The 55,222-nt window shown below is 69.9% G+C and carries 49 protein-coding genes, 13 pseudogenes, 1 CRISPR repeat array and 1 riboswitch (1 of these 64 running past the window's edge); of the genes and pseudogenes, 22 read left to right on the top strand and 40 right to left on the bottom strand.

The window, feature by feature from the left end:
• From crtI to AV541_RS10740, 8 genes and pseudogenes are all read right to left on the bottom strand, one after another.
• Positions 1-1,418: pseudogene (gene crtI, locus AV541_RS10775) on the bottom strand (phytoene desaturase family protein) (it extends 150 nt beyond the left edge of the window).
• A gap of 97 nt (positions 1,419-1,515) precedes the next feature.
• Positions 1,516-1,932 (bottom strand): type II toxin-antitoxin system VapC family toxin, encoded by a 417-nt coding sequence (locus AV541_RS10770; protein ID WP_014511247.1) that lies wholly within the window; start codon positions 1,930-1,932, stop codon positions 1,516-1,518.
• Positions 1,929-2,189: a type II toxin-antitoxin system Phd/YefM family antitoxin gene (locus tag AV541_RS10765; protein ID WP_011229190.1), complete on the bottom strand. Its 261-nt coding sequence runs from the start codon at positions 2,187-2,189 to the stop codon at positions 1,929-1,931. The genes AV541_RS10770 and AV541_RS10765 overlap by 4 nt, the downstream gene beginning before the upstream one ends.
• A 53-nt stretch (positions 2,190-2,242) precedes the next feature.
• Positions 2,243-3,263 (bottom strand): annotated as a pseudogene (locus AV541_RS10760) (glycosyltransferase family 2 protein).
• Positions 3,260-3,933, bottom strand: a pseudogene (locus AV541_RS10755) (lysophospholipid acyltransferase family protein). Before AV541_RS10755 ends, AV541_RS10760 begins: the two co-directional pseudogenes overlap by 4 nt.
• 4 nt (positions 3,934-3,937) lie before the next feature.
• Complete coding sequence (locus AV541_RS10750; protein ID WP_060384883.1) at positions 3,938-4,636, bottom strand: lycopene cyclase domain-containing protein; 699 nt, start codon at positions 4,634-4,636, stop codon at positions 3,938-3,940.
• Positions 4,633-5,800 (bottom strand): annotated as a pseudogene (locus AV541_RS13640) (cytochrome P450). Before AV541_RS13640 ends, AV541_RS10750 begins: the two are co-directional and overlap by 4 nt.
• 308 nt (positions 5,801-6,108) lie before the next feature.
• Positions 6,109-6,606 carry an IclR family transcriptional regulator gene (locus tag AV541_RS10740; RefSeq protein ID WP_235283805.1) on the bottom strand — a complete coding sequence of 166 codons (498 nt, stop codon included), beginning with the start codon at positions 6,604-6,606 and terminating at the stop codon, positions 6,109-6,111.
• Positions 6,607-6,638: 32 nt separating this feature from the next.
• Here AV541_RS10740 and AV541_RS11325 point away from each other — a divergent pair.
• The 3 genes and pseudogenes from AV541_RS11325 to AV541_RS10730 all read left to right on the top strand — a co-directional run.
• Positions 6,639-6,740 (top strand): annotated as a pseudogene (locus AV541_RS11325) (LacI family DNA-binding transcriptional regulator); the annotation flags it as partial.
• Positions 6,740-7,420, top strand: coding sequence for a carbohydrate ABC transporter permease (locus AV541_RS11725; RefSeq protein WP_082709710.1), 681 nt, complete (start codon positions 6,740-6,742; stop codon positions 7,418-7,420). The pseudogene AV541_RS11325 and the gene AV541_RS11725, both read left to right, overlap by 1 nt.
• Positions 7,421-7,441: 21 nt before the next feature.
• Positions 7,442-8,737 carry a GH1 family beta-glucosidase gene (locus AV541_RS10730; RefSeq protein WP_060384882.1) on the top strand — a complete coding sequence of 432 codons (1,296 nt, stop codon included), beginning with the start codon at positions 7,442-7,444 and terminating at the stop codon, positions 8,735-8,737.
• Between the two features lie 114 nt (positions 8,738-8,851).
• Here the strand turns inward: AV541_RS10730 and AV541_RS10725 are convergent, their stop codons facing one another.
• The 6 genes from AV541_RS10725 to carH all read right to left on the bottom strand — a co-directional run bounded on the left by AV541_RS10725 (position 8,852) and on the right by carH (position 12,913).
• Positions 8,852-9,709: an MBL fold metallo-hydrolase gene (locus AV541_RS10725; protein WP_060384881.1), complete on the bottom strand. Its 858-nt coding sequence runs from the start codon at positions 9,707-9,709 to the stop codon at positions 8,852-8,854.
• Positions 9,710-9,996: 287 nt separating this feature from the next.
• Positions 9,997-10,215: a DUF4926 domain-containing protein gene (locus tag AV541_RS10715; RefSeq protein WP_008631468.1), complete on the bottom strand. Its 219-nt coding sequence runs from the start codon at positions 10,213-10,215 to the stop codon at positions 9,997-9,999.
• The gene (locus AV541_RS10710; protein WP_008631466.1) at positions 10,212-10,538 is read right to left on the bottom strand and encodes a DUF6883 domain-containing protein; all 327 of its coding nucleotides are present in this window, start codon (positions 10,536-10,538) and stop codon (positions 10,212-10,214) included. The genes AV541_RS10715 and AV541_RS10710 overlap by 4 nt, the downstream gene beginning before the upstream one ends.
• 69 nt (positions 10,539-10,607) lie before the next feature.
• On the bottom strand, positions 10,608-11,471 hold the full coding sequence (locus AV541_RS10705; protein WP_060384879.1) for a complex I NDUFA9 subunit family protein: 864 nt from the start codon (positions 11,469-11,471) through the stop codon (positions 10,608-10,610).
• The gene (gene ldrP, locus AV541_RS10700) at positions 11,472-12,059 is read right to left on the bottom strand and encodes a transcriptional regulator LdrP (RefSeq protein WP_008631462.1); all 588 of its coding nucleotides are present in this window, start codon (positions 12,057-12,059) and stop codon (positions 11,472-11,474) included. It abuts the gene before it with no gap.
• Positions 12,056-12,913 carry an HTH-type transcriptional repressor CarH gene (carH, locus tag AV541_RS10695; RefSeq protein ID WP_060384878.1) on the bottom strand — a complete coding sequence of 286 codons (858 nt, stop codon included), beginning with the start codon at positions 12,911-12,913 and terminating at the stop codon, positions 12,056-12,058. Before carH ends, ldrP begins: the two co-directional genes overlap by 4 nt.
• Before the next feature lie 110 nt (positions 12,914-13,023).
• Here carH and AV541_RS10690 point away from each other — a divergent pair, with 110 nt between their 5' ends.
• The 4 genes and pseudogenes from AV541_RS10690 to AV541_RS11635 form a co-directional block, all read left to right on the top strand.
• Positions 13,024-13,875 carry a phytoene/squalene synthase family protein gene (locus AV541_RS10690; RefSeq protein ID WP_060384877.1) on the top strand — a complete coding sequence of 284 codons (852 nt, stop codon included), beginning with the start codon at positions 13,024-13,026 and terminating at the stop codon, positions 13,873-13,875.
• Positions 13,875-15,020 (top strand): annotated as a pseudogene (gene phr / locus AV541_RS10685) (deoxyribodipyrimidine photo-lyase); the annotation flags it as partial. The gene AV541_RS10690 and the pseudogene phr, both read left to right, overlap by 1 nt.
• Before the next feature lie 137 nt (positions 15,021-15,157).
• Positions 15,158-15,840 (top strand): annotated as a pseudogene (locus tag AV541_RS11720) (IS200/IS605 family accessory protein TnpB-related protein); the annotation flags it as partial.
• Positions 15,838-16,143: pseudogene (locus tag AV541_RS11635) on the top strand (5'/3'-nucleotidase SurE); the annotation flags it as partial. The pseudogenes AV541_RS11720 and AV541_RS11635, both read left to right, overlap by 3 nt.
• A 75-nt stretch (positions 16,144-16,218) precedes the next feature.
• Here AV541_RS11635 and AV541_RS10670 read toward each other — a convergent pair.
• A complete protein-coding gene (locus tag AV541_RS10670; protein ID WP_008631445.1) occupies positions 16,219-16,620 on the bottom strand; it encodes a SaoD/DsrE family protein in 402 nt (133 codons plus the stop codon).
• Positions 16,621-16,797: 177 nt separating this feature from the next.
• Here AV541_RS10670 and ago point away from each other — a divergent pair, with 177 nt between their 5' ends.
• Positions 16,798-18,855, top strand: a complete 2,058-nt coding sequence (ago, locus tag AV541_RS10665; RefSeq protein WP_060384876.1) for a protein argonaute — start codon at positions 16,798-16,800, stop codon at positions 18,853-18,855.
• Between the two features lie 252 nt (positions 18,856-19,107).
• Entirely contained in the window at positions 19,108-19,293 is a 186-nt protein-coding gene (locus AV541_RS11315; protein ID WP_081424951.1) for an SDR family oxidoreductase, read from the top strand.
• Positions 19,294-19,310: 17 nt separating this feature from the next.
• On the opposite strand, the gene nagA is transcribed toward AV541_RS11315, so the two are convergent.
• Entirely contained in the window at positions 19,311-20,378 is a 1,068-nt protein-coding gene (gene nagA, locus AV541_RS10660; protein WP_052037951.1) for an N-acetylglucosamine-6-phosphate deacetylase, read from the bottom strand.
• A 65-nt stretch (positions 20,379-20,443) separates the two neighbouring features.
• On the opposite strand from nagA, the gene AV541_RS10655 reads away from it, so the two are divergent.
• Positions 20,444-21,949 (top strand): alkaline phosphatase, encoded by a 1,506-nt coding sequence (locus AV541_RS10655; RefSeq protein ID WP_060384875.1) that lies wholly within the window; start codon positions 20,444-20,446, stop codon positions 21,947-21,949.
• Here the strand turns inward: AV541_RS10655 and AV541_RS10650 are convergent.
• From AV541_RS10650 to AV541_RS10560, 20 genes and pseudogenes are all read right to left on the bottom strand, one after another.
• Positions 21,946-23,957, bottom strand: a pseudogene (locus AV541_RS10650) (cobyric acid synthase). The gene AV541_RS10655 and the pseudogene AV541_RS10650 sit on opposite strands and share 4 nt — an antisense overlap.
• Before the next feature lie 251 nt (positions 23,958-24,208).
• A complete protein-coding gene (locus tag AV541_RS10645) occupies positions 24,209-24,478 on the bottom strand; it encodes a nucleotidyltransferase domain-containing protein (RefSeq protein ID WP_244880687.1) in 270 nt (89 codons plus the stop codon).
• A complete protein-coding gene (locus AV541_RS10640) occupies positions 24,475-25,473 on the bottom strand; it encodes a pyridoxal phosphate-dependent aminotransferase (protein ID WP_039457443.1) in 999 nt (332 codons plus the stop codon). Before AV541_RS10640 ends, AV541_RS10645 begins: the two co-directional genes overlap by 4 nt.
• Positions 25,474-25,518: 45 nt before the next feature.
• On the bottom strand, positions 25,519-25,848 hold the full coding sequence (locus AV541_RS13245) for a nucleotidyltransferase domain-containing protein (RefSeq protein ID WP_014511282.1): 330 nt from the start codon (positions 25,846-25,848) through the stop codon (positions 25,519-25,521).
• Positions 25,787-26,206 (bottom strand): HEPN domain-containing protein, encoded by a 420-nt coding sequence (locus AV541_RS10630; RefSeq protein WP_060384895.1) that lies wholly within the window; start codon positions 26,204-26,206, stop codon positions 25,787-25,789. Before AV541_RS10630 ends, AV541_RS13245 begins: the two co-directional genes overlap by 62 nt.
• Before the next feature lie 9 nt (positions 26,207-26,215).
• Positions 26,216-27,064 carry an adenosylcobinamide-phosphate synthase CbiB gene (gene cbiB / locus AV541_RS10625; protein WP_060384874.1) on the bottom strand — a complete coding sequence of 283 codons (849 nt, stop codon included), beginning with the start codon at positions 27,062-27,064 and terminating at the stop codon, positions 26,216-26,218.
• Positions 27,061-27,708, bottom strand: a complete 648-nt coding sequence (bluB, locus tag AV541_RS10620; RefSeq protein ID WP_060384873.1) for a 5,6-dimethylbenzimidazole synthase — start codon at positions 27,706-27,708, stop codon at positions 27,061-27,063. The genes cbiB and bluB overlap by 4 nt, the downstream gene beginning before the upstream one ends.
• On the bottom strand, positions 27,674-28,381 hold the full coding sequence (gene cobA / locus AV541_RS10615; protein ID WP_060384872.1) for a uroporphyrinogen-III C-methyltransferase: 708 nt from the start codon (positions 28,379-28,381) through the stop codon (positions 27,674-27,676). Before cobA ends, bluB begins: the two co-directional genes overlap by 35 nt.
• Complete coding sequence (locus tag AV541_RS10610; protein WP_008631423.1) at positions 28,378-28,740, bottom strand: DUF3209 family protein; 363 nt, start codon at positions 28,738-28,740, stop codon at positions 28,378-28,380. The genes cobA and AV541_RS10610 overlap by 4 nt, the downstream gene beginning before the upstream one ends.
• Positions 28,741-29,844 (bottom strand): CbiX/SirB N-terminal domain-containing protein, encoded by a 1,104-nt coding sequence (locus AV541_RS10605; protein ID WP_008631416.1) that lies wholly within the window; start codon positions 29,842-29,844, stop codon positions 28,741-28,743. It abuts the gene before it with no gap.
• Positions 29,841-30,920, bottom strand: a complete 1,080-nt coding sequence (locus AV541_RS10600) for a cobalt-precorrin 5A hydrolase (RefSeq protein WP_060384871.1) — start codon at positions 30,918-30,920, stop codon at positions 29,841-29,843. The genes AV541_RS10605 and AV541_RS10600 overlap by 4 nt, the downstream gene beginning before the upstream one ends.
• Entirely contained in the window at positions 30,913-31,776 is an 864-nt protein-coding gene (gene cobJ, locus AV541_RS10595) for a precorrin-3B C(17)-methyltransferase (RefSeq protein WP_008631412.1), read from the bottom strand. Before cobJ ends, AV541_RS10600 begins: the two co-directional genes overlap by 8 nt.
• 4 nt (positions 31,777-31,780) lie before the next feature.
• Positions 31,781-32,395, bottom strand: coding sequence for an SAM-dependent methyltransferase (locus AV541_RS10590; protein WP_276325521.1), 615 nt, complete (start codon positions 32,393-32,395; stop codon positions 31,781-31,783).
• The gene (locus AV541_RS13240) at positions 32,347-32,523 is read right to left on the bottom strand and encodes an SAM-dependent methyltransferase (RefSeq protein WP_276325520.1); all 177 of its coding nucleotides are present in this window, start codon (positions 32,521-32,523) and stop codon (positions 32,347-32,349) included. The genes AV541_RS10590 and AV541_RS13240 overlap by 49 nt, the downstream gene beginning before the upstream one ends.
• Positions 32,520-33,191, bottom strand: a complete 672-nt coding sequence (locus tag AV541_RS10585) for an SAM-dependent methyltransferase (protein WP_008631408.1) — start codon at positions 33,189-33,191, stop codon at positions 32,520-32,522. Before AV541_RS10585 ends, AV541_RS13240 begins: the two co-directional genes overlap by 4 nt.
• Entirely contained in the window at positions 33,188-34,399 is a 1,212-nt protein-coding gene (locus AV541_RS10580) for a bifunctional cobalt-precorrin-7 (C(5))-methyltransferase/cobalt-precorrin-6B (C(15))-methyltransferase (protein WP_008631406.1), read from the bottom strand. The genes AV541_RS10585 and AV541_RS10580 overlap by 4 nt, the downstream gene beginning before the upstream one ends.
• Positions 34,400-35,098 carry a precorrin-8X methylmutase gene (locus tag AV541_RS10575; RefSeq protein ID WP_014511290.1) on the bottom strand — a complete coding sequence of 233 codons (699 nt, stop codon included), beginning with the start codon at positions 35,096-35,098 and terminating at the stop codon, positions 34,400-34,402. It abuts the gene before it with no gap.
• Positions 35,091-36,191 (bottom strand): cobalt-precorrin-5B (C(1))-methyltransferase, encoded by a 1,101-nt coding sequence (locus tag AV541_RS10570; protein WP_008631402.1) that lies wholly within the window; start codon positions 36,189-36,191, stop codon positions 35,091-35,093. The genes AV541_RS10575 and AV541_RS10570 overlap by 8 nt, the downstream gene beginning before the upstream one ends.
• Positions 36,188-36,850, bottom strand: coding sequence for a HoxN/HupN/NixA family nickel/cobalt transporter (locus AV541_RS10565; protein WP_008631400.1), 663 nt, complete (start codon positions 36,848-36,850; stop codon positions 36,188-36,190). Before AV541_RS10565 ends, AV541_RS10570 begins: the two co-directional genes overlap by 4 nt.
• A gap of 104 nt (positions 36,851-36,954) precedes the next feature.
• Positions 36,955-37,095, bottom strand: a riboswitch (cobalamin riboswitch).
• A 16-nt stretch (positions 37,096-37,111) separates the two neighbouring features.
• On the bottom strand, positions 37,112-37,645 hold the full coding sequence (locus AV541_RS10560) for a histidine phosphatase family protein (RefSeq protein WP_024119299.1): 534 nt from the start codon (positions 37,643-37,645) through the stop codon (positions 37,112-37,114).
• Positions 37,646-37,671: 26 nt separating this feature from the next.
• On the opposite strand from AV541_RS10560, the pseudogene cobT reads away from it, so the two are divergent.
• The 6 genes and pseudogenes from cobT to AV541_RS10530 form a co-directional block, all read left to right on the top strand.
• A pseudogene (cobT, locus tag AV541_RS10555) lies at positions 37,672-38,606 on the top strand (nicotinate-nucleotide--dimethylbenzimidazole phosphoribosyltransferase); the annotation flags it as partial.
• Positions 38,607-38,700: 94 nt separating this feature from the next.
• Positions 38,701-40,509, top strand: coding sequence for a hypothetical protein (locus AV541_RS10550; protein WP_014511293.1), 1,809 nt, complete (start codon positions 38,701-38,703; stop codon positions 40,507-40,509).
• Positions 40,510-41,231 (top strand): annotated as a pseudogene (locus AV541_RS10545) (adenosylcobinamide-GDP ribazoletransferase).
• Positions 41,232-41,235: 4 nt separating this feature from the next.
• Positions 41,236-41,772, top strand: coding sequence for a hypothetical protein (locus AV541_RS10540; protein WP_014630524.1), 537 nt, complete (start codon positions 41,236-41,238; stop codon positions 41,770-41,772).
• Positions 41,773-41,803: 31 nt separating this feature from the next.
• On the top strand, positions 41,804-42,367 hold the full coding sequence (gene cobO / locus AV541_RS10535) for a cob(I)yrinic acid a,c-diamide adenosyltransferase (protein ID WP_008631380.1): 564 nt from the start codon (positions 41,804-41,806) through the stop codon (positions 42,365-42,367).
• Positions 42,367-43,688 (top strand): annotated as a pseudogene (locus AV541_RS10530) (cobyrinate a,c-diamide synthase). Before cobO ends, AV541_RS10530 begins: the two are co-directional and overlap by 1 nt.
• 789 nt (positions 43,689-44,477) lie before the next feature.
• On the opposite strand, the gene AV541_RS10525 reads toward AV541_RS10530, so the two are convergent.
• Entirely contained in the window at positions 44,478-45,431 is a 954-nt protein-coding gene (locus tag AV541_RS10525; RefSeq protein WP_060384865.1) for an IS110 family transposase, read from the bottom strand.
• Positions 45,432-45,667: 236 nt separating this feature from the next.
• A CRISPR array of direct repeats spans positions 45,668-46,368; the repeat unit is 37 nt; unit sequence GTTGCACCGGCCCGAAAGGGCCGGTGAGGATTGAAAC.
• Between the two features lie 248 nt (positions 46,369-46,616).
• Between AV541_RS10525 and AV541_RS13230 the strand changes: the two genes are divergently transcribed.
• Genes AV541_RS13230 through AV541_RS12825 form a run of 6 tightly spaced genes read left to right on the top strand, consistent with a single transcriptional unit; the run spans position 46,617 to position 52,294 of the window.
• A complete protein-coding gene (locus AV541_RS13230) occupies positions 46,617-47,045 on the top strand; it encodes a hypothetical protein (RefSeq protein ID WP_276325524.1) in 429 nt (142 codons plus the stop codon).
• Positions 46,997-48,580, top strand: a complete 1,584-nt coding sequence (locus AV541_RS13225) for a PD-(D/E)XK nuclease family protein (protein WP_276325523.1) — start codon at positions 46,997-46,999, stop codon at positions 48,578-48,580. Before AV541_RS13230 ends, AV541_RS13225 begins: the two co-directional genes overlap by 49 nt.
• On the top strand, positions 48,499-48,909 hold the full coding sequence (locus AV541_RS12840) for a PD-(D/E)XK nuclease family protein (protein ID WP_244880720.1): 411 nt from the start codon (positions 48,499-48,501) through the stop codon (positions 48,907-48,909). The genes AV541_RS13225 and AV541_RS12840 overlap by 82 nt, the downstream gene beginning before the upstream one ends.
• Positions 48,906-49,199: a PD-(D/E)XK nuclease family protein gene (locus AV541_RS12835; RefSeq protein ID WP_244880714.1), complete on the top strand. Its 294-nt coding sequence runs from the start codon at positions 48,906-48,908 to the stop codon at positions 49,197-49,199. Before AV541_RS12840 ends, AV541_RS12835 begins: the two co-directional genes overlap by 4 nt.
• Positions 49,200-49,202: 3 nt before the next feature.
• Positions 49,203-51,035, top strand: a complete 1,833-nt coding sequence (locus AV541_RS12830) for a UvrD-helicase domain-containing protein (RefSeq protein ID WP_244880713.1) — start codon at positions 49,203-49,205, stop codon at positions 51,033-51,035.
• Positions 50,999-52,294, top strand: a complete 1,296-nt coding sequence (locus AV541_RS12825; protein ID WP_244880712.1) for a 3'-5' exonuclease — start codon at positions 50,999-51,001, stop codon at positions 52,292-52,294. Before AV541_RS12830 ends, AV541_RS12825 begins: the two co-directional genes overlap by 37 nt.
• Here AV541_RS12825 and AV541_RS10510 read toward each other — a convergent pair.
• From AV541_RS10510 to AV541_RS10500, 3 genes and pseudogenes are all read right to left on the bottom strand, one after another.
• Positions 52,218-53,018, bottom strand: coding sequence for a nucleotidyl transferase AbiEii/AbiGii toxin family protein (locus tag AV541_RS10510; RefSeq protein ID WP_038035115.1), 801 nt, complete (start codon positions 53,016-53,018; stop codon positions 52,218-52,220). The two genes, AV541_RS12825 and AV541_RS10510, sit on opposite strands and share 77 nt — an antisense overlap.
• Positions 53,019-53,119: 101 nt before the next feature.
• On the bottom strand, positions 53,120-53,737 hold the full coding sequence (locus AV541_RS10505) for a type IV toxin-antitoxin system AbiEi family antitoxin domain-containing protein (RefSeq protein ID WP_038035114.1): 618 nt from the start codon (positions 53,735-53,737) through the stop codon (positions 53,120-53,122).
• Positions 53,738-53,968: 231 nt separating this feature from the next.
• Positions 53,969-54,930 (bottom strand): annotated as a pseudogene (locus tag AV541_RS10500) (recombinase XerD).
• Positions 54,931-55,222: the final 292 nt, after the last annotated feature.

The following is a 55,222-nucleotide window of genomic DNA, read 5'->3' as shown; positions in this document are numbered from 1 at the left end:
GTCCTCGGAGCGGTTCTTGGGCCTGAAGGAGGCCGTCTGCCAGAGCACGGGCTCGGGACCGAAGGCGTTGCCCAGGTGGCTATTCAGGGTCCACTGGAAGTAGTCCGGGGTGATGAAGTGGGTGTAGACCAGGCGGTCCATGAGCCCGGGGAGGTACCCCGCCTCGTCCAGGTAGCGGAGGGCCTTTTCCAGGTACGCTGGGCCGAGCCTCCCCCAGTCCAGGCCGCTCCCGTTGTGGGGCACAGGGATCAGGGTGTAGGCGGCGTGGTGCCCGGGAGGGGCCAGGGAGGGGTCGGTGAGGGTGGGGAGGTGGAGGTAGTGGGCGAAGTCCTCGGGGAGGACCTTCCGCCAGAAGATGTCCCGGAGAAGCCCCTCGTAGCGGTGGGAGAAGAGGACGTTGTGGTGCTTGAGCCTTTCCCCCTCGTCCCCCCGGGCCCGGAAGCCGAAGTAGGCCACGAAGAGGCTCATGGAGAGCCTGGTGCGCTTGAGGCGCCAGTCGCCGTTCCAGGTGCGGTCCTCGGGGGCGAGGAGCTCGCCGTAGGTGTGGACGTAGTCGGCGTTGGAGACCACGAGGTCGGCCGCGAGCTTCTCCCCGTCCTGGAGGACCACCCCCACGGCGCGCCGCCCCTTGGTGAGGATGCGGCGCACGGGGGCGCCATAGCGGATCTCCCCGCCAAGCTCCTCCAGCTTCCTGACGAGCCCCCGCACCAAGGCCCCCGTCCCCCCCATGGCGAAGTGCACCCCCAGCGCCGCTCCACGAAGTGGATCATGGCGTAGAGGGCGGGCACCTGGAGGGGGTTCCCTCCGATGAGGAGGGGCTCAAAGGAGAAGATCTGCCGGGTCTTGGGGTTCTTGAAGTAGCGGGAGACCACGCCGAAAAGGGGCCGCACCGCGTCCAGGCGGAGGAGGTCCGGGGCCACCTTGAGGAGGTCCAGGAGGCTTCCGAAGTGGGTGAAGCCGAGTTCCAGAAAGCCCTTCTGGAAGAGGGCCTTGGCGTGGGCCTCAAAGCGGCGGTAGCCCTCGAGGTCCTCCGGGGCGAGGCGGGCGACCTCGCCCTCCAGGTGCTCGGGGTCGTCCTTGTAGTCAAAGTAGGTGCCGTCCGGGAAGTGGAGGCGGTAGAAGGGGTCCAAGGGGACGAGCCTCACGTAGCGCTCCGTGTGCTTAAGCCCTTCCTCCTCCGGGAAGTCGGGGTAGAGCCTGGGGTCGCCTGGAGCGGTGGCGAAGAGGTCCTCCAGGAAAGGGGGGACGGTGATCACCGTGGGCCCCATGTCAAAGGTGAAGCCCTCCGCCCGGTGGACGAAGGCCCGGCCTCCGGGCCCCGGGAGCTTTTCCAGGACCAGGACCTGAAGGCCCATGGCGGCGAGGCGGATGGCCGCGGAGAGCCCTCCTACCCCGCTTCCGATGACGATGGCCCGCATGGGGAGGAGTCTACCAGGCCACTCCCCCGCCGAGTTGGGCCTGGCCCACACAGGGATTACCCCGGAGGAGAAGGTGGGCCTGTGAGGCCGCCTAGGGTTACCCTTCCCAGGGGTTCACGAGGGGCACGGGAACGTGGCGGAAGTCCTCGGTGTTCCGGGTGGCCAGGATCAGGCCGTGCCGCAGGGCCGTGGCCGCCAGCATGGCGTCTAGGGGAGAGAGGGGCTTGCCCTCCCTCATGGCGTTTCCGGTGAGCTCGCCCCAGAGCTCCATCACCTCGGCGTCCAGGGGAAGGATCCGCCCCGAGAAGCTCGCCTTCAGCCCCGAGAGCCATCGGCTGAGGATGGCCCTTCGGGCCTCCGGGGCCCGGGCCACCCCCTGGACCAGTTCGCCCAAGGTGAGGGCGGAGAGGTACGCCTCCCCCACTTTAAGGTGGCGCAGGAAGGCCACCACCTTGGGGTGAGGCCGCCGCTTGACGGCCTCGGAGACCACGTTGGTGTCCAGCAGGTACCTCAGAAGTCCACCTCCCGGAAGCCCGTCTTTTGCCTTTGGAAGAGGGCTTCCACCTCCTCATTGGGGAGGGTCTTGGGGGGTCTTAGGGCCTCGAGGACCGAGGCCTCTTCCCCCGTGAGCCGGGCGTAGGTCTCCCAGTCCAGCACCACCACCGCCTTCTTACCCCGCCGGAGGACGAGCTGGGGCTCCCCCTTGAGGGCCCGCTCCACCACCTCGGAAAAGCGGGCTTTGGCCTCTTGGAGTTGCCAGATGGCCTTCACCCCCTCAGGGTACACGGAAAAGACCGGTCTGTCTAGTTCAGAGGCCACGCCCCCTACACCTTCCGCCCCTTCCACCGCCTCCCCGGGAGGAGGGCCAGGAGGTAGACGGGGAGGAGGAGAAGGGGGCGAGGGGCGTGAGGAGGGCGGGCCAGAGGGGCCCCCCGAGGGCCTTCTGCACCCAAAGCCGCTCCAGGAGGCCCATGAGCCCGAGCTCCCACCGCCCGAAGAACCAGGGCAGGGTGTAGAGGGCGAGGTGGTAGAAGGCGGAGCCCAGGAGGACGGCGGGGTTCTTCAGGTGGACCGCCAGAAAGTTCTTCGCAAAGCCCGCCACCGCCTCCCCATAGCCCCGGTACATCCGCGCCCGGAAAAGCCCCCCGCCCAGGAAGAGGCCGTAGGTCCGCGCCCTTCGGGCCAGGGCCACGTCCTCCAGGACCTCTCCCTTCACCGCCTCGTGCCCCCGAGGGCGAGGTAGGCTTCCCTACGGAAGGCCAGCACCTGGCCGTTCGCCACCCGTAGCCCTTCCAGAAGGGGGTGGGGGAGGAAGGAGAAGAGCCCGTTCATCACGAAGGCCACCAGGGCGCCCTCCCTAAGGTCCACCTCCTGCCGGGGGAGGGCGGAGACCATCTCCTTTCCCTCCAGGGCCTCCAGAAGCCCGCCGAGGGCCCCCTCCTCCCAGAGGACGTCGGCGTCGGTGAAGACCAAGACCTCCCCCCGCGCCTCCTGGGCGAGCTGGAAGCAGGCCCAGTTCTTCCCCGTCCAGCCCGGGGGCAGGGGGGTGCCCCGGAGGAGGCGGAAGGCGGGGTGGTGCCCGGCCACCTCCAGGGCGGCTTGGGCGGTGCCGTCCTCGGAGAGGTCGTCCAGGACGAGGACCTCGAGGGCCCCCTGGCGGAGGAGGACGGGGAGGGTCTTCTTTAGGTTTTCCGCCTCGTTCCTCGCCGGGACGAGGAGGGAGGCCGTGGGCCTTGGGGGCGTGGGGTGGGGCCTTAGGCGGGGGAAGGCGAGAAGGTTAAAGAGGAGGGCGAGCCACCTCAGGAGGAGGAAGAGGAAGACCCCGAAGAAGAAGTCCCCGCTCATGGCCGGAGCAGCCTCACCAGGGGAAGCACCCTTTCCTCCAGGCTCCGCCTCCCCCGAAGCACCTCCCGGAAGCCCTCCGGCACCTCCCGGGGGTGGGTTTTGGCGAGGAGGGCGTCCAGCGCCTGGAGAAGCCCCCCTAGGGCTCCGGCTTCCTCCCCGGGGGGGACGGGCTTCCCGATCCAGACGAAGGCCTCGGGGTGCTCGTACCCCCGGAGGACCACCCTTAGGGCCACGGGGAGGAGGGGAACCCCCGCCTTCCCCGCGAGCCAGTTGGCCCCCTCCCTGAGGGGCCCCAGGGGCCCAGGGTAGCGCATCTCCCCCTCGGGGAAGAGGGCCACCCACTCCCCCGCCTGAGCCTTCGCAGGGCCTCCCGGACCCTTCCCGCCTCGAGGGCCCCGGCGAGCTTCAGCACGGGGTAGGCCCGAAGGTTCTCCTCGGCCACGAGGAGGCTTAGGGGCCTACGGCAGAGCTTCCCCAGAAGCCACGCCAGGTGGCCGTCAAAGAAGCCGTGGTGGTTCAGGGCGAGGACCAGGGGACCTTCGGGCGCCTCCCCCCGCAGGTAGACTCCCCGGAGGCTTTCCTTGAGGCTCCGGAGGACCAGGGCCTCCACCAGGAGGCGCAGGGCCTTGCCCGTGGGCCTTTCCTTTAGGGTCTTCCAGAGGTCGGCCACGGGGCTATCTTAGGCGCCTCAGGGCCTCGGGGTGCCAGGCGAGGAGGAGGCCCTGGACCACGGCCAGGTTGGTGAAGAGGAAGAAGGCCATCTCCTCCAGGGGGAGCCCAAAGGCCCCAAGGCCCAGGGTGTACCGGGGGGAGATCCACCAGATCCCCTCCCGGATGGCCCAGGCGTCGGCGAACCAGAGGTAGAGGGTGGGGAGGCCCGCCCCGAGGAGGAGGGCCCGCCGCCAGCCCCAGAGGAGGTCTCCTCCGAAGGCCCACTGCAGGACGAAGACGGGGGCGAAGTAGGCGAGGGTGAGCCCCAGGTAGAGGTACCGCCCTCCCAGGGCCAGGAGGAGGACCCCCAGGGCGGCCAGAAGAAGCCACATCCCGCCCCCCGCCACCCGGGCGAGGCCGCCTGCCCCTGGGGGCGGCGCCCCCGCCACCCGGTGGAGGAAGGCCCCGGTGAGGAGGGGCTGGAGGAGGAAGAAGAGGTACTCCTCCAGGGGCACGTAGCCGAGGCGCAGGAGGACCCTCCCCTCCGGGTAGCCCCAGACCCCCTGCCACACCAGGTAGTTGTCCCAGGGGGTGGTGTAGACGAGGGCGATGAGGGGCATGAGGAGGTAGGCCCAGAGCCTGGGGGGCCGGGGAAAGCCCGTGGCCAGGAGGATGAGCAGGGGCGGGAGGAGGAAGACGAGGTGGAAGGCCAGGTAGGTCACGCCCGCACCCCCTTCCTAGGCCGCGCGGGAAGCCCGCCTTCGGGCCTCAGGGTGACCTGGGCGAGGACCCGGGGGAAGGGGAGGGGGTCTAGGCGGAAGCGGCGGAAGAAGGCCCTGAGGACGATGGGGCCCTCGAGGAGGGCGAAGTCCCGCCCCAGGCAGAGCCTCTGCCCCAGGCCAAAGGGGAAGTAGCGCCCGGAAGGGGTCCCCCTTTCCTCCAGGAAGCGCTCGGGCCGGAAGGCCTCCCCATCGGGGAAGTGGAGCCTCTGGGTCACGTAGGGGAGAGGACCAGGGTGGTGCCCGGGGGAGCCGGTCCTCTCCCAGGAGGAGGGGCCTTCCCAGCCTCCGGGTGAGGATCCAGGCGGGGGGGTAGAGCCTCAGGGCCTCCTGGAAGGCGGCGAGGGCCGCCTCCTCGCTCTCGGCCACCCGCTTCTGCCAGTCCGGGCGGTGGGAGAGGAGGAGAAAGGACCAGGTGAGGGCGCTCGCCACCGTCTCGTGGCCCGCCACCAGGAGGGTCACGGCCTCGCTCAGGGCGCGCTCTCGGGGAAGGTGGGAGAGGGGCGGGTGGACGATGAGGGCCTCCGCCTCGCGGTAGAGGGCCCCCCGGTCCTTCCGGAAGCGGGCTTCGGCGGCGAGGTCCAGGAGGGCCAGGGGGCTTCGGGTCTGGGCCATGATCCGGTCCAGGGCCTTAAGGGCGTGCTCCGCGAGGCTTGGGGAGAGGGGCTCCCCGAAGAGGGCCCGCCCGAGGAGGCGCAGGGAGAGGGCGAGCATCTCGTGGTCCAGGTCCCGCTCCTCCCCCCGCCACTCCCCGAAGAAGGCCCGGGCCTCCTCCTCCATGGCCTCCCGGTAGCCGCGGACGCTCTTCGGCAGGAAGGGGTCTTTGAGGGCCTTGCGCGCCTCCTTCCAGCTTTTCCCCCAGTCGGTGAGGAGGCCCCTCCCCGTGAGGCGGGAGAGGGCCCGGTACTGGAAGGTGGCCTTGGTGGTCCCCTCGGCGAGGAGCGCCCCCTCCACCCCCTCGGGGTCAAAGATCAGGGCCAGGGGGAAGCGGGGCAGGGGAAGGAAGAGCCGGGGGTGGGCCCGGCCCCACTCCAGCAGGACGGCGAGGGGGTCTTGCTGGAGGTCTTTCAGGTAGGGCCAGGCCTCCCTCAGGGAAAGGCGCTTCATGGGAGCATCTTAACGGCGCACCAGGGGGCGGTACCCTGGGCGGGGCCATGGGGAGGCCCAGGAGGAGGAAGAGGGCCGCCAGGGCGTAGCGGAAGAGGGCGATGGCCTCGAGGGCCTTTTCCGGGTCCTTCGCCTGAACATGCCCGCACTCTACCGGGGAAGCCCGCCCCGGGAGTGTACCCCCGCCTACCCTCGGGCGAGATCCCTCGCCAGGCGCAGGTAGCGCCTTCTCGCCTCCTCCAGGTCCACCACGGGGTCCTTGGGGGCGTAGGAGGGGTATTCCGGGGCCCAGCGCTTAAGCCACCTCCTTAGCCCCCAAGCTCCCGGCTGATCCTCTGGGCGGTCCTGACCACCTCGGCCGCCACCTCGGAAAGCCTCTCCTCGTCCAGGTAAATGGCGGCGGTGGAGACGCTCACGGCGGCCACGGGCTCGCCCCGGCCGTTGAGGATGGGGGCGGCCACGCACCGCACGCCGGGCTCGTTCTTCTCGAGGTCCAGGGCGTAGCCCCGGGCCCTTGTGGCGAGGAGCTCCTCCCGGAAGCGGGCGAAGTCGCTCAGGGTGTTGGGGGTGCGTTTGAGCCCCGGGGTAAAAGCCATGGGCCACCTCTCCTCCGGCAGGAAAGCGAGAAGGGCCTTGCCCAAGGCGGTGGACTGGGCGGGGAAGCGGCTCCCGATCTGGCTGGCGAGAAGGAGCTCCCTTTTGCCCGGCACCTTGTCAATGTAGACCACTTCCTTCCCGTCCAGGACCGCCAGGTGGACGGTCTCCAGGGTGGCGTCCCGCAGGGCCTCGAGGTGGGGCCGGGCCAAGGCGGGCAGGGAGAGCTCCTCGTAGGCCTTAAATCCTAGGCGGCCCCACCATCGCCGAAGTGGCCCGTCGCGCGGGCGTTTCCCCGGCCACGGTGTCCCGGGTTCTCAACGGCACCGCCCGGGTCTCCCAGGAGTGCGCACCACCCTCCTCTACACCCTGGTGGTCAACGCCTTGAACCTCTCCCTGGGGCTTTTGGTGGCCCACCTCCTGAACCGGCCCCTCTTCCTCCGGGGGCTTTGGCGGAGCCTCATCCTCCTCCCCTGGGTGGTGCCGAGCTACGTGGTGGGGCTCCTTTGGGGCTTCATATGGCTCAAGGAAGGGGTCATCAACCACCTCCTCGTGGACGTTCTCGGCCTCCTTCCGCAAAAGCCCCACTGGCTCATCGGCCCCCTCACCTTCGTGGCCATCGTCCTGCCCACGGTGTGGCGGAGCTGGCCCTTCGTCATGGTCACCTACCTGGCAGCCCTCCAGGCCATCCCCCAGGAGCTCTACGAGGCGGCCATGGTGGACGGGGCCACGCCCTTCCAGGCCTTCCACCGGGTGATCCTGCCCCTGGCCCTCCCGGGCCTCGCGGCCACGGCCGTCTACATCTTCCTCACCGCCTGGGACGAGCTCCTCTTCGCCCAGGTCCTCACCACCGAGGCCACAGCCACCATTCCCGTGGGCATCCGCAACTTCGTGGGCAACTACCAGAACCGCTACGACCTGGTCATGGCCGCCGCCACGGTGGCCACGCTGCCCGTCCTCGTCGTCTTCTTCTTCGCGCAGCGCCAGCTCATCCAAGGCCTCACTGCCGGGGCGGTGAAGGGCTAGGCGTTGGGAGGAGGAACGCGCATGGCCGAGAACGCCGAAAAGTTTCTGTGGGGGGTAGCCACCAGCGCCTACCAGATCGAGGGGGCCACCCAGGAGGACGGGCGGGGGCCTTCCATCTGGGACACCTTCGCCCAGCGCCCGGGGGCCATCCGGGACGGAAGCACAGGGGAGCCCGCCTGCGACCACTACCGCCGCTACGAGGAGGACATCGCCCTGATGCAATCCCTCGGGGTGGGGGCCTACCGCTTCTCCGTGGCCTGGCCCCGGATCCTCCCCGAGGGCCGGGGACGGATCAACCCCAAGGGCCTCGCCTTCTACGACCGCCTGGTGGACCGGCTGCTCGCTTCGGGGATCACGCCCTTCCTCACCCTCTACCACTGGGACCTGCCCCAGGCCCTGGAGGACCGGGGAGGCTGGCGGAGCCGGGAGACGGCCTTCGCCTTCGCCGAGTACGCCGAGGCGGTGGCCCGGACCCTCGCCGACCGGGTGCCCTTCTTCGCTACCCTGAACGAGCCCTGGTGCTCGGCCTTCCTCGGGCACTGGACGGGGGAACACGCCCCCGGCCTCAGAAACCTGGAGGCAGCCCTTCGCGCCGCCCACCACCTCCTCCTGGGGCACGGCCTCGCCGTGGAGGCCTTGAGGGCCGCGGGGGCGAAGCGGGTAGGGATCGTCCTCAACTTCGCCCCGGTGTACGGCGAGGACCCCGAGGCGGTGGACGTGGCTGACCGCTACCACAACCGCTACTTCCTGGACCCCATCCTGGGCAGGGGGTATCCCGAAAGCCCCTTTCAAGACCCCCCGCCCACTCCCATCCTCTCCCGTGACCTGGAGGCGATCGCCAGGCCCCTGGACTTCCTGGGGGTGAACTACTACGCCCCCGTCCGCGTGGCCCCGGGGACGGGGCCTTTGCCCGTGCGCTACCTTCCCCCGGAAGGGCCGGTCACGGCCATGGGGTGGGAGGTCTACCCCGAGGGGCTTTACCACCTCTTGAAGCGCCTCGGCCGGGAGGTGCCCTGGCCCCTTTACATCACGGAAAACGGGGCCGCCTATCCCGACCTCTGGACGGGAGAGGCCGTCGTGGAGGACCCTGAGCGGGTGGCCTACCTCGAGGCCCACGTGGAGGCCGCCCTCCGGGCCCGGGAGGAAGGGGTGGACCTCAGGGGCTACTTCGTCTGGAGCCTCATGGACAACTTTGAGTGGGCCTTCGGCTACACCCGGCGCTTCGGCCTCTACTACGTGGACTTCCCCAGCCAGAGGCGCATCCCTAAAAGGAGCGCCCTCTGGTACCGGGAGCGGATCGCGCGGGCCCAGCCCTGAGCGTCCGCGCATTGATCCCGCCACTTAGGGCCCCCGAACCGGGGAGGGTGGACGGCGAGGACTCCAGAGGCCTCCACCCTCCCCATAAGGGCCTCGAGGTCCCGGGAAGAGGCCCTAAAACTCAAAGAAGGCCGGGACGAAGGCGTAGCCCTCCCCTTCCCGCCGGATGTACCCAACGGCGGGCCAGGGGAAGTGGTAGGCGGTGATCAGGCTCCGCTTCTCCGAGACCTTCTGGAAGAGGCGGGCCCGGGTCCGCACCACCTGCGCCTTGTCCATGTCAAAGCCCAGGTAGGCCTGGGGGAAGCGGAGGGAGAGGAGGTAGTGGCCCGCCGCATCCCCAAAAATGAAGAACCCCTTTCCCTCGGAGGTGGCCTCGAGGCTCATGTGCCCCGGGGTGTGGCCGAAGGAGGCCACCGCCCGCACCCCCGGGAGGATCTCCTCCCCGTCCTCCACGGGCCGGACGCGCTCCTTAAGGGGCACGAGGGCCCTTTGCACTGCGGGCGAGGGGTTTTGAAGCCAGAACTCGAGGTCCACCCGGCCCATGAGGTGCTCCGCCTTGGCGAAGACGGGCCGCCCCTCCCCGTCCACCAGTCCCCCGATGTGGTCGGGGTGGCCGTGGGTGAGGAAGACGTGGGTGATGTCCTCGGGAAGGTAGCCGGCAAGCTCCAGGTGGGCGAGGAGCCGCCCCCCGCTTCCCGCACCCCTCCCCGTGTCCACGAGGAGCCTGGCCTCCCCCAGGTCCAGGAGCACCGGGTTGAAGTTGTTACGGGTAGTCTCCGGGTCCAGGAAGTGCTCCACAAGCGTCCTGCGGAAGACCTCCTGGAGCTCCGGGTTCGCCCCCCAGTTGGGGAGGAGGGGGCCTGGAGGGGACTGGCCGTCGGAGAGGACCACCACCTGGATCCCCCCTACCCGGAAGCGGTAAAAGCCGCCCCCGTTCACCCCCTTGGGCGCGCGCCCCTGGGCCCGGCCCAAGGAAAGGCCTCCCGCCGCCAAAAAAGCCCCGCACCGGAGAGGAAACGCCTGCGGTCCACCCGCCACCCCCTTTGGGGGGAAGGGTAACCCCGGCCGTGGCCTGGAAGCGTGCCCCAGTTCACCTTGGTGGCGGCCTCTAAGCACCCCCGGGGCCCGAAAGAAGCTTCCCCAGCCTCATTCGGGCATCCCATACCGCTCGGGCAGGCTCGGCCCCAAGGTAGGGGCTTCACCTGGGAGGAAGAAGAGGCTGGACCCCGCCACGGGGGGCCGGGCCTACGGGCTTTCCCTCAAGGGCTCTTGGCCCGCAGGAGGGCGGGGCCCCTTAAGGGGGCGACCTCCTCCTCCGCCAGGCCTAGAAGGGCCAAAGTGTTCCCTTCGTGGTCCACGAACTCCACCATGTACCCCCCGTGGGGGTAGATGAGGACTACGGTCCCCACGTCCACGGCCTCGAGGCCCCACTCCCCCTTGTCCCGCTTCAGGACCACCAAATCGTGCTCCCGGATCATCCCCCCCTCCACGGGTAGGCCGTCACCAAACGGGCCGCCGCACCCTCCTTCCCAAGATACCGGACGCTCTGCAAAAGAACCTCCCGCCTAGGGCCGCGAAGGGGACCCCTAAGGACCCACACCAGACCCTCGCCCAGGAAGCCCGGTCTGCGGGCCACCTCCTCCGCCTCCTCGGCATGGCGGAGCAAGGCCCTTTCCAGGGCCTCGGGATTCCCCGGGGAAAAACCCAGGGCCATGAAGAAGCGGGCCTTGCTTCCCCCCTCGGGGTGTTTGGGGTTGAGGAGGTACTCCGTGAGCTTAGCCCTAGGGACAAAGAAGTCCATGAAGGAGGCTTACCGCACCCCCTTACCTCCACGGGCAAACCCCTCTTCTTCACCCCGAAGAGCTAAATCTTAACAGCGGAGGTACTGGGGCAAGACCTCCTCCAGGGCCTGGGGCGCGGGCAGAAGCTCCCTTAGGGCCTCGGGGAAGGGGGCGGTGTTCCCTTCCTTGAGCATGAGGTACTGGTCCTTTGTGAGGGGGGCAAAGGGCAAGGGGGAAAGGAGGGGGACGAGGCGGTCCATGAGCCAAAGGGGAAGGGAAAGAAAGGGCTTCCTCCGCCCCAGGACCTCCATCACCAGCTGGAGGAGCTCGCGGAAGGTGTACTCCCTAGGCCCCACCAGGTCGTAGGTTCCCTCGAGGCCCCGCTCCAAGGCCCCCACGAAGACCTCCACCACGTCCCCCACGTACACGGGCCTAAAGGGGAAGCTTCCGTCCCCGATGAGGGGCACGAAGGGCAAGGGGGCGCAGACGAGGCCCCTCAGGACACCGCCAAAGAACTCGTCCCCGGGGCCGAAGATGAGGCTTGGGCGGAAGATGGCGTGGGAGAAGCCGCTTTGGCGCACCAGGGCCTCCCCTTCCGCCTTGGTCCGGTGGTAACGGCTTGGGGCCTCGGGCCTCGCCCCCAGGGCGGACATGTGGAGGAGGCGGCCCACCCCGGCCCGTTCCATGGCCCTTAGGAGGTTCCTCACCCCGTCCACGTGCACCGCCCGGAAGGTCTGGCCCCTTTCCCGAATGATCCCCGCGAGGTAGATGGCGGCCTCCGCCCCCTTGAGGTCCGGCACCTCCCGGGCGATGTCCCCCTCCACCAGGACCGCTCCCTCGGGGAGGGGCCTGGACCTGCGGGCGAGGACCAGGGGGGTGTGGCCCCGCGCCAAAAGGAGGCGCACCACCTCCTGGCCCACGAAGCCCGTTCCGCCGACGACGAAGACCAGCATTCAGGCCGCCTCCAGGACGCCACCCGCCTCCCGCTCCAAGGCGGCGAGGTCCAGGAGGTAGATCCTGCGGTAGGCGGTGGCGATGAGCCCCTCCCGGCGGAGGTCGGCGAGGACCTTGGAGACGGACTCGCGGATGGAGGCGGTGGCGTCGGCGATCTCCTCGTGGGAGACGGTAACGTAGATGCCCTGCCTGTCCCGGGCCGAAAGCGGGGTGTCCGCCAGGAAGAGGAGGTAGCGGGCGATGCGGGCGCGGAGCTCCCCCGTCTGCAGGTGGGCCTCGTAGGCCTGGACCCGGCGCATCTGCCGGGCGAGGTTCCGCGCCACCCGGTGCAGGGCCTCGTGGTCCATGGCCCTGGGGTCCAGCCCCTGGACCACCGCCTCCGTCATGGCCTCGGCGGTGTAGCGGTAGGCCTTACCCTCCAAGGCCTCCTCCCCGAAGTAGTCCCCGGGAAGAACGTGGCGCAGGGTGATGAGGCGGCCGTCGGGGAGGAGCTCCACCACCCGCACCAGGCCCTCCTCCAGGCGGTAGAGGGTGCGGGCCTCCTCCCCCCTGAGGTAGATGGTTTCCTTCCGGGCAAACCTCTTCATATCGCCTCCTTTTCCGGCCCCCTAGGGAGCCAAAGCGCCTCGGCGAGGCCCTTCAGGTCCTCCATGTACTCGGCGCCGAGCCTCCTGGCCTCCTCCGGCCCCGCCCCCTGCCCCCCGAGGAAGACCCGGGGGGCGAGGTCCTTAAGGGCCCCGTCGGGGAGGGCCCTTAAAGGCTCGGAAAGGAGGGCGGAGAGGACCACCGCCCCCGCCCCGAGCCGCCGGGCCAAGGCCCTGAGGTCGGGGAGGGGGGTGTCGGGGCCGAGGTAGAGGGCGGGGACCCCTTTGCGGCGGAGGTGGTAGGCGGCGAGCATGGCCCCGATCTCGTGCCGCTCCCCGGGAGGGGTGGTGACGAGGACGGGGGGCCCCGGAGGAAGGCCCGCGAGGTCCAGAAGCTCCTGGAGCCTCGCCCGGAGAAAGGTGGAGGCCAGGTGCTCCTCCGCCACCCCGATCTCCCCCCGGTGCCAGGCCTCCCCCACCTCCCGGAGAACGGGGAGGAGGAGGTGCTCCAGGACGCCCTCCGGGCCCCAAAACCTGAGCCCCCGGCGGAAGAGGGCCTCGGCCCCGGCGAGGTCCCCCCGGAGGAGGGCCTCGAGGAGGCCGGTCCCCAGGTCCTCGGGGCGCACCCCCTGGGCCAGGTAGCGGCGGATGGCCGCTTTAGGCGTGGCCCCCTCCTCCAGCCAGCGCTTGATCGTCTTCAGGGCCTCCACGTCTTCCGCGCTATAGAGGCGATGCCCTCCCGGGGTACGCCGGGGCTTGGGGAAGCCGTAGCGGCGCTCCCACTGGCGGAGCACCTCGGCGGAAAGGCCGGTCATGGCTTCCACCTCGGCGATGGTGTACACCCCGGAGGAGGTCATGCCCTTAGGGTAGGGCGATGTATAGGTTTTGTCAAGCTTTTGTACATCTCTGCGGAGTGTAGTCGGGGCAAAAGTCCCCGAGGCCGCCTAGAATGAAAATGCCCGCAAGTATGGAGCCCGACTGGAAAGCCCTCCTCCGCGTCCTCCGCGCTCACTCTGCCACCTTCTACCTGGGAAGCCTCCTCTTCCCCAAGGAGGCCCGCAAGGGGGCCTGGGCGGTCTACGCCGCCTGCCGCCTGGGGGACGAGGCGGTGGACGGGGAGGGCGGGGGCCCGGAGGCCCTCGAGGCCTGGTGGGCGGGGGTGGAGCGGGCCTACCGGGGAAGGCCCCTCGCCGAGTGGGAGAAGGGCCTCGCCTGGGCCCTGGAGCGCTGGGACATCCCCTTTGAGGCCTTCCTCCACATGCGGGAGGGCTTCCAAACGGACCTCGGCCCCGTGCGGCTCGGGACGGAGGCGGAGCTCCTCCGCTACTGCTACCAGGTGGCGGGCACCGTGGGGCGGATGATGGCCCCCATCGCCGGGGGCGGCAAGGAGGCGGAAGCCCGGGCGGTGAAGCTGGGGCAGGCCATGCAGCTCACCAACATCCTCCGGGACGTGGGGGAGGACCTGGAGCGGGACCGGGTCTACCTGCCCTCGGAGCTCCTGAAGGCCTACGGGGTGCACCTGAGCGACCTGGAGGCCGGGCGGATCACGCCGGAGTACCGGGCCCTCATGGCCCACCTGGAGGGGAAGGCCCGGGCCCTTTACCGGGAGGGGCTTGCGGGCCTAGGCCACCTCAAGGTGGGCCGGGCGGCCATCGCCCTCGCCGCCTTGCAGTACCGGGGCATCCTGGACAAGCTCAGGCTTTCCGGCTACGACAACTTGGGAAGGCGGGCCCACCTCAAGGCCTGGGAACGGGTCCTTCTCGTCCCCAAGGCCTTCCTCGCCGCCCGCTTTCCCCCGAGACTGGAGGAAAGCCCCTGATGGGCCTCTTTCTCGTCTGGCACCGGGGCGACCTCCGCCTCCACGACCACCCGGCCCTCCTAGAGGCCCTGGCCCAGGGGCCGGTGGTGGGCCTCGTGGTCCTGGACCCCAACAACCTGAAGACCACCCCGAGGCGGCGGGCCTGGTTCCTGGAGAACGTCCGGGCCCTGCGGGAGGCCTACCGGGCCCGGGGCGGGGCCCTTTGGGTCCTGGAGGGCCTCCCTTGGGAGAAGGTGCCCGAGGCGGCGAAGAGGCTTCGGGCCAAGGCCGTCTACGCCCTAAGAAGTTACACCCCCTATGGCCGCCACCGGGACGCGAGGGTGCAAGAGGCCCTTCCCGTCCCCCTCCACCTCCTCCCCGCCCCCCACCTCCTCCCCCCCGACCTCCCCAAGCCCTACCGGGTCTACACCCCTTTTAGCCGCCTCTACCGGGGAGCCGCCCCGCCCCTTCCCCCTCCCGAGGCCTTACCCAAAGGGCCGGAGGAGGGGGAGATCCCCCGGGAAGACCCGGGGCTTCCCCTCCCCGAGCCGGGGGAGGAGGCGGCCCTCGCGGGGCTTCGGGCCTTCCTCGAGGCCAAGCTTCCCCGCTACGCCGAGGAACGGGACCGGCTGGACGGGGAGGGGGGCTCGAGGCTTTCCCCCTACTTCGCCCTCGGGGTCCTCTCCCCGCGGCTTGCCGCCTGGGAGGCGGAAAGGCGGGGCGGGGAGGGAGCGAGGAAGTGGGTGGCGGAGCTCCTCTGGCGGGACTTCTCCTACCACCTCCTCTACCACTTCCCTTGGATGGCGGAAAGGCCCCTGGACCCGAGGTTCCAGGCCCTCCCCTGGCAGGAGGACGAGGCCCTCTTCCGCGCCTGGTACGAGGGGAGGACCGGCGTCCCCCTGGTGGACGCCGCCATGCGGGAGCTCCACGCCACGGGCTTCCTCTCCAACCGGGCCCGGATGAACGCGGCCCAGTTTGCGGTGAAGTACCTCCTCCTCCCCTGGAAAAGGGCGGAGGAAGCCTTCCGCCACCTCCTCCTGGACGGGGACCGGGCGGTGAACCTCCAGGGCTGGCAGTGGGCGGGGGGCCTGGGGGTGGACGCCGCCCCCTACTTCCGGGTCTTCAACCCGGTGCTCCAGGGGGAAAGGCACGACCCCGAGGGGAGGTGCAAACAGTTGGGAAATAGTGCACACCACTTCACCCCAGCGCTCACGTGCTCTCACTTCCCGCCACCTCACCCCAGCGAGCCCCCGCGACATACGAAAAGCCCCGAAGCGCTATACTCCCCCACAGGAGGCCACAGGTGAAGGCCAAGCCTAAAGTCACGCGCAAGCGTACCTCGCAGAAGAGGGCGAAAACCTTCACCGGAGCCCACGCCCTCCTCCTCTTCCCTTCCGGAGAAGACCACAAGGCCACCCTGGACCTCATGCGCCGCTTCTCCGCCGCCGTGCGCTACGCCTACAACCGCTTGCTTGAGGGTCAGACCAGGGAGAACCTCAAACGGCAGGACGGCCCCCTCTGTTTCTTCTCCCGCCTCAACACCCGCCACGCCGACGACGCCGTCTTGAAGGCCCAGGCCGTTCTGGACTCCGCCCGGGAGAGAGGAGAAGACCCCCGGAAGGTCGCCTTCGGGGAAGGAAGCTCTTTGAGACCCTGAAGCGGGGGCACCTCTCGGGTAAGCCCCTGAAGGAGCTCAAGCGGGAGTGGAGGGAGAAGCGGCAAGGCACGCTCTACTCCCGTGGGGACAAGACCAAGGGGGGCAACCTCAACCTGAGGCTCCTCGTCAAGGAAGGAGCCCTGTGGCTCCGGATCAACCTCGGAAACGGAAGCTACGCCCACGCCCTGGTGAAGACCTCTCACCCAAACCTTAACGCCCTCCTCAAGGTGTTCCCCTGGCGGGGAAGCAACCAGAGGGTGTACGCCTCCCTTCCCTACAACGTGGAGCTCTCCCTCAAGGACGGCAAGGTCTACGCCACCTTCACCTGGCTCCTCCGGACCCTGGAAATCCTCCTCCGCCTGGAGCGGCCCTTCCTGGTGAACGTGAACCTGCCGCTCAAGCCCAAAGGGTTCCTCTGGACCCGGCAGTCGGTGCGGGCCTACGAGGGGGTGGTGATCCCGGGGGAGGACCCCATGGGCCGCCCCTTCTACTGGTTCGCCTCGAGGCCCCTCAAGGAGGCGGAGGAGGGGACGGACCGCTGGGCGGTGGCCCAGGGCTTCGTCTCCGCCACGCCCCTCCGCCTGGACCTCACCGACGAAACCCGGCTCCAGCCCACCCTGGCCCATGATTAGCGTCCTCATCCCCACCAGGGGGAGGCCCGGGTTTGTGCGGGAGGCCCTTCCACTTCCCGGCGCGGCGGGCCACGGCTACAGGGTGATCACCTGGTCCACCCGGCCCGCCAAAGCCCGGTAGAGGTCGGGGAAGCACCCCACCTCCACCCCCTCCACCACGTGGGGAGACACCCGGCACGTCCCAGGGGTCTTCCGCCCCTCTCCTTCCGGGGTGCACCAGCGGGGCTCCCCCTCGGCCAGGCCCCGCTCCAGAGCGCAGAGGTCGCACATCATGAGGAGGATGCCCTTCTCCTTGGCCACCTTGGCGAGCCGCTCCCCGATGGGGTTCCCTTTCTGCAGCACCAGGGTGTTGTCGTCAAAGAAGAAGATCCCCACCACCTCCACCCCGTGGGTCCCCGCCTCCAGCTGGGGGAGGATCATCTGGCCGAGTTTGTGGCTTGCCGCCCTAGGGCTTGAGAGCACGTAGGCCACGCGCACGGTTCACCTCCGCGAGCGCAGTATAGGGGATCTTCCTTTTGCATGGGGCCGCAGGGGGGGCCTTCCTGGGGTCCGGAGGACGTCTTCCTTCTCCCTCCGGACAGAGGTAGGGCTGGGCCGCTGGGAAACCCCCCTCCCTTGATCCTTGGCAGCTCTTATGCAAATCTGAACCAAGATATGAACCACCTTGGAAAAACGGAAGTGTTCCTCAACCGCTTCGCCCTGCGGCCTCTGAACCCGGAGGAGCTCAGGCCTTGGCGCCTCGAGGTGGTTCTGGACCCTCCTCCGGGGCGGGAGGAGGTGTATCCCCTTCTCGCCCAGGTGGCCCGCCGGGCGGGGGGCGTCACGGTGCGCATGGGAGACGGCCTCGCCTCCTGGTCGCCCCCTGAGGTCCTGGTCTTGGAGGGCACCTTGGCGCGGATGGGGCAAACCTACGCCTACCGCCTCTACCCCAAGGGGAGGAAGCCTCTGGACCCCAAGGACCCGGGGGAGCGGAGCGCACTTTCGTCTCTGGCCCGAAGGCTCCTTCAGGAGCGCCTCCGGCGCCTCGAGGGGGTCTGGGTGGAGGGGCTTGCGGTGTACCGGAGGGAGCACGCCCGGGGGCCCGGGTGGCGGGTGCTTGGGGGGGCGGTCTTGGACCTTTGGGTCTCCGACTCGGGGGCGTTCCTCCTGGAGGTGGACCCCGCTTACCGGATCCTCTGCGAGATGTCCCTCGAGGCCTGGCTTGCCCAAGGCCACCCTCTGCCCAAACGGGTCCGGAACGCCTACGACCGGCGCACCTGGGAGCTTCTCCGGCTGGGAGAGGAAGACCCCAAGGAGCTCCCCCTCCCGGGCGGCTTAAGCCTCCTGGACTACCACGCTTCCAAGGGCCGCCTCCAGGGCCGGGAAGGGGGGCGGGTGGCCTGGGTGGCGGACCCAAAGGATCCGCGAAAGCCAATCCCCCATCTGACGGGCCTTTTGGTGCCCGTCCTTACCCTGGAAGACCTTCATGAAGAGGAGGGAAGCCTGGCCCTCTCCTTGCCTTGGGAAGAGCGGCGTCGGCGGACCCGGGAGATCGCCAGCTGGATCGGCCGGCGCCTGGGGCTGGGCACACCTGAGGCGGTGCGCGCCCAGGCGTACCGCTTGAGCATCCCCAAGCTCATGGGCAGAAGAGCCGTGAGCAAGCCTGCGGACGCCCTCCGCGTGGGGCTTTACCGGGCCCAGGAGACCGCCCTGGCCCTCTTGCGCCTGGACGGGGCCCAAGGATGGCCGGAGTTTCTCCGGCGGGCCTTGCTCCAGGCCTTTGGGGCGAGCGGGGCTTCCCTCCGTTTGCACACCCTCCACGCCCATCCCTCCCAAGGCCTGGCTTTCCGCGAGGCGCTGCGGAAGGCCAAGGAGAAGGGGGTCCAGGCCGTGCTGGTCCTCACCCCGCCCATGGCCTGGGAAGACCGCAACCGCCTGAAGGCCCTTCTCCTCAGGGAGGGCCTTCCCAGCCAAATCCTCAACGTCCCCCTCCGGGAGGAGGAACGCCACCGCTGGGAGAACGCCCTCCTGGGCCTTCTGGCCAAGGCGGGGCTTCAGGTGGTGGCCCTGAGCGGCGCCTATCCGGCGGAGCTCGCCGTGGGCTTTGACGCTGGCGGAAGGGAGTCCTTTCGCTTCGGGGGCGCGGCCTGCGCCGTGGGCGGGGACGGCGGCCATCTCCTCTGGACCCTCCCCGAGGCCCAGGCCGGGGAGCGGATCCCCCAGGAGGTGGTCTGGGACCTCTTGGAGGAGACCCTCTGGGCCTTCAGACGCAAGGCGGGGAGGCTTCCTTCCCGGGTCCTCCTCCTTCGGGACGGCCGCGTGCCCCAGGACGAGTTCGCCCTGGCCTTGGAGGCCCTTGCCCGGGAAGGCATAGCCTACGACTTGGTTTCGGTGCGCAAGTCGGGAGGGGGGCGGGTCTACCCCGTGCAGGGGCGCCTGGCGGACGGGCTTTACGTCCCCTTGGAGGACAGGACTTTTCTCCTCCTCACCGTCCACCGGGATTTCCGGGGCACGCCCCGACCCCTGAAGCTGGTGCACGAGGCGGGGGACACGCCCCTCGAGGCCCTGGCCCACCAGATTTTCCATCTGACCCGCCTCTACCCGGCGAGCGGTTTCGCCTTCCCCCGGCTTCCCGCTCCCCTTCACCTGGCCGACCGCCTGGTGAAGGAGGTGGGCCGGTTGGGGATCCGTCACCTCAAGGAGGTGGACCGGGAAAAGCTCTTCTTCGTTTAGTGCCCAAGCGGGGCGGAACCCGGGAAAGGCCCCGGTCTGGGCGCGGCGGGCCAGGAAAAGGGCACACCAAATCCTGCGCCTGGCCCCTTAGGACGAGGCCATGGGGCGCGTAGGGTTTATCGGCCTTGGGCGCATGGGCTTGCCCATGGTCTAGAACCTGGCGAGGGCGGGCTACGAGGTTCTGGCCTGGAACCGCACGCCTAAGGAGGCGGCGGGGGCCGGGGTGGTGGTCACCGTGCTGGCGGACGGAACCTGGCCCACGCCGAACGGGAGGGGGTCACGGAGGAGGAGATCGCCCGCAGGACCACGGCGGGCATCCCCCTCAGGCGCTACGGCAAGCCGGAGGAGGCGGCGGAGGTGGCCGTCTTCCTCCTCTCTCCCCGGAACGGCTACCTCACCGGGCAGCAGGTCCTGGTGGACGGGGGGCTGGCGGTGTGACCCCGGGTACCGCTGGCCTACCGGGCCACCCGCCTTCCCCCCAGGTACACCGCCTCCACCCGCAGGTCCTCGCCCAGCACCAAAAGGTCCGCCCGCTTGCCAGGGGCGATCTCCCCCCGGTCCTTTAGGCCCAGGTAGCGGGCGGGGTAGGTGGAAAGCCTCCGCGCCGCCTCCTCCAGGGAAAGCCCGAAGGCCACCAGCTTGCGGAGGGCCTGGTCCATGGTGAGGGTGCTCCCCGCCAGGCTTTCCCCGAGCCACACCCCCTCCCCCCGCTTCTCCACCCGCTGGGCCCCCAGGGGGTAGACCCCATCCGGCATCCCCGCCGCGGCCACGGCGTCGGTGACGAAGTAGAGGCCGGGGACGCTCTTCAGGGCGAGGCGCAAGGCGGCGGGGTGCACGTGGAGGCCGTCGGGGATGAGCTCCGCCCAAAGGCCCCGCTCCAGGGCCAGGCCCACCACCCCCGGGGCGCGGTGGTGGAGGGGGGTCATGGCGTTGAAGAGGTGGGTAAAGCCCTGGGCCCCCGCCTCCAGGGCGTGGAGGGCCTCCTCGTAGCCTGCGGCGGTGTGGCCGAGCTGCACCCGGACGCCCCGGCCTACCAGGAGGCGCACCAGCTCCAAGGCCCCGGGGAGCTCGGGGGCCAGGGTCACCACCCGGACGGGGGCCCGGGCCAGGAGGTCTTCCATCCAGGCGGGGTCGGGCTTCTGGGGGAAGGGGGGCTGGGCGCCGAGGCGCTTGGGGCTGAGGAAGGGGCCTTCCAGGTGGACCCCGAGGAGGGCCTCGCATTCCCCCATGGCCTCGGCGATGCCCCGAAGGGCCTTCTCTATGGCCTCCGGGGGTGCGGTGACGGTGGTGGGGAGGAGGCCCGTGGTGCCGTGTTGGAGGTGGAAGCGGGCCATCCTGAGCACGGCCTCCTTCCCCTCCATGGCGTCCGCCCCTAGCCCCCCGTGGACGTGGAGGTCCAGGAAGCCGGGGAGGATGTAGGGGCCCTCCACGGGGGCCTCCTCCACGGCCAGGATGCGCTCGGAAAAGTGGAGCCTTCCCCGCACGAAGCCCCGAGGGGAGAGGATCCGGCCTTCCAGGGTCACGGGGTCATTATCCCCTGACCTTCCCCTGACTTGCGCTCCTTACTTTGAACTCGGAGGTGAGAAGCATGAAGCGAAGGGACATCCTGAAAGGTGGCCTGGCTGCGGGGGCCCTGGCCCTCCTGCCCCGGGGCCATACCCAGGGGGCTCTGCAGAACCAGCCTTCCTTGGGAAGGCGGTACCGCAACCTCATCGTCTTCGTCTACGACGGGTTTTCCTGGGAGGACTACGCCATCGCCCAGGCCTACGCCCGGAGGCGGCAGGGCCGGGTCCTGGCCCTGGAGCGCCTCCTCGCCCGCTACCCCAACGGGCTCATCAACACCTACAGCCTCACCAGCTACGTCACCGAGTCCAGCGCCGCGGGGAACGCCTTCTCCTGCGGGGTGAAGACGGTGAACGGGGGGCTCGCCATCCACGCCGACGGGACCCCCCTCAAGCCCTTCTTCGCCGCGGCCAAGGAGGCGGGGAAGGCCGTGGGGCTCGTGACCACCACCACCGTCACCCACGCCACCCCGGCGAGCTTCGTGGTGTCCAATCCCGACCGGAACGCCGAGGAGAGGATCGCCGAGCAGTACCTGGGGTTCGGGGCCGAGGTGTACCTTGGGGGCGGGGACCGCTTTTTCAACCCCGCCAGGCGCAAGGACGGGAAGGACCTCTACACCGCCTTCGCCGCCAAGGGGTACGGGGTGGTGCGCACCCCCGAGGAGCTCGCCCGTTCCAACGCCACCCGGCTCCTGGGCGTCTTCGCCGACGGCCACGTGCCCTACGAGATTGACCGCCGCTTCCAGGGCCTTGGGGTGCCGAGCCTCAAGGAAATGGTCCAGGCCGCTTTGCCCCGGCTTGCCGCCCACCGCGGGGGCTTCGTCCTTCAGGTGGAGGCGGGGCGGATTGACCACGCCAACCATTTGAACGACGCCGGGGCCACCCTTTGGGACGTGCTGGCGGCGGACGAGGTCCTGGAGCTCCTCACCGCCTTCGTGGACCGGAACCCGGACACCCTCCTCATCGTGGTCTCGGACCACGCCACCGGGGTAGGAGGGCTTTACGGGGCCGGGCGGAGCTACCTGGAGAGCTCCCGAGGGGTGGACCTCCTGGAGCCGCAGCGGGCGAGCTTTGAGCACATGCTCCGCGTCCTCGGCCAGGCCCCGGAGGCCTCCCAGGTCAAGGAAGCCTTCCGGGCCATGAAGGGGGTGGACCTCGAGGACGCCGAGGCGGAAAGGGTGGTGCGGGCCATCCGGGAGAAGGTCTACTGGCCGGAGGGGGTGCGCCAAGGGGTCCAGCCCGCCAACACCATGGCCTGGGCCATGGTGCAGCGGGACGCCAAGAAGCCCGACCGGCCCAACATCGGCTATAGCTCCGGCCAGCACACGGCGAGCCCCGTGATGCTCCTCCTCTACGGCCAGGGCCTGCGCTTTGTGAACCTGGGCCTCGTGGACAACACCCACGTCTTCCGCCTCATGGGGGAGGCCCTGGGCCTCCGCTACCAGAACCCGGTGATGAGCGAGGAGGAGGCCCTGGAGATCCTCAAGGCCAGGCCCCAGGGGATGCGCCACCCCGAGGACGTCTGGGCCTAAGGGCCCGGGTCGCGGGATCGGCCGGGGCCCGGTTCCCCTCCGTGGGAGCCGGGCCTTTTGGCTTCCTGGGCGGGAACCTTGCCCCCGCCGAGGGGCAGGGCCCGCCCCGCCACCAGGAGGTAGGCCTCCTGAGCCGCCTCGGCCAAAAGGGCGTTCACCTGGCCCAGGAGGTCCCGGTAGCGGCGGGCGAGGGGGTTTTGGGGGACGATCCCCATCCCCACCTCGTTGGAGACGGCGATGACCCTCTTGCCGCTTTCCTCCACCGCGCTTAGGAAGCGCCTCGCCTCCAAGAGGGGGTCCAGGCCCCGTTCCATCAGGTTGGCGACCCAGAGGGTGAGGCAGTCCACCACCACGGTGGGGTGGCGGGCCCGCTTCAGGGCCCCCGGAAGGTCTAGGGGCTCCTCCAGGGTCTCCCAGGTGGGGGGGCGCTCCTCCTGGTGGCGGCGGATCTTCTCCGCCATCTCCTCGTCCCGGGCCTCGGCGGTGGCGATGAGGGTGGCGAAGGGCCCGGCGAGCCTCTGGGCGAAGCGGCTCTTGCCGCTCTTTGCTCCTCCCAGGAGGAGGACGAGGCCGGGGGGTGGGGGCGGGTCTACGTCCGGGGCTTTCGCCCCGGTGGGGCTTGCGGGGAAGACCCTCCCCGTAAGCCCCAGGGCCCGGTGGAGGGCCCTTAGGTCCAGGTGGCGCTCCAGGGCGTCCGCCAGGGCCTCAAGGCCCTCCTCCAGGCCCCGCGCCTCCCGGCCGAAGAGGGCCTTCTGCACCCCGGGGTTTTCCAGGAGGCCGTGGAGCCAGGTGGCGAGGAGGCTTCCTTCCTGGTGGAAGAGGGGGAGGCCCTGGCCGTGGTGGATCTCGTACCCCTCCACCTCGAGGCCCTCAAGCCTTCCCCAGTACCCGGAAAGCCCCTGAAGCCTTACCCGCCTCCGCTCCACCGTCTTCTCCCGCGCCATCCGCACCCGGTAGGGGAGGAGGCCGAGGCCGGGGAAGTGGCCCCTTTCCTCCACCCCCTCCTCGTCCAGGAGGGCTTCGGAAAGCATCTCCGCCCCTCCGCAGACGGCGAGGACGGGCTTGCCCGCCTCCAGGTGCCTCTGGATCAAGGGGAGGAAGGCCCGAAGCCAGGGGAGGTCCCGCGCCGGGAGGCGGCTTCCCGGGAGGATGAGAAGCCAGGCCCCTTCCGCCTCCTCGGGGCTATGGGCGTAGACCACCTGGGCGAGCTCGGAGAGGGGCCAGAACTCGTCCAGGTTGGCGGCGTGGGGGTAGCGGAGGAGGGCCACCTTGGGGCCATTCCCGGCGGGCTGGCGGTAGCGGAACCCGTCCTCCTCGGGGAGGGCGAGGGGAAGGAGGGGGAGGGTGCCGAGGACGGGGAGGCCGGTCCAGTCCCTGAGGAGCGCGTAGGCGGGCTTCAGGAGCTCCAGGTCCCCCCGGAACTTGTTGAAGGCGAAGCCTATGAGCCTCTTTCGGTGCTCCCCCAGGAGGGCCCAGGTGCCGTAGAGCGCCCCCAGGGCCCCGCCCTGGTCCACGTCGGCCACCAGGAGGGCCTTGGCGTCCGCCCACTCGGCCGCTTTTAGGTTCGGGAGGTCGGGCCAGAGGTTCCGCTCCACCGGGCTTCCCGCCCCCTCCAGCACCAGGAGGTCGTACTCGGCGAGGAGGCCTTCCAGGGCCTCGCGGACGGGGGCCTCGAGGTGGGGCCTCCTTTCCTTCCAGGGAAGCCCGGAGAGGAAGGGGTCCACCTTCCCCCACACCACCACCTGGGCGCCCCTTTCCCCGAAGGGCTTCACCAGGACGGGGTTCATGCGCACCTCAGGCTCTACCCCCGCCGCCAGGGCCTGGAGCCACTGGGCGGAGGCGATCTCCCCCCTTGCACCACCCGGGCGTGGTTGGCCATGTTCTGGGCCTTGAAGGGAGCCGCCTTCAGGCCAAGCCGCCGGAAGTGGCGGAGAAGCCCCGCCGCCAGGAGGCTTTTCCCCACCCCGCTTCCCGTGCCCCAGACGATGAGGGCCTTAGCCCTTGGCAAGGCGCACCTCCACGGCCTTTAGGATGGCCCGGGCGTTTTCCAAGGCCTCCCTGGCCTCCGCCTCCGTGTAGGCCTCCTCCGGGGGAGGTCCTGGAGGAACCAGGCCAGGCTACGCCCCCACGGATCCAGGCCCTGGCCCGCCTCCCAGTCATTCGGGGCTTGGGCGAGCCAGCGTGAGGCTTCAAATCGGCGCTTTTCCACGCTCATAGATGGGCTTCGCCTCCCGGAGAACCCCCTTGAGGAAGGGGAGGTCAGGGGAGGTCCCGGCGCTCCCTACACTCCTCGGGGGTGAGGACGATGGCCTCCACGGGGAGGGGGGCGTCCTGGAGGAGCTCCAGGACGAGGCCGATGCGCTCAAGGGGAGGAAGGGGGGTGCGGGCCACCACCAGGAGGTCCAGGTCCGACCTCCGGTCCGCCGTCCCCCGGGCGTGGGAGCCGAAGAGGTAGATGGCCTCCAGGTCCAGGGCCGCCCGTAGCCGCCCCAGGGCCTCCTCCAGGTAGCGGGCAAGCTCCGGGGTCATGCCCTGAGTTTACCCGCGAGGACCTCCTCCAGGGCGAGGAGGAGGGCCCTTATGGCCTCCTCCCTCTGGGCGGAAAGCCTGAGCCACTCGGGGAGGCCAAAACTGGTGCAGTCCCGCACCCTTATGCCCCTTTCCCTCAGGGCCTTCGCCACCTCCGTGGCCCGGCCCACCCGCGCCATGAGGAAGTTGGCGGGGCTTTCCCGGACCTCGAGGCCAAGCCTCCTAAGCCCCTCGGCGAGGAGGCCCCGGAGGCGGAAGAGCTCCCTTTTGCTCCCCTCCAGCCAGGCCCGGGCCTCCGGGTCCAGGTGGGCGTGGAGGAAGGCCTCCCCGTAGACGGAGAGGGGCCAGGAAGGGGCCAGGTTCTGGAAGTGGGTGAGGTCCAGGGGGGCCAGGAGGTACCCCGCCCTGACCCCCGTGAGGCCGTGGGCCTTGTTGGGGCTATAGAGGCGGAAGGCCGTTTGGGGGAGGGGCGGGGGGGATTCCATGAGGTCGTAGTAGGCGAGGTCCAGGACCAGGGCGCCCCCTGCGCGCCTGGCCGCCTCCTCCAGGAAGGGGTAGACCTCCCCCGTGGGGTTGTTGGGCACGCAGAGGAAGGCGAGGGAACTTTTGGGAAGGAGCTCCAGGAAGGCCTCGGGGCTTTCCGCCTCCCAGAGGGGCAGATCCAGGGCCCGGGCGGCCCGGGCGTACTCGCCGAAGGTGGGGGGGAGGAGGAGGATGGGCCCCCGCAGGTAGGTCCAGCGGGCCAGGCGGTGGATGAGCTCGCTCGTTCCCGTGCCCACGGCCACCTGTTCGGGAGAGACCCCGTGGGCCTCGGCCAGGGCCCGGCGTAGCCTCCGGTAGAGGGGGTCGGGGTAACGGCTCGGGTCGGCCCTTCGCAGGTAGGCCAGGGCCACGGGGTTGGGGCCTAGGGCGTTGGCGTTGGTGGAGAAGTCGTAGAGGGGCTCGGGGCCCTCGTCGGTGCCCCCGTGGATGGGGCGGAGGACGTCGTCCAGCATGCCTTCCATGGTAGGGAAGCCGCGGGAGGCCGAGTGGGGCCCAGGCTAAGGACGGAGGCGGAGGGCCCCCTCCCGCATCCGGGCGAGGACGGCCTCGAGGCGGGCCGCCTCCTCCTCGGTGTAGGCGTGGAGCTCCAGGGGAAGGCCGGGGAAGGCCTTTCGGGCCAGGCGGTGGAGGTCCTCCCGGCGGGGCCCCCGGTAGAGGAGGAGGAGGTCCACGTCGCTTCCCACCGAGGCTCTTCCCCGGGCCCAGGAGCCGAAGAGCCAGGCCTCGAGGAGGGGAACCTCCTTCTCCAGGGCCTTAAGCCCCTCCTCAAGGCGGAGGAGGAGCTCCTCCCTCGTCCATCTGGGATAGAACACCTTCACAGTAGGCATACACCGCCTCCGCGTGTCCCAAAAGGCGCTCGGCCTCGCCCCGCCGGTAGCGCTGAAAAGGGGCGCCCTCCGGCAAGGCGTCGGGGTACCGGCTTGGGATGTGGGCCTTGTCCAGCTCACTGGCGGCGTCCAGCAACGCCTCGGGCACGGGGAGCTTTTGGGCCAGCTCCTCGAGGAGGCCCGCCACCGAGTGGCCCCAGGCCACGGCTCCCAGCCTCTGGAAGACGGCCTTCACCGCCTTTTCCGCCGCCTGTTGCGCCGCTAAGGCCGCCCACTCAAAAAACCCTTCCCGCAGGGAAAGCCTAGCCTGCTCCAGGTCCCGCTTGGCCTGAAGCAGGAAGTCCCGGCTCCGCTCCACCTCCAAAGCCTACCAAAGCCCCGTGGCCGCCGCGAGGAGGAGGCCCACCCCGTAGCCCAGGCCCCCCACGAGCCAGAGGGCCTTCCGGGTGTGGGAAGCCTTGGGGGAGGGGGCCAGGGGGTTCAGGGCGTAGGCCCCCCGCTTCCTCAGGCGCACCCCGAGCCTCAAGGCCAGGGCGGCCATGGGGAAGCCCGCGTTGGGGGAGGGGGTCTTGCGGGCCTCCTGGGGGAGCCTTCCCCAAAGCCCCGGTGGGCAGAGGAGAAGCCCGGTGAGCCGGGCCGGAAGCAGGTTCAGGAGGTCGTCCGCCCGGGCGGCGAAGGCGCCCCTGGCCCCGTGCTCCGGGTAGCCCCACATGGCGTCGGCGGTGTTGGCGTAGCGGTAGAGGGCGGCCCCCCCGAGGCCGAAGAGGGCGTAGTAGAGGAGGGGGGCGAGGAGGCTATCCGAGAGATTCTCCGCGAGGCTTTCCAGGGCGGCCTCCCGCACCTCCTCCGCGGAGAGGTCTTCCGTTCTCCGGCTCACGATGCGGGAAAGGCGCCTTCTTCCCGCCTCGAGGCCCTCTTCCAGGGCCTTCTCCACCCCAAAGACCTCCAAGAGGAGCATCCTCAGGCTGAAGAGGGGCTTGAGGAGGAGGCCCAGGACCACCCACCCCCAGGCCAAGGGCCTCAGGAGGAGGTCCAGGAGAAAGGCGGGCAGGGCGAAGAGGAGGGCCCCCAAAGCCCAGTAGAAGGCCCCGGACGGGAAACCCCGGACCCTCCTCCAGGCCCAGGCGAGGTACCGCCCCATCCAGACCACGGGGTGGAACCGGGAAGGGGGCTCCCCGAAGAGGGTGTCCAGGAGGAGGGCGAGGAGGAGGCTCACGGGAAGCGCTCCCGGTAGCGCAAAAGGGGCTCCCTTTGGCGCCAGCCCGCCCGCTCTAAAAGGGGTTCGTCCGGCCAGGCGCGGGGGTAGCCCAGGCAGAGGTAGGCCAGAAACCGGTAGTCCGGTGGGGCTCCCAGAAGCCTGGCCACCGCTTCGGGTTCCAGGATGCTCACCCAACCCACCCCGATCCCCTCGGCCCGGGCGGCGGTCCAGAGGTTGCCCACGGCCAGCACCACGGAGTAGGCGAGGGTCTCGGGCATGGTGTGGTGGCCGAGGCTCCTCGCGACGGGCCTTTGGAAGACGGCGAGGTGCAGGGGGGCCTCGAGGAGCCCTTCAAGCCGCAGACGGTCGTAGACCCGCTGGGCTTTTCCTTGAAAAAGGGCCCTCTCCCGGGCCCTTGCCTCTTGGTGGAGGGCGAAGACCCTTTCTTTTGTCGCCCTTTCCCGGATCTCCACGATGGCCCAGGGTTGGGTGAGCCCCACACTTGGGGCGGCGTGGAAGGCTTGGTAGAGCCTTTCCAGAACTTCCTCCGGAATGGGGTCGGGCCGGAAGTGGCGGATGTCCCGGCGGGTAAGGAGGGCCCGGTAGACCGCCGCTTTCTCCGCTTCGCTAAAGGCCGTGGTCCTTCGGGAGGAGTTCGCCATAAAGCCCCACCACCTTCCCCACCACCAGGAGGGCCGGGGAGGGGAGCCCTTCCCCGAGGCCCGGGAGGTCTTCCACCCGGCCCAGCCGCACCGCCTCCCCCGGCCAGCCCACCCGGGTGAGGAGGGCGAGGGGGGTTTCCGGGGGAAAGCGTTCCAAAAGCCTTTCCTTGAGCCCTCCCAGGGTGTGGAGGGGCATGAGGAGGACCAGGGTGTCCGCCCGGGGGAGGGGGAGGGCGGGGTCGTGCCCCGTGGCCACGGCGAAGCTCCGGGCAAGCCCCCGGTGGGTGAGGGGGAGGCCCAGGGCGGAAAGGGCTCCCACGGCGCTCGTCACCCCCGGGACCACCTCAAAGGGGATGCCCGCCCGCCTCAAGGCCAAGGCCTCCTCCCCGCCCCGCCCGAAGACCATGGGGTCCCCCCCCTTGAGCCGGGCCACCACCCGCCCCTCCCGGGCCAGGGCGATGAGCCTCGCCGTGATGGCCTCCTGGGGGGTCTTTCCCCCGTAGCCCTCCTTGCCCACGGGGACGAGCTCTCCCTTGGCCAGGGCGAGGACGCCGGGGTGGACCAGGCGGTCGTGGAGGACCACCTCGGCCACCTCCAAGACCCTCAGGGCCTTCAGGGTGAGGTGCTCCGGACCCCCAAACCCCGCCCCCACCAGGTAGACCTTCCCCCTCATCGCCTCCTCGGGAAGAGGCGGTGGAGCCTCCCGTGAAGGGCGTCCAGGTCCTGGTAGAGGGCCTCGGCCTCTGCCCTCAAGGCCTTCAGGCGCCCCTCCATGGCCTCCACCGCCAGGAGAAGCCCCCGCCAGTAGGGCTCTTCGGGCTCCTGGGCGGCCCTTTCCTCCAGGTGGAGGAGGGCCTCCCTCAGGGCTTCCTCCAGGGCGGGGAGGGTCTTGGCCTCGGCAAGGCGCTTGAGCTCGGGCCTTTCCCCAAGCACGGGGGCAAGCTCCTCCCGCTCGTGGAGGAGGTCGTGGGCTTCCTTTTCCAAAAGCTCGCCGATCGCGATCCTCAGGGCCGAAAGCTCGTGGCATGCCATCTAGATCACCTCCAAAAGCTTTTCCCGATAGACCTCCCCCCCTTCCAGGTGGGCCTTCCGCAGGGGGAGGACGTCCTCCGGGGAGAGCCCCCCGTAGACCACCCCCTCGGGGTAGGCGATGAGGACGGGCCCCTTGCCGCAGCGGCTGAGGCAAGGGGTGGGGGTGAGCTGGACCAGGGGACCGAGGTCCCTTAGGCCCTCCTCCAAGCGGCGCAGAAGCCCCAGGGCCCCCCTTTCCCGGCAGTCCTCCCCGGTGCAGAGGAGGAGGTGGGTGAAGGGCCCGTGGGGGTGGCGGCCCGGGGCGAAGAGGGCGTGGCGGAGGGCCCTTAGCCCCGCGATCTGGGCCTCCCGCCTCGGGGCGAAGCGGCCCAGGGGAAAGCGGTAGCGGCAGGTGTCGCAGGGGGCGTACCCGCCCTCCAGGGCCTCGCGGTAGCGGCCCTCGAGGGCCTCGAGGAGGGCGGGATGGCCCATGAGGGGGGGGAGAACCTCCAGGTCCAGGCTCCCTGCCCGGCCCCTCAGCCTCTCCTCCACCACCCCCCGGAAGAAGAGGTGGGGGAGGAGGAAAACCCTCCTCGGCCTCAAGGTGGCGAGGCGCAGAAGGGCCTCCCTGGGCGTGGGCCTCGCCTTGGCGGCGTAGGCGGGTACCGTGGGCACACCGGTTTTCTCCTCTATGAGCCGGGCGAGGGCCGCCCCTTCCGCGTTCGCCCCCGGGTCGGTGCCGCCCCTCAGGACCAGGACCGCCCCGTCCTGGGGCGTGGCCCCCCTGCGCCTAAGCCGCTCCGCCCAGAGGGCCACCAGGGCGGGGTGGGTGCCGAGGGGGCGGGCGAGGAGGAAGCGGGCCTTGGGGTACCTGACCCTGGCCGCCTCCAGAGCGAGGGGCAGGTCGGCCTTCAGGTGCCCCGCCCCGAGGAGGAGGAGGGGAAGGACCACTCCGCCTCCCCGCCTTGCAAGCTCCAGGGCACTTTCCAGGAGGGTGGGGCTTTGGTGCTCGATGAAGCCCAAAAGCACCTCCTCCCCGAGCCGCCTTTCCAGTCCCTTCCTGAGCCCCTGGGCCAGGGCCTGGGCCCTCGGGTCGGGGGAGCCGTGGGCGGCGAGGAGGATCACGGCAGGGCCTCCTCGGGGATCCCCAGGGATAGGACCCCCAGGGCCAGGGTGAGGTTCCCCCGCTTCGTCTTCTCCACGAGGAGCCTCGCCCCTTCCGCCAAGACGGCGGCCTCGGCCACCCCCCATAGCCCCGTGTGGCGGAAGACGGCCTCCGAGGGGTTGGGGATCCTCTGGGCGTTCAAGACCTCCTTGGGGTAAAAGCGCAAGGGGAGGCCCACCTCCTCGGCGAAGGCCAAAAGCCCCGCCTCGTCCCACTTGAGCTCGGCGGTGGCCAGGACCCTAAGGCTTTCCCGGGCGAAGCCCCCTTCCTCCAAGAAGGCGAAGACCTCCCGCCGGATCTCCTCCAGGGGGGTTCCCCGGTTGCACCCGATCCCCAGGACCAGGGCAGGGGGGTGGGCGAAGAGGGCGGGGACGGGAAGGGGGAAGGCTTTGCGCACGGTGAAGAGGACCATCCCCTCAACCCCTTCCGTCCTGGGCTCCTTGAGCACCCGCACCATGGGGTAGCGCCCCAAAGGGCTTAGGTCCACGCAGTCCGACCAGAAGCCCACGGGCCTCCCGTCCACCAGGAGGGCGGAGACCTCCTTGAGGGGGCTCCAGTCGGGGACCCGGGCCCCCAGGGCCTTCGCCAGGAGGTCGGGGGCGGGGGCGTTTAGGCTGTCCGTCCCCGTGGTGAGGACGGCCTCGCCCCCCAGGGCCTCGGCGAGGTGGCGGGCTAAGGGGTTCGCCCCGCCCAGGTGCCCGGCGAGGAGGGGGACGAAGTAGCGTCCCTTGAGGTCCACCACCAAGACGGCGGGGTCCACCCGTTTGCCCAGGATCAGGGGGGCGATGGCCCGGAGGACGATCCCCGAGGCCATGACGAAGACGTGGCCGTCGTGGAGGGGCCAGGTCTTGAGGAGGAGTTCCTTGATCGGCTCCTCAAAGTAGACCGCCTCCTCCAAGAGGCCCCGGTACTTGGCCGCGGCGTAGAGGGTGCTCCCGGGGAGGACCCGATGGATCCTCTCCGCCACGGCGAGGCCGGGGAGGGTGAGGGTGTAGACGGCCACCCTCTCAGGGCGCAAGGGCCCAAGCTCAGGCATCCCGCCTCCTCAGGGAGAGCCCCGGGGTTTCCCCGGGGAGGGCTTCCTTGGTGTCCAGGTCGTACTTCAGGGCGTAGCCCCTGGGGGTGAGGAAGGTGCCCTCGTAAAAGCGGCTTTGGCGGTTGCCGATGACCACCGTGGTGAGCATGCCCGCCTCCGCCTCCCTAAGCCCCTCCAGGGTGGTGAGGGCGACCTCCTGCCGCTTGCGGTAGGCGCTCTTCACCAAGGCGGCCGGGGTCTCCTTGGGGCGGTATTCCAGGAGGATCTCGGCGCTTTTTCTAAGCTGCCAGTCCCGCCTTTTGCTTTGGGGGTTGTAGAGGACCACCACGAAGTCCCCCTGCCCCGCGGCGTGGAGCCTCCGCTCTATGAGGGGCCAGGGGGTGAGGAGGTCGGAGAGGCTGATGAGGCAGGTGTCGTGGGCCAGGGGGCTTCCCAGGAGGCTCGCCACGGCGTTGGCCGCCGTGACCCCGGGGATGACGGCGAGGAAAACCTCCCCTTCCTCCCCGGCGAACCTTCCGGGAAGCCCCACCCCCCCGTCCACCCGCTTTAGGCCCCGCTCTTCCATGAGCTCCAAGACGGGGGCCGCCATCCCGTAGATCCCCGGGTCTCCCCCGGAGACGAGGGCCACCCTTTGGCCGGAAAGGGCCCGCTCCAGGGCCTCCTCCGCCCGGTCCAGCTCCTCGGTCATGCCCTTCCTGACCACCTCCTTCCCCGCAAGGAGCCCCATCTCTTCAAGGAGCTTCACGTAGGTGCTGTAGCCGATGACCACCTCCGCCCCTTCCAGGGCCTCCCGGGCCCTTTGGGTAAGGCCCGGAAGGTCCCCGGGGCCCATGCCCACCAGAAAGAGTTCTCCCATGCCCTCACCTCCTATAGCGGTGTTTAAAGCTGGGGTCGTAAAGCAGGCTCCTTACCCCCTTGGCCCGTAAAGCTTCTCCCACCAGATAGACCGTGGTGTCCCGGGCGGGGAGGTGGGCGAGGCCCTTAAGGTCCGTGAGCCCCACCTCCTCCCCCGGTTGGGCCACCTTGTGCCCGTAGAGCACCGGGGTGTCCCCGGGAAGCCCCGCCTCCAGAAGCTCCCGGGATAGCCTCCTTGGGTGCATCCCCGAGAGGTAGACCGCAAGGGTTAGCCCCTTGCGGGCAAGGCTTTTGGGGTCCTGGCCCTCGGGGACAGGGGTCCTGACCCCAAGCCGGGTGAAGGCCACCGCCTGGGCCACCCCGGGGGCGGTGAGGGAGAGGCCCGCCCTCGCCGCCAGGGCGAAGGCCGCCGTGACCCCGGGCACCACCTCCACCCCCACCCCTAGGGCCTCGAGGGCCTCCTTCTCCTCCAGAAGGGTCCCGTAAAGCCCCGGGTCCCCCGAGTGGAGCCGGACTACCCCCCCGCCCTTCCGGGCCTCCTCGGCCAGGGCCAGGACGATCTCCTCCAAGGTCATCCCCTTGGAGTCCAGAAGCGCCGCTTTTGGGGCAAGCTCCCGCAAGGCCCCTTCGGGAAGAGGCTTCCCGTGTAGAGGACGAAGCGGGCCTCTCCCAAAAGCCTCGCCCCCTTCACCGTGAGGAGCTCCGGGTCCCCGGGCCCCCCGCCCACCACGTGCACCACGGGCCTCATCTTTTCCCCCCTTTTCGCCAAAGCCCCACCAGGGTCCAATAGTCCCGCGCCACCCCCTTGGCCGCCCCCAGGGGCAGGACCCGTTCCCCCGGCATCCCCAGGCGCAAAAAGGCCCACCCCTCCCGGTCGGGAAAGGCCCTTTCCAGGGCCTCGAGGTCCTTGGCCTTGTAGACGAAGACGCTCTGGAAGCGGTCTAGGCCCTCTGGGTCCACGGGGCCAAGCCCCGTCACCGCGGCGAACCCCTCCTCCCCCAGGGCGATGGGCTTGAGGAGGCTGGCCGCCGCCAGCTGGTGGGCGCTGATCCCGGGGACGGCCTCCACCGCCACCCCCTCCAGGTGGGGGAGGAGGTTCAGGGGAGAGGCGTAGAGGAGGCTGTCCCCGAGGACCAGGTACCCCCCTTCCCCGTAGCGGGAAAGGGCCTCCCGGACCCTGCGGGCCGCCTCCCTCCTCGCCCTCTCCGCCTCCTTGGGGTCCCCTCCGGTGAAGAGGGGCAAGGGGAGGAGGGGCTTGCCCTCGGGGAGGAAGGGCCGGGCGATCCCTAAGGCGATGGGCTCCCTCCCCTCCTCCTTGGGGTAGAAGAGGACGGGAAGCCTTTGGATGAGCCTTAGCGCTTTCAGGGTGAGGAGCTCGGGGTCGCCGGGGCCCAGGCCGATCAGGTAGAGCTTCATGCGCCCTCCTTGGTCACGGCGAGGAGGGTGATGGGGTTTTGCGCCTCGAGGCGGTGGTAGCGGGCGAGGGGCACCACCCGGCTCGCCTGGACCTGGAAGCCCTCCAGGGGGAGCCCCGTTCCCTTCAGGAAGCCGTAGGCCGCAAGGAGGTTCTCCAGGGTGATGGCCGCCACCACGAGCCTCCCCCCGGGCCTCAGGGCCTTTAGGCTCACCCGGAGGATCTCCTCAAGCTCCCCCCCGCTTCCCCCCACGAAGACGGCGTGGGGGGCGGGGAGGCCCTTTAGGGCCTCTGGGGCCTCCCCCTTGACCAGGTGGAGGTTAAAGGCCCCGAAGCGGCGGGCGTTCTCCACGATGTGGGGCCAGGACTCGGGGTTTTTCTCCACGGCGTAGACCTCCCCCCAGGGGGCAAGCCTCGCCGCCTCAATCCCCACGCTCCCCGTCCCGGCGCCGATGTCCCAAAGGACCCCGTCCGGGGGAAGGCCGAGGAGCCCCAAGGCCAAAAGCCGCACCTCCCGTTTGGTGATGAGCCCCTTCTTGGGCATCCTTTGCTCAAAGGCCTCGTCGGGGAAGAAGCCGAGCCTTGGGGGAAGGGGCCCCTTGGCCTCTAGGATGAGGACGTTGGGGTCCAGGAAGCGCTCCTCGGCCACCTCCTTTAGGCCCGCGAAGCTCCGCACCCTTTCGTCCTCCTCCCCAAGCCTCTCCGCCACGTGGGCCCGGGCGTCCACGCCCATCTCCAGGAGGGCCCGAGCGATCCCCGCCGGGGTGTGCTCGGGGTCGGTGTAGACCACGGAGAGGGGGGAGAGGCTGAGCTCCAAAAGCACCCCGCCCAAAGGCCTTCCGTGGAGGGAGAAGAAGCGGGCCTGGTCCCAGGGGAGCTTAAGCCTCGCGAAGGCCTCCTGGAAGGCGGTGGGGGCGGGATGGACCTCGGCCTCGGGGAAGCGTTCCAGGACCCTTTTGCCGATCCCGTAGAAGAGGGGGTCCCCCGAGGCCAGGAAGGCCACCTTCTTCCCCTCTTTAAGCCGCGCCTCCGCCAGGTCCAAAAGGGCCTCCAGGGGGCCCTGGACGGGCACCTTCTCCCCGGGGTGGTCGGGGAAGTGGGCGAGGTGGCGCCTGCCGCCGATCAGGACCTCCGCCTCCTCCAGGCGCCTTAGGGCCTTTAGGCTCAGGCCCTCCCGGCCCCTCGCGCCCATCCCGATCACGTAGACCATCTACCCCTCCCTGTAGGCCCTGGAGGTGTCCACCCCCCCGTCCGCCGCGAGGCGGATCAGGGCGTGGAGGGCGGCCACCACCAGGGTGCTTCCCCCTTTTCGGCCCTCCGTGACGATCCAGGGCACCGGGGCTTCCATGAGGGCCCGCTTGGCCTCCAGGACGTTCACGAAGCCCACGGGCATCCCCAGGACCAGGGCGGGCCTCGCCCCTTGCCGGATGGCCTCCACCAGGGCGAGGAGGAAGGTGGGGGCGTTCCCCACCCCCACGATGGCCCCGTCCAGAAGCCCCTTTTCCCAGGCGTAGGCCACCGCCGCCTCGGCCCGGGTTCCCCCCGTGGCCTTGGCCCTTGCCACCACCTCAGGGTGGGCGAGGAGCTCCACCACCTCGTTGCCGAAGAGCCTGAGCCTTTCCGGGTTTAGGCCGCAGGCGATCATCCGGGCGTCCACCAGGATCCGCGCCCCCGCTTGGATGGCCTTTAGCCCCGCCTCCACCGCCCCTTGGCTAAAGCGGGTGAGCGCCTTGTACTCAAAATCGGCGGTGGCGTGGATCATCCGGCGCACCACGGGCCACTCCAGGGGGGAAAAGCCGTGGGGCCCCGCTTCCTCGTCCACGATGCGGAAGCTCTCCTCCTCTATGGCCCGCCCTTTTTCCGTCATCTGGTGGGCAGGGTTTTTCTGCGCCTTGATCAGGTCATCCACGGTACACCTCCCTGTCGGGCCAGGCGGCGAGGCACCGCCCCTCGTCAAAGTCGGTGAGGGCCACGCTCACGAAGGGCCTCTCCCCGATGTAGGCCTGGAGCTTCTCCTGGGCCAGGCGGACGAGGTTCACGAAGAAAAGCTCTAGGCCCTCTTCTAAGGCGATCTCCAGGAAGCGGCGGGCAGTGGCCGCCCCCTCCGCCTCCTTGAGGGCCTTAGGGCTTGCCCCCGCCTCCTTGAGGAGGGAAAGGAGGAGGGAGAGGTTCACCTCGCCCCCGGCGGCGTGGGTCATGGTCTTGCCGTCGGCCATCTTGGAGATCTTCCCGATCATTCCCACGACGCGCACCACCTCTACCCCCACCTTCCTGGCGGCCCGGAGGACGTCCCCCACGAAGTCCCCCATCTCTATGAAGGCCATCTCCGGGAGGTGGGGGAGGAGCCTTTGGGCGAAGCGCTCGCTCTTGCCCCCCGTGGTGGCGGCGATCTCTAAGAGCCCGTTCGCCCGCGCCACCCCCACCGCCTGGACCACGCTCATGCGGAAGGCGCTGGTGGAGTAGGGCTTCACCACCCCCGTGGTCCCGAGGACGGAGAGCCCCCCGAGGATCCCGAGCCTGGGGTTTAAGGTCTTCTTGGCGAGCTCCTCCCCGCCGGGGATGGCGATGGTGACGGCGAGGGGCCTTTCCGTCACCTCCCGCACCGCTTCCCAGATCATCCGCCTGGGCACGGGGTTGATGGCGGGCTCCCCCACGGGCACCCCGAGGCCGGGCTTGGTCACCACCCCTACCCCCTCGCCCCCCTCGAGGCGGTCTTCGCTCGCAAAGCGCACGAAGGCCTGGATCTCCGCCCCGTGGGTCACGTCGGGGTCGTCCCCGGCGTCCTTGATCATCCCCACCAGGACCCCGTCCCCCTTCCTTTCCAGGCGGAAGACCCGGAAGGGTTGCCGCCACCCCGCGGGGAGCCAGATGTCCACCACCTCCGGGGCTTCCCCGAGGAGGGCGAGGGCCGCGGCCTTGGCCGCCGCGGCGGCGTTTGCCCCCGTGGTGAAGCCGATGCGGCTTCCCTTCTTGTCCCGGGGCGGGGGGTAGGGGTGGCTCATGCGGGCCTTAGGGCGTAGAGCCTCAAGGAGACCAGGAGGCCGAAGAGGCCGAGGCCTAGGGGCAGGGCGAAGGCCTCGAGGTCCACCCCCCCGAGCTCCGCCAGGGCCAGAACCAGGGCCACGGCCACCACCGCCCACCCGAGGAGGCGGCTCGCCTCTTCCGCCCTTTGGGAGTCCTTGGCCAGGTTCTGCAGGCGGCTCGCCAGAAGCCCGTCCACCCCGTCCACGAGGAGCATCCCCAGGGTGAAGAAGGCCCCGAGGCGCAAAGGGGAGAGCTCGGCGGAAAGGGCCAGGGCGGAAAGCTGGCTCGCCGTCTCAAACCCGAGGCCGAAGAGGACCCCGAGGAGGAGGGGGTTGAGGAGGGGAAGCCCCTTCGGGGGGGTGGGAGGGGCGGGCTTGAGGAGCCGGTAGAGGTTCAGGGCCGCCACCAAGAGGAGGAGGAAGGCGGGGAGGTGGAGGGCCTCGAGGTCCACCCGCCCGAGGAGGCTTGCCGCGGGGAAGGCCAGGAGGGTGACCACCCCCCCGTGCCCCAGGGCGAAGAGGACACCGTTAAGGGGCGAGGGCCTCACCCGGGAAAGCCCGTCCACCGCCGCCAGGTGGTCGGGGTCCACGCCGTGGCGCATCCCCAGGGCCACGGCCAGAAGCTCGAGGCCCGTCATAGAACACCTGCCTTTGCCGGGGAAACCGCTAACCTAAGCCCAACACCAAAGGTTTTCTCCATGCTGCCTCCTTTCGCCCCTGCTCGGGGGCAGGTGAGGCGCGCACCGGGGCGGGTATTCGGGCTTCCGGCCAAGACGCTAGGCCTGTGGCTTAGGGCCGGTTACCGTTGCGGCACAGCGCCGGACTCTCACCGGTCTTCCCCCTTTTCCTGCCCCAGGACATCCGGGCCCTGGGGCACCCCGGCCGCTCTCGCCCCTGTTTTACCCCGTTGCCTCCTCCCCGTCAAGGGCGAGGCGGACGAGCACCCTCCTGGGCCAGTCCACCGCCACCGCACTCCCTGGGGGCACAAGGCCGTCCTCCCCCAAGGCCCTGAGCACCGCCCGCACCACCCCCCCGTGGGTGAAGAGGACCGCAGGGGCTTTAAGCCCCTCCAGGAAGCGGAAGACTCTTTCCTGGAAGGCCGAGAGGCTTTCCCCTCCCGGGGGGTGGAAGCCCTGGAACCTTAGGAGGGCCTCCTTGTAGCGGGGGTCCAGGGTCTCCCAAGGGGCCCCCTCCAGCGTTCCGAAGTGAATCTCCCGAAGCTCAGGGTAGAGGCGGGGGGAAAACCCCGCAAGCTCCGCCGTCCGCCTCGCCCGGAGGAGGTCCGAGCTGAAGGCGGGAAGAGAAGGAAGCGCCCCCTTGAGCCTTCGCGCCTGGGCCTCGCCCTCCGCCGTGAGGGGGAGGTCCGTCCAGCCGAGAAGCCTTCCCTCCCGGTTCCAGAGGGTCTCCCCGTGGCGCACAAGCCAGAGCTCCATGCCCCTAGGGTAAGCTTTTCCCCGTGATGGACCCGGAGGTCTTCGCCCAAGCCCGGCTCCGCATGGACCAGCTCACCAAGCCTCCCCGCGCCTTGGGCTATCTGGAGGAGGTGGCCCTGCGCCTCGCCGCCCTCCAGGGCCGGGTGAAGCCCGAGCTCGGGCGGGGGGCGGTGGTGGTGGCCGCCGCCGACCACGGGGTGGTGGCCGAGGGGGTCTCGGCCTACCCCCAGGAGGTCACCCGGCAGATGGTCCTGAACTTCCTCCGCGGGGGCGCCGCCATCAACCAGTTCGCCCTGGCGGCGGACTGCGCCGTCTACGTCCTGGACGTGGGGGTGGTGGGGGAGCTTCCCGACCACCCGGGGCTTCTCAAGCGCAAGGTGCGCCCGGGGACGGCGAACCTCGCCCAAGGCCCCGCCATGACCCCGGAGGAGGCGGAGAGGGCCCTCCTGGCGGGCCGCGAGGCGGCGAGGCGGGCCATCGCGGAAGGGGCCACCCTCCTCGCCGCCGGGGACATGGGCATCGGCAACACCACGGCGGCGGCCGCCCTCACCGCCGCCCTCTTAGGCCTCCCTCCCGAGGCCGTGGTGGGCCGGGGGACGGGGGTGGGGGAGGAGGGCCTGAGGCGGAAGCGCCAAGCGGTGGCCCGGGCCCTCGCCCGCCTCCATCCGGGCATGGGCCCCCTCGAGGTGGCGGCCGAGGTGGGGGGCTTGAGCTTGTGGCCATCGCCGGGATCTACCTCGAGGGGTACGAGGCCGGGCTTCCCTTGGTCCTGGACGGCTTTCCCGTGACCGCGGGGGCCCTTTTGGCCTGGAAGATGGCGCCGGGGCTTAGGGACCACCTCTTCGCCGGCCACCTCTCCCGGGAGCCCGGCCACCGCCACCAGCTGGAGGCCCTGGGCCTGAGGCCGCTTTTGGACCTGGACCTCGCCCTGGGGGAGGGGACGGGGGCGGTCCTCGCCATGCCCCTTCTCCGGGCCGCGGCCCGCATCCTCCACATGGCCACCTTCCAGGAGGCGGGGGTTTCCCGGGGGTGAGGCCCCTGTGTATGATCTCTTCATGGGGCGCTGGGAGCTGGAACGGGCCTGGGACCTCCTGGAGGAGGGGGATCTCCTCGAGGCCTTGGAGCACGCGGAGCGGGCCTACCGCAGGCACCCCAAGGACCCGGAGGCCCGGTTCCTCTACGGCTACCTCCGCTTCACCTCGGACGGGGCCTACGAAGGGCTCCGCCTCATGGAACTTGGGGCCAAGGCCATGGGTGGGGAGGCCTGCGCCGAGCTTTGGCGGATCTACGGCACGGAGTTTCCCGCCCACCTCCTGGACTTGGCCCGCTTTCTGGAGCGGCGGGGCCTCCCTCTCCCGGGGGACACCGCCTGGGCGGAGGCCGTTCTGGAGGAGCAGGGGCTTCCTCCGGAGGTGGCCCGGGAGGTGGAGCGGTGGCTCTACCAGGAGGACATCCCCTCCCTGGAAGGGTTTTTCCGCAAACGCCCTTCCCCCTATCCGGGCTACCTCCTGGTGCGCCTGTACCTGGCCCGGGGGGCCTTCCTTAGGGCGCAAGGCCTCGCCGGGGAGCTCGGGGAGGCGTGGGGCGGGGACTGGAGGGTGGAGCTGGCCCGCCTCCTCGCCCGTTTCCCCCAGGAGGGGCCGTCCCTGGCGGAGGAGGTCCGGCCCCTCCTCGCCCGGCGCCCCAAGGACCCCCACCTCGCCGAGGGGCTCGCCCTCCTGGCCCTGGGTGTGGGAGAGGGGAGGGTGGCCCTGGAGCTGGACCGGGCCTTTGACCCGCCCCTAAGGGCCCGGTTTCCCCACCTGGAGGAGCCTCTGGAGGCGGAAGAGGAGGGGAGGCCCCTGGTTCCCCTGGGGCTCTTCCTCTCCCCGGGCCGGGCCGACGTGTCCCCTCCACCCTTCGCTTGGGAGGCCTTCCGGTCCTGGCTTCCCCGCCTGGGGCTAGGGGAGCTCACCCTTTGGGGCCGCCCCTTCCTGCGCTCGGGCCTCCTTTCCCCGGAAGACGTGAGGCAGGAGATGAGGGAGGGGGTGATGCGCCTCCGCTTCCTGGAGGAGGGGAGGCCGCCCTTCGTGCCCTTGGCGAGCCTCGGGGAGCTCCTCGGGGCCTCCCCGGAGGAACGGGAGGCGGCCTCGGCCGCGGCCTCCCCCGGAGAGCTGGCCCACTTCCGCAAGGCCTTCCCCGATAGCCTCCTCCTGGAGCTCTACGCCCTCCTATACCGGCCCTTTGGGGATTGGCCCGAGGGGCGGGTGCGCCGCCTGCTGCGGGAGGAGCTCCCCTGGGGGGTGAGGGAGGCCCTGCGCCTACGCCTGGAGCTCGGGCGGGACCCCCTCGCCCCCCTTTCCCCTCCCGAACCCCCGCCCGGGGACCTATGGCCGGAGGAGTTCCTCTTCACCTGGCTCCTCCTGGCCCCGCCCGAGGAGGAGGTGGAAGAGGCCTTCCTCGTCCCCCCCGGGAACCGGGCCGTGAACCTGGACTGGCTCAACGTCTACCCCCTCCGCGTCCGCCGCCTCGAGGCGCAAAGGCCCTGGCGGAAGGAACCCCTTCCTGAGGGGGGCGGTCTGGAGGACTGGGCCCGCCGCCTGCCCCTTAGCCTCAGGACCTTTTGGCTTGTCGAACTGGAGGTGGATGAGGGCATGGGGCTGGAGGACCTCCTGGACCCGGAAACCCTTCGGGACCTCCTGGAGGGGCTAGCCCCCGGCGCCCGCTCCCTCCTCGCCCGCCTCGTCCGGGAGGGAAGGCTTCCCCTTTCCCAAGCGGAGGAAAAAGCCCTTGCCCAACTGGAGCGGCGCTTCCTGGCCTTCGTGGGGGCCGGGGAGGTGGGCCTTCCTGGGGACCTGAGGCGGGCACTTTTCCGTGCGCTTTAGGTGCTCCGAGACCTCCGCCTCGCCCTGGCCCTCCTCACGGTGTTGCCCCTGGCCCCTAAAGGGGTCGGGGAGGAGGACTTCAAGCGGAGCGTGGCCTTCTTCCCCCTGGCGGGCTACCTCCTTGGGCTTCCCCTGGCCCTCCTCGCCCTCTTGCCCCTCCCTCCGGGGCTTTCCGCCGCCCTGGGGGTCGCCCTCCTCCTCGGCCTCACGGGCTTCCTGCACCTGGATGGCCTTTTGGACCTCGCGGACGCCCTCCTCGGGGCGAGGCCCAGGGAGGAGCGCCTGAGGATCCTCAAGGACCCCCACCTGGGGGCCTTCGCCTTCGGGGTGGGGGGGGTCTACCTCCTCCTCCTCTTCCAGGCCCTGGCCCTGGTGCAAGACCCCCTCTTCCTCCTCCTCTTCCCGGGGTGGGCCCGCTTCGCCTTCCTCCCCTTCCTCCACCGCTACCCCCTCTTGGGCCCGGGGATGGCCGCCTTGGTCCGGGGGGGCCCTGGCCCTTTGCCCTCCTTCCCGCCCTGCCCTTCCTCCTCCTCTACCCCCTCCCCGCCCTCCTCGCCCTTCTCGCCGCCTGGGGGGTGGCCCGCCTGGCCTGGGCCCGCCTCGGGGGGCTCAACGGGGACGCCCTTGGGGCCATGATCGCCCTGGGGGAGGTGGTCCTCCTCCTGGCCCAGGCCCTGCTTGGGCCGGCTCCTTCCTCCCGTGCTGGGCCTGGTTTACCATAGGGCTATGTCCGAGGACCGCCTCCTGGAGCGTCTGGAAAAGCTGGAGGGGGTGGTGGAGACCACCGTGGCCGTCCTCCCTCCCCTAATCCAGGACCTCTCCCGGCGCATCGACGCCCTGCGGGAAGAGGTGAAGGCGGAGCTCAGGGAGCGGGAAGCCCGGCTGGAGGAGCGCTTCCAGGGCTTGGAGAAGCGGATCCAGGAGGTGGAGACCAAGCTGGAGAGTCGGATTCAAAACCTGGAGGCCAGGCTGGAGCGGCAGATCCAGGAGACGGAGACCCGGCTGGGGACCCGGATCCAGGAGGTGGAGGCCAAGCTAGAGCGGCAGATCCAAGAGACGGAGGCCCAACTGGAGGCCCGGATCCACGCGGTGGAAACCAAGCTGGAAGGGCGGATCCAAGAGGTGGAGAACCGACTGGAAGCCCAGATCTTGGCCTTGCGCCAGGAGATGAAGGCCGAAATCGGTTCCGCCTTCAACAGGGTGATGCTCTATCTCACGGCCGTGGGGGTGGTACTGGCCCTTCTTTCCGTCTTCTTCCGCTAGGGCCTGTCCCTTTGCGGGGTAAGCTTTTTCCGTGGAGGAGCCCAAACGCCAAAAGCCCTACGCCAAGCCCCAAGGAGAGCGACGAGGTCTCCTTTTGGTCTACACCGGGGACGGGAAGGGCAAGAGCACGGCCGCCTTCGGCCTTGCCCTCAGGGCCCATGGCCGGGGGCTTAAGGTGCGGATTTTCCAGTTTATTAAGCATGGAACCGCCCGCTTCGGGGAGCACCGGGCCTTCTCCCTCCTAGGCATCCCCATAGAAGGCCTGGGGGACGGGTTCACCTGGAGGAGCCGGGACCTCGCCCGTTCCGCCGCCTTGGCCCAGGAGGGGTGGGGGCGGGCCAAGGAGGCCCTCCTCTCCGGGACCTACGACCTGGTGGTCCTGGACGAGGCCACCTACCCCCTGCGCTACGGCTGGGTTTCCCTGGAAGAGTTCCTGGAAGTCTTGCGGGCGAGGCCTCCCCACGTCCACGTGGTGGTGACGGGGCGGGGCGCCCCCGAGGCCCTCTTGGAGTTGGCCGACACGGTGACGGAGATGCGGAAGGTAAAGCACGCCTTTGACCAGGGCGTCCCCGCCCAGAGGGGGATAGAGCACTGATGCGTCTTCTCCTCGCCGCCCCCCACTCGGGCGCCGGCAAGACCACGGTCTCCCTGGCCCTTCTCCTCGCCCTTAGGGCGAGGGGCCTAAGGGTGCAGCCCTTCAAGGTGGGGCCGGACTACATTGACCCCACCCACCTGGAGAAGGCCGCCGCCAGGAGGCCCTACAACCTGGACGGCTTCTTCCTGGACGAAACGGGCCTCCTCGCCCTCTTCCGCCACGGGGCGAGGGGGCGGACTTCGCCCTGATTGAGGGGGTGATGGGCCTCTTTGACGGGAAGGACCCCCGGGGAGAGGTGGGCTCCACCGCCCAGGTGGCTAGGCTCCTTAAGGCCCCCGTGGCCCTGGTGGTGGACGCCAAGGGGATGGCGGGCTCCATCGCCCCCCTCGCCCTGGGCTTCCGGGACTTCCACCCCGGGGTGCGGGTGGTGGGGGTCTTCGCCAACCGGGTGGGCTCGGAGCGACACGCGGAGATCCTGAAGGAGGCCCTAAAGGCCGTGGGCCTCCCCCTCCTCGGCTGGCTTCCCCAAGACCCCGCCCTGGAGCTTCCTGAGCGCCACCTGGGCCTGGTCCTGGCCGGGGAGATGGCCCCGCCCCTCGAGGCCCTGAGGCGGGCCTTCCGCGTGGACCTGGAAGGGGTCCTCCGCCTCGCCGCCTCCGCCCCGCCCCTCCCCGAGGCCAGGCCCTTCCTCCCCCCGAGGCGCCCGCCCCGGGCCCGGGTGGCCTACGCCTGGGATAAGGCCTTCTCCTTCTACTACCCCGAGGCTTTGGAGCTTCTTGAGGCCTTGGGGGCGGAGCTCATCCCCTTCAGCCCCCTCGAGGACGAGGCCCTCCCCAAAGCCCACGCTCTCCTCCTCGGGGGCGGCTACCCAGAGCTCTTCGCCGAGCGACTTTCCGCGAACGTGGCCCTGCGGGAGGCCATCCGCCGCTTCCCCGGCCCCATCGTGGCCGAGTGCGGGGGGTACATGTACCTCTCCCAGGGCCTCTGGGTGGGGGAGCGCTTCTTCCCCATGGTGGGCCTGGTCCCGGGGGAGGCCCGCATGGCGGAGAGGCCCGTCCTCGGCTACCGGGAGGTGGAGGCCTTGCGGGATAGCCCCGTGGCCCGGAAGGGCCAGGCCTTCAAGGGGCACGAGTTCCACTACGCAAGGCTTCCCGCCTCGCCAAGCCCCGCCTGGCGCCGCCTGGGCGGAGAGGAGGTGGAGGGGTACACCGACGGGCGGGTGCTGGCGAGCTTCGTCCACCTCTACCTCCCCGCGAGGCCCGAGGGGGCGGAGCGGCTCCTCGGCCTGGCCTCGAGGGGCAAGGCTGCCGGGGCCTCCTAGGTAGGATCGCGGATCGGGGACCGGAGGGCCCTCTTTAGGGCAGGGAGGGCTGTTGGGATCGCCTTTTGTTTCTGGGACGCGCCGCTCTTTCGCCGACAACGTGTACGGGGCGTGGAGGCCTGGCCCCTTCTGGGGAACCCGGCGGGAGAGAACCTGGCAGAAGAAGACCAGCGAAGGCCCTAAATACCCGGGATGTCTTGGAACCTGCGCAGCGGACTTCGGGGGGCAAAACCCCTCCCCGAAGTCCGAGGCCTAGCCCCCCCAAAGCCGGAGACCTACCACCGGACCCATACAACCGGCGGGCCGGGGATCATACTATACACAGCTGCATTTTTGTGCCGCAAAGGAAACTACTAAACCCGTAAGGATTGGAGCGTGCGTACTCTACACGACTTCCTTGCGCTCTATTGAACTCAGTCAAGCGTTACGTTCAAGTGCTATAATCGGGGTGTCCGGGAAGCCGGACGAGGATCTTGAAAGCCGATTTTCCTCTTGCGCAAGGGCAATATGCGTTTTCACCTGCTTATCGACCGCTCCTGCAGTGGCTTTGCAACGAGCTAAACCCCGCAAAACCCCCTTTATTCGCCATGTGTATATTCCAGCCTTCATGATTCTCACAAACCCCCCCTCCAGGAGCACCGTCCAGGACGATGTTCTAAGGGGGGTACCGTTGCAAGAGATGCTTCCCCGAAAGGGGATTGCGACCGCCTGCGGTGGGAGGAGGCCCGGAGCGATATTGCGTGTTGCAAGAGATGCTTCCCCGAAAGGGGATTGATACTGTCTTGCCTGTCAAGCCACCCCTTGGGCTGGCTGACCGGCGTAGTACTCCCTGAGCCGCCCCATCATCCGCCTGAGGAGCTTGTGGGCCACGGCCAAGAGCGCCTGCTTTTTTGTCTTCCCTCGGGAAAGCAAGCGGTGGTAGAAGGCCCGCATCTCTGGGTCATGGCGCACCGCCACTAGGGCCCCCATGTAGAGCTTCCGCCGCAAAAGGGGAGGCCCCTTCCTGGAAAGCCGACCCCTCTCCACGCTCTTTCCCGACTCCTCCCGCTCGGGGATGAGCCCCGCGTAGGAGGCTGCCGCCTTCGCCCGGCCCCAAAGCTCTGGCGGCAGGAGGGCCAGCACCGCCGCCGCCACCTGGGGCCCCACCCCGGGCAGGCCCATCAGGACCTCCGCCTCGGGGAGGGCGGCGAGGAGGGCCTGGATCCTGGCCTCCACCTCCCCAAGGAGCGCTTTCACGCACGACAGCTCCTTCTGGAGGAGGGCGAGGACCTCCCTGCTCCCCGCCCACTCCGCCGCCTCCATTTGGTTGAGGATGGCCTGCTCCCGCCCGGCCAGGTCCTCCCGGTAGCCCACCAGGGCCTTGAGGGTCTGGAGGGTTTCTGGGGGTAGGGTGTAGGCCCGGAGGTCTTCGTGGTAGACCTGGGCGTAGCGGGCGAGGAGGAGGGCGTCCTGGCGGTCTGTCTTGTTCCGTTCCCCCTTAGCTTTGCGGAAGGCGGCGAGGTGGTAGGGGTTGACCAGGGCCACGGGGAGGCCCTTTTCGGCCAGGAGGCGGAGGAGGGGGAGGTGGTAGGGGCCCGTGGGCTCCAGGGCGACCCAGGCGGGGTTGTGGTGGGCGAGGGCGGCGAGGAGGGCTTGACGGCCTTCGGGGGTGTTGGGGAAGCGGAGGCGGGTGGGTTTGGGGGAGTTGGAGACCAGGGCCAGGTCCAGGTGGGGTTTGCTGACGTCAATACCGGCGAAGGTCATGGGCTCTCTCCTTTTTGGTAACCTGAGGGAGGTGGCCACCCGACCCTGTGGGCCTTCCATGTGGATGCGGTCTTTCACGACCGGGATACTGTGCGGCGGGGAGGCCGGGGCGGGTGGCTACCCATCAATCCCGCGGGCGTGGGTGCCCGGCAACCAGGGCGGTAGGGCCTCCCTCAGGGGGCAAGATACATGAAACAAGGCCATCCCGCTTGAGGCATACTGGGCGACCAGCTGGAGTTGCACCGGCCCGAAAGGGCCGGTGAGGATTGAAACCCCATGACTGAGGTTGATGCCCTCTTGCGGGCGCTTAGTTGCACCGGCCCGAAAGGGCCGGTGAGGATTGAAACCTGGAAGAGACCTGCTGGGCGCAGTCCATGCTCGTCTGGGGTTGCACCGGCCCGAAAGGGCCGGTGAGGATTGAAACCTCAAGAAGGACGCGCCCCTCGCGGTTTAGCTCCCTGGTTGCACCGGCCCGAAAGGGCCGGTGAGGATTGAAACCTCCGCTCCCTGGAGGAGGAGGCCAAGCCCGAGGGGGGTTGCACCGGCCCGAAAGGGCCGGTGAGGATTGAAACCCCAAAGGGGGTGTGCTCTCCCGGGAGAGAGCCGAGGTTGCACCGGCCCGAAAGGGCCGGTGAGGATTGAAACTACTTTCGGCCCGTGAACACCCTCCAGGCAGTCCGGTTGCACCGGCCCGAAAGGGCCGGTGAGGATTGAAACACCCTCTGGCCCCGCACGGACGAGGAGGGAAGGCTCGTTGCACCGGCCCGAAAGGGCCGGTGAGGATTGAAACCTCCCCAGGAGGCACAGAAGACGTACACCGCTTACCGTTGCACCGGCCCGAAAGGGCCGGTGAGGATTGAAACCCCGGCCCCCCTCAGGACCTCCCCTTGGTCAACCCCTGTTGCACCGGCCCGAAAGGGCCGGTGAGGATTGAAACAAGGGGTTTTCGCCTGGGCGCTGGGCCGTTACATCCAAGCTTCACAGCTTGGCTACGTTGCAGCTCCTCCTCCTCTCCTCAAAACGGCAGAGGCCCGAACGTTACATCCAAGCTTCACAGCTTGGCTACGTTGCAGGAGGGTCCAGGGGAAGGTGCCGGCTGAAGTCCCAGAGGAGTTACATCCAAGCTTCACAGCTTGGCTACGTTGCAGGAAGGCAGGCGAAAATAGCGAAGAAAGGAGGTAAGGTGTGCGCGCCGAGGACCCAGGACTGATACACGTCACCCCCAACCGGGCGGTGGCCCGCAGGCTGGGGGTTCCCTACCGCACCCTGGCCGGGCTGGCCCGGGAGCTCCTAAGGGACGGGGGGCTCCTGGTGGCCTCCCCCTACCGGGCCCGCCGCCTGCTGGTGCAGGCGGTGCGGGAGGCCCTCGCCCCGAAGGACCCCCAGGGGCTGGCCGCGGCCCTCGAGGGCCCGGTGAGGACCCTCCTCCTGCTCGCCCAGGCCTCCGGCCAGGGGGAGGAGGCGCTTGCCCGCCTGGCGAAGGGGGCCTCCCCCGGCTTGCCCGGGTGGCCCGGGCGGCCCGGCGCTACGGGGAGTTGCTCAGGGGCCGGAGGCTCCTGGACCCCGTGGAGGTCCTTCCGAGGGCGGCGGCCCTGGGGAAGCGGCTTCCCCTGAGGCTGTGGCACTACCCCTACCTGGGGACGGGGGAGCTGGCCTTCCTGAAGGGGGTTGCGGCCCCGGGGAGCGAGGTGGAGCTCCTCCTCCCCGAAGGGGCGTGGGGAGAGGCCAACCGCAGGGCCAAGGAGGCCCTGGAGGAGGTGGGCCTAAAGGTCAGGCCCCTGGAGCTTACCGGCCTGGGGAGGGCCTTTCTCCAGGGGCGAGGTCTCCAGGGGCGAGAGGCGGACCGGGTCCAGGCCCTCCGCTTTCCCGACATGGAGGCGGAGGTGCGCCATGTCCTGGCCTCCCTCAAGGGGCTCCTCCGGGAGGGGCTATCCCCGGGAGAGGTGGCCCTGGTGGCCCGGGACGACCGCCGCTACGGCCCCCTGGTGGCCGCCGTGGGGTTTGACCAGGGCCTGCCCGTGCGCCTCCTCTACCGCGTGCCCGTGGGGGAGAGCCGGGTGGGAAGCCTCGCCGCCCTCCTGGCCCAGGCCCTCCAGGACTTCCCCTACGAGGCCACCCTGCGCCTCCTCTTCCACCCCCTCTTTCCCTGGGAGCGAAAGGTGGACCTGGACCAGGCCCGCCTGCGGAGGCCTTCCGGGGAGGCGTGGAAGGGGCTCGGCCTTCCCGGGGAGCTTCTGGAGCTCGCCCAGGGAAAGACGGGCGGGGAGCTCGTTCAGGGCCTCCGCCGGGCGCTTTCCCCCCTGAGGAAGCGGCTTGAGGGCTGGCCCCGGGAGCGGGCGGCCCTTGAGGCCCTCCTGGAAGGCCTCGGGGAGCTGGAGGAGGAGGACCGGGAGGGCTTCTTCCAGGGGATTTCCGAGCTCCTCTACCACCTCACCGTGCCCGCCCAGCCGGGGTACGGGGGGGTGGAGCTCCACACTCCCCTGGCCCGCTACGGAGGGGCCTTCCGCCACCTCTTCGTCCTGGGCATGGCGGAAGGCCTTACCCCGGTCCCGGTGGCCGAGGACCCCTTCCTGGGCCTGTCCGAGGTGGAGGAGCTGGAGCGGTTCGGGCTCTTTCCGGAGAAGCCCTGGGAGGCCGCCGCCCGGGAGGCCCTGGTCTTCGCCGCCCTTCTAGGGAGCTTGAAGGAGGACGGCGAAGCGGTCCTCACCTACCCGGAGGTGGTGGAGGGGAGGCCCGTCCCCATGAGCCCCTTCCTGGAGCGCCTGGGCCTGGAGCCCCGAAGCCCCGGGCGCACCCTGGTGGGAAGCCTGGTGGAGGCCCGCAGGCTTGGCCTGTGGGAGGGAGACCCCCTCCAGGAGGCCATGGAGCGGGCCCTCGAGGCCGAGAGGGCCCGCCTGGAAGGGGAGGCCTCCTCCCCCCACCACGGGGCCACGGGGAGGCCCTTCCTTCCCGCAAGCCTCAGCGTCTCCCAGCTTGAGGACCTGGCCACCTGCCCCTTTCGCTTCTACGCCAAGCACCTCCTCCGTCCCCGGGGGACCGGGAGGCGGGGGACGGGGACCGGGAGGACCTGGGAACCTTCGTCCACCAGGTACTCGCCCGCGTCTTCCGGACCGCGCTGGAGAAGGACGCACGGAGGGGCGAGGAGGTGAGGGCCCTTGCGGCGGGGGGCCTTCTGGAGGAGGCCTTCTCGCGGGTGGAGGAGGAGTGGAAGGGGAGGCCCAATCCCCCCTTCTTCCTGAGGCGGCCCGACTGGCCTCACCGCCGGAGGCGGGTTCTGCGGCTTCTCGCCCGGGCCTTTGAGGACGACGAGCAGTTCCTGAAGGGGGACGCGGAGATCGTGGCCGTGGAAGAGGCCTTTGCCAGGGCCGCGCCAGAGCTCGGCGGCCTGGAGGTGCGGGGCACCATAGACCGCCTGGAGAGGCGCTCGGGGAGCCACTTCTACCTGGACTACAAGTTGGGGAGCACCTTCCCCGAGTGAAGGATCCCAAAACGGGGGCGCTCAGGATAGACTTACAGCTTTCCCTCTACATCCTCCTCCACGGAGGGGGAAGGGGAAGGGGGGTCTACTATTCCCTCACCACGGGAAAGCACGACCTGGTGCCCAAGAGTCTGAAGGACGGAAGGTCTTGGGCGGACGCTCTCCGGGAGGTGTTGAGGGGAGCCCACGGGGTTTTGCGGGACGGCGCCTTCGAACCGCGGCCCGACGCAGAGGCCGAGGCCTGCCGGTCCTGCCCCGTGGAGCTCCTTTGCCGCTACGAGGGGAGGTGAGGGATGGAGGCGAATCTCTACGTGGCGGGGGCGGGGACGGGCAAGACCTACACGCTGGCGGAGCGCTACCTCGGCTTTTTGGAAGAAGGGCTGTCCCCCCTCCAGGTGGTGGCGGTGACCTTCACGGAAAGGGCCGCCCTGGAGCTGCGCCACCGGGTGCGGCAGATGGTGGGCGAACGCTCCCTCGGCCACAAGGAGCGGGTCCTGGCCGAGCTGGAGGCGGCCCCCATAGGCACCCTCCACGCCCTGGCCGCCCGGGTCTGCCGGGAGTTCCCCGAGGAGGCGGGGGTGCCCGCGGACTTCCAGGTGATGGAGGACCTCGAGGCCGCCCTCCTCCTGGAGGCGTGGCTGGAGGAAGCCCTCCTGGAGGCGCTCCAGGACCCGAGGTACGCCCCCCTGGTGGAGGCCGTGGGGTACGAGGGGCTTCTGGACACCCTGCGGGAGGTGGCGAAGGACCCCCTGGCCGCCCGGGAACTCCTGGAGAAGGGTCTTGGGGAAGTGGCGAAGGCGCTCCGCCTCGAGGCCTGGCGCGGCCTTAGGCGCCGGATGGAGGAGCTTTTCCACGGGGAGAGGCCGGAGGAGCGGTACCCGGGCTTCCCCAAAGGATGGCGGGCCGAGGAGCCTGAAGTTGTTCCCGACCTCCTGGCCTGGGCCGGGGAGGTCAAGTTCAACAAGAAACCTTGGCTTGAGTATAAGGACGACCCCGCCCTCAAGCGGCTCCTGAAGCTTCTAGGAGGGGTGAAGGAAGGGTTTTCCCCGGGGCCTGCGGACGAGCGCCTGGAGGAGGTCTGGCCCCTCCTCCGGGAGCTGGCGGAGGGGGTTCTGGCCCGCCTGGAGGAGCGCCGCTTCCGGGCCCGGCGCCTGGGCTACGCCGACCTGGAGGTGCACGCCCTCCGTGCCCTGGAGGAGGAAGAGGTGAGGGCCTACTACCGGGGGCGCTTCCGGCGGCTCCTGGTGGACGAGTTCCAGGACACCAACCCCGTACAGGTCCGGCTCCTGCAGGCCCTCTTCCCGGACCTCCGGGCCTGGACCGTGGTGGGGGACCCCAACCAGTCCATCTACAGCTTCCGCCGCGCGGACCCCAAGGTGATGGAGAGGTTCCAGATAGAGGCCGCGAAGGAGGGTTTGCGCGTCCGGCGCCTGGAGAAGAGCCACCGCTACCACCAGGGCCTGGCGGACTTTCACAACCGCTTCTTTCCCCCCCTTCTCCCGGGGTACGGGGCCGTGAGCGCCGAGAGGAAACCCGAAGGGGAGGGCCCGTGGGTCTTCCACTTCCAGGGGGACCTGGAGGCCCAGGCCCGCTTCATCGCCCAGGAGGTGGGGCGCCTGCTTTCGGAAGGCTTCCAGGTCTACGACCTCGGGGAGAAGGCCTACCGGCCCATGAGCCTTCGGGACGTGGCGGTCCTGGGCCGCACCTGGAGGGATCTCGCCCGGGTGGCCGAGGCCCTTCGCCGCCTGGAGGTGCCCGCGGTGGAGGCCGGGGGCGGGAACCTCCTGGAGACCCGGGCCTTCAAGGACGCCTATCTGGCCCTGAGGTTTCTGGGAGACCCCAGGGACGAGGAGGCCCTGGTGGGGCTTCTGCGTTCTCCCTTCTTCGCCCTCACCGACGGGGAGGTCCGCCGCCTGGCGGAGGCGCGGGGGAAGGGGAGACCTTATGGGAGGTTCTGGAACGGGAGGGGGACCTTTCCGCCGAGGCCGAAAGGGCCCGGGAGACGCTCCGGGGCCTCCTCCGGCGCAAGGCTCTCGAGGCCCCAAGCCGACTCCTTCAGCGCCTGGACGGGGCCACGGGCTACACGGGGGTGGCCGCCCGTCTCCCCCAGGGCCGGAGGCGGGTGAAGGACTGGGAGGGCACCCTTGACCTGGTGCGCAAGCTGGAGGTGGGGAGCGAGGACCCCTTCCTGGTGGCCCGCCACCTCCGCCTCCTCCTCCGTAGCGGGCTTTCCGTGGAGCGCCCCCCCTTGGAGGCGGGCGAGGCCGTGACCCTCCTCACCGTCCACGGGGCCAAGGGTTTGGAGTGGCCCGTGGTGTTCGTGCTGAACGTGGGGGGGTGGAACAGGCTAGGTTCTTGGAAAAACAACAAGACCAAGCCCCTCTTCCGCCCGGGCCTGGCCCTGGTGCCCCCTGTCCTGGACGAGAAGGGCAACCCCAGCGCCCTCTTCCACCTGGCGAAGCGCCGGGTAGAAGAGGAGGAGAAGCAGGAGGAGAACCGGCTCCTCTACGTGGCCGCCACCCGGGCCTCCGAACGGCTTTACCTCCTTCTCTCCCCCGATCTCTCCCCTGATAAGGGCGACCTGGACCCCCAGACCCTGATCGGGGCAGGGTCCCTGGAGAAGGGCCTCGAGGCCACCGAGCCGGAGAGGCCCTGGTCCGGGGAGGAGGGGGAGGTGGAGGTCCTCGAGGAGAGGATCCAGGGCCTTCCCCTGGAGGCCTTGCCCGTCTCCCTCCTCCCCCTGGCGGCCAGGGATCCCGAGGCGGCCCGGAGGCGCCTTTTGGGGGAGCCCGAGGCCGAAGGCGGCGAGGCCTGGATGCCGGAGGATCCCCAGGAGACCGAGGAGGAGGTTCCGGGCGGGGCCGGGGTGGGGCGGATGACCCACGCCCTCCTGGAGCGCTTTGAGGCCTTGGAGGACCTGGAGAGGGAGGGCCGGGCCTTCCTAGAGGAAAGCTTCCCCGGGGCGGAAGGGGAGGAGGTGGAGGAGGCCCTGAGGCTTGCCCGCACCTTCCTCACTGCCGAGGTCTTCGCCCCCTACCGTGGGAACGCCGTGGCGAAAGAGGTGCCTGTGGCTTTGGAGCTCCTGGGGGTGCGCCTCGAGGGCCGGGCGGACCGGGTGGGGGAGGACTGGGTCCTGGACTACAAGACGGACCGCGGGGTGGACGCGGAGGCCTACCTGCTCCAGGTGGGGGTGTACGCCCTAGCCTTGGGGAAGCCGCGGGCCCTGGTGGCGGACCTTCGGGAGGGAAAGCTCTACGAAGGGGCGAGCCAGCAGGTTGAAGAGAAGGCCGAAGAGGTCCTGCGGCGCCTCATGGGCGGCGAAGGACAGGGACGGCAACCCTACCCCCTGGCAGCGACAGACCCGGGGCATGGAGCTCCTGGATAAGCGCCCGAAAGGCCTCGAGCAACGCCGTAATGCGCCCGCGCCAGAAGTCCCTCCCGGGGGGCTCAGGGCCAGCCTCCCGGGCCATGGTGTGAAACTCCCTTCTCCACGCGGCGGGCGGATCGGGGAAGTCCCGCCCGGGTCGGCCCCCGTGGATCCCATAGACGCGTTCGATGGTCCGGGCGAGCGTTTGCGGATCCGCCTCCTCGGCGAGCTCGATCGTCAGTATCGCCAGGTCCACGAGGTCCTTGACGCGCGTCTTCTGCCTTGACGCACGCTCTCGGAGGTAGGCGTGCGGCTTGTTGGCGTACTGCCACGCGAGCGGGGCCATGGGCACCTCGGGCGGCTCGAGGCCCTCGAGCTCGATGACGGGTCCAAACCTCGCCCGGACGGGATCGAGCCCCACCGAACCGCTCACGTGAACATCCAGGGCCACCTCCTCAAACAACCTGCCCCCGAGGCGGGCGGTTAGGGTGAAGCGCCTCACCCCGGACGTGCGGTCTCGCTGCCGTTCCCGAACGCGGAAAAGGAAGCCGTCGCCAAGATCCCGGGCGGCCGCGTCCTGCGGGAATTCCAGCGGATCCGGGATGCTCTCCCAGGCCTCGAGGTTCAGGTCCTGGGTCGTCCGCCGCCTGCCGAGCAGGGTCGCAAGGGCGAAGGCTCCCACGACGACGAAAGGGATAGCCCCCTTGGCGTAGAGCCGCGCCAGGAAGCGCTCGATCGTCAACCGCTTCCGTAGGTACTGAAGAGGCAACCCCCGGACCTCCGAAGTTCGGCGCAGACGGTCTTCCAACGCCCTTCGCAGATTCTCGGGGGAGGCGAACCTCTTCACGCCGACACCGCGCCTAGAGCGTGCGACCGCAGGGCCCGCAGGAGCCGGGCGCGGGCACGCACCGAAAGCCCAGGCAGGGCGGCCTCGAGGCGCTTTTGGGACACAAGCCCGCGATCGAGGGCCTGGTGGACCGCAAGCCAAAGCTGTTCTTCAGGAACGCGCGAGGTCTCGGCCACGTCGAGGAGCGTCCTGAGCGGGGTGGTCACCCGGTAGCCCGGCCGTTCCTCGGTGTCGGCCGGAGCAAGGTCCCGACGGTGCAGAACGACCTGCCAGCGGGGCTTGCGGGAAAAGCCCCGGGGCACGGTGAGGTGGTACCGATCGGGGAGGAGGTCGGAAAGCCCGTGGAGGGCCAGGGCGGTCTCGTGGGAGAAGGCCACCAGCCCCCGGTAAGACGAGGCCCAAAGGGCAATGCGCACGAGATCCTCGTCTTGGGAGAGAGGGGCAAAGGAGAGGCGGTAGATGCCTCGCGCAAGCCTCTCCCACAGTCCGGTGCGCACACGGTAGCTTGCCCCCTTGCGGTCAATCCCGTAGCGCCGGGCCTGATCGAGGGTGAACACGCCGCCCTGGGCCAGGGCCATCCGGTAAAGCTCACGTTCCTTCTCGTGCCGGCTCACAAGCCAATTTTACGCCGGCCCGGCCATTCTGCGGTAGTAAGGTCCAACATTTTTGGACTATCTTACCCTGTTATGTAACCACCCCCAGGCTCTGGCGCCGGGCATCGTGGAGAGGCCCTCTTCGGCCCATCCCGGCGAGGGGGAAGTGGGCTCCCTGCGGGCGGCCAAGCCCTCTCCCAGGGCCTTCTCAAGTGCGGCCTCGGTTTGGGCGCGGTACCGCCCCTTTTGCCCCTACTCCTCCCCCCACCCCGGCACCACGAGGCTCTTCATCCCGGTCCAGTAGGCCACCTTCTCCCTGGGGTGGCCTTCTTTGAGGAAGCGGCGGATGGCCCGCCAGCGCAAGGGGAGGGCGAGGTCGGCCCGCCGCTTGCCCTCCGCCTTCACCCCGGCGAAGTCCGCGAACTCGGCGAGGATCCACTTGGCCTCCTCCAGGCCAAGGGGCTTCCCCCGGTTCTTCCCCGGGGCGGGCTTGAGGAGGAGGTGGGGGTAGGGGAGGGGCTGGTGGGAGGCGAGGAAGGCCCTCTGGGGGAGCCAGTCGGCGAGGACCTCCCGGGCGAGGGGGAGAGGGGGACCTCCCGGAGCTTGGTCCCCCGCACCAGTAGGCTCTTCTCCCGCACGTCCTCCTTCCAGAGGTCCGCCACCTCCTTCACCGTGAGGCCCACCTCCCCCAGGAGGACGAGGAGGACCCGGAGGAGGGGACGCCAGTAGGCGAGGGGATAGGCCCCGGCCTTTTCCAGGAGGTCCTGGTAGGCCTCCTCGGGCATGGCCCGGGAGGGGGCGACCACGGGAAGCTCCTGGCGGGAGGGGAGGCGCACGTGGGACGGCATGGGATGCCCGGCCCAGTCCAGGAAGGGGAAGAGGTGCCTGAGGCTTGCCCGGGCCCGCTCCACGGTGCCCCAGGAGAGGGGCCCCCTTTCCCCTCCGGGGAAGCCCTTCTCCTTGGCCTCCAGGAGGAAGGCCTTGGGGTCCTCGGGCTCCAGATGGGGCCACCGCCTCCCCTTGAGGGCGAGCCAGCGGACGAAGTAGCCCACGTAATGGGGGGCCGCCCGGTCGGGCTTCTTGCGGTGGCGCACCAGGTAGGCCCAGAGCGCCTCCTTGAGGGCACCCTCGTCCCACCGCGCCAACGCCTCCCCCACCACCCGCCTCCGCTCCTCGGGGTGGTCCCAGACCTCCAGCCCAAGTCCTTCTCTCATCCTCACTCCCATCTTATCACCCCACCTCCCCAACCACAACCAAATCCCGCTCCTTCCCCCCACTCCTTCCCATTCCCCTCTTCTTTCTCTCCCTTCTCTACCTCATTTCCCACGCCCTGAACCCTCTTCCCGCGAGGGCTGAGGGGGCGGGGTGGGGGAGGGGTGCAAAACCAACATGAAAGTGAGGAGAAGAGATGGAAAATCCCAAGCCCGATAGATGGGGCACTGCCGTCAGGTCCCCCTCCGGGGCTGGGCCACGCAACGCAGGAGGCTTCCACCCCCACCAGGGCCC

It is taken from the genome of Thermus parvatiensis (genome assembly GCF_001535545.1).
GTDB classification, from domain to species: domain Bacteria; phylum Deinococcota; class Deinococci; order Deinococcales; family Thermaceae; genus Thermus; species Thermus parvatiensis.
This window is presented reverse-complemented; position numbering and strand designations above follow the sequence as displayed.

Coding starts and splice junctions, on each gene's coding strand:
- ago (WP_060384876.1), top strand. CDS start 16,798: ATGAACCACCTTGGAAAAACGGAAGTGTTCCTCAACCGCTTCGCCCTG.
- AV541_RS10640 (WP_039457443.1), bottom strand. CDS start 25,473: ATGCTGGACGACGTCCTCCGCCCCATCCACGGGGGCACCGACGAGGGC.
- cobA (WP_060384872.1), bottom strand. CDS start 28,381: ATGAGGGGGAAGGTCTACCTGGTGGGGGCGGGGTTTGGGGGTCCGGAG.
- AV541_RS13240 (WP_276325520.1), bottom strand. CDS start 32,523: ATGAGGCCCGTGGTGCACGTGGTGGGCGGGGGGCCCGGGGACCCGGAG.
- AV541_RS10715 (WP_008631468.1), bottom strand. CDS start 10,215: ATGATCCGGGAGCACGATTTGGTGGTCCTGAAGCGGGACAAGGGGGAG.
- AV541_RS10550 (WP_014511293.1), top strand. CDS start 38,701: ATGGGGCGCTGGGAGCTGGAACGGGCCTGGGACCTCCTGGAGGAGGGG.
- AV541_RS10600 (WP_060384871.1), bottom strand. CDS start 30,920: ATGCCTGAGCTTGGGCCCTTGCGCCCTGAGAGGGTGGCCGTCTACACC.
- AV541_RS10525 (WP_060384865.1), bottom strand. CDS start 45,431: ATGACCTTCGCCGGTATTGACGTCAGCAAACCCCACCTGGACCTGGCC.
- cobJ (WP_008631412.1), bottom strand. CDS start 31,776: ATGGGAGAACTCTTTCTGGTGGGCATGGGCCCCGGGGACCTTCCGGGC.
- AV541_RS13245 (WP_014511282.1), bottom strand. CDS start 25,848: ATGCCTACTGTGAAGGTGTTCTATCCCAGATGGACGAGGGAGGAGCTC.
- AV541_RS10560 (WP_024119299.1), bottom strand. CDS start 37,645: ATGGAGCTCTGGCTTGTGCGCCACGGGGAGACCCTCTGGAACCGGGAG.
- AV541_RS10705 (WP_060384879.1), bottom strand. CDS start 11,471: ATGCTGGTCTTCGTCGTCGGCGGAACGGGCTTCGTGGGCCAGGAGGTG.
- AV541_RS10655 (WP_060384875.1), top strand. CDS start 20,444: ATGAAGCGAAGGGACATCCTGAAAGGTGGCCTGGCTGCGGGGGCCCTG.
- AV541_RS10730 (WP_060384882.1), top strand. CDS start 7,442: ATGGCCGAGAACGCCGAAAAGTTTCTGTGGGGGGTAGCCACCAGCGCC.
- AV541_RS10540 (WP_014630524.1), top strand. CDS start 41,236: ATGTCCGAGGACCGCCTCCTGGAGCGTCTGGAAAAGCTGGAGGGGGTG.
- AV541_RS10565 (WP_008631400.1), bottom strand. CDS start 36,850: ATGACGGGCCTCGAGCTTCTGGCCGTGGCCCTGGGGATGCGCCACGGC.
- ldrP (WP_008631462.1), bottom strand. CDS start 12,059: ATGAAGAGGTTTGCCCGGAAGGAAACCATCTACCTCAGGGGGGAGGAG.
- carH (WP_060384878.1), bottom strand. CDS start 12,913: ATGACCTCCTCCGGGGTGTACACCATCGCCGAGGTGGAAGCCATGACC.
- AV541_RS10570 (WP_008631402.1), bottom strand. CDS start 36,191: ATGAGCCACCCCTACCCCCCGCCCCGGGACAAGAAGGGAAGCCGCATC.
- AV541_RS10710 (WP_008631466.1), bottom strand. CDS start 10,538: ATGGACTTCTTTGTCCCTAGGGCTAAGCTCACGGAGTACCTCCTCAAC.
- bluB (WP_060384873.1), bottom strand. CDS start 27,708: ATGGCGAACTCCTCCCGAAGGACCACGGCCTTTAGCGAAGCGGAGAAA.
- AV541_RS10585 (WP_008631408.1), bottom strand. CDS start 33,191: ATGAAGCTCTACCTGATCGGCCTGGGCCCCGGCGACCCCGAGCTCCTC.
- AV541_RS12830 (WP_244880713.1), top strand. CDS start 49,203: ATGGAGGCGAATCTCTACGTGGCGGGGGCGGGGACGGGCAAGACCTAC.
- AV541_RS10610 (WP_008631423.1), bottom strand. CDS start 28,740: ATGGCATGCCACGAGCTTTCGGCCCTGAGGATCGCGATCGGCGAGCTT.
- AV541_RS10645 (WP_244880687.1), bottom strand. CDS start 24,478: ATGACCCCGGAGCTTGCCCGCTACCTGGAGGAGGCCCTGGGGCGGCTA.
- AV541_RS10580 (WP_008631406.1), bottom strand. CDS start 34,399: ATGGTCTACGTGATCGGGATGGGCGCGAGGGGCCGGGAGGGCCTGAGC.
- AV541_RS10690 (WP_060384877.1), top strand. CDS start 13,024: ATGGAGCCCGACTGGAAAGCCCTCCTCCGCGTCCTCCGCGCTCACTCT.